The following is a 51,577-nucleotide window of genomic DNA, read 5'->3' on the forward strand; positions in this document are numbered from 1 at the left end:
TGTAAGTATCCCGCATAATCGTGCCATTCATATTTAGAGATCATCCGGCATAATCAATCTGCCAACGAAGGAGATCGCTATGCGTAAAGCCCGTTTTACTGAGCATCAGATCATCGCTGTGATTAAGTCAGTTGAAGCCGGACGAACCGTTAAAGATGTCTGCCGGGAGGCCGGTATCTCTGAAGCCACCTACTACAACTGGAAGTCCAGATACGGCGGCATGGAGGCTTCTGATATTAAAAAAATCAAGGATCTTGAGGACGAGAACCGCCGTCTCAAACAGATGTTTGCTGACCTGAGTCTGGAGAACCGGGCGCTGAAAGACGTTATCGAAAAAAAGCTTTAAAACCAGCCTTTAAGCGTGAGCTGGTCACTCATCTGATAACGACATTCGGACTCAGTATCCGTCAGGCCTGCCGGAGTCTGAACCTGAGCAGAACGGTTTACCATTACCGCCCGGATACCACGCGTGATGAACCCGTTATTGCCGCCCTGCAGGCTGCGGCTGAGCGATACCCGCGATACGGATTTCCGAAGCTTTTCCAGATTCTGCGACGGCAAGGATACTCGTGGAATCACAAAAGGCTCCACCGTATTTACTGTCTGCTGAAGCTGAATTTTCGCCGTAAGGGCAAACAACGCCTGCCGGTGCGCAATCCCTCACCACTGGCTACGCCAGAAGCGCTGAACCAGAGCTGGTCTGTCGATTTTATGCATGATGCGCTGGCCTGTGGCCGTCGTTTTCGCACGTTCAATGTCGTTGATGACTTTAATCGTGAGGCGTTATCGATTGAAATCGATCTGAATCTGCCAGCTCTGCGAGTGGTCCGTGTACTTGACAGGATCGCGGCAAACCGCGGTTATCCGGTCATGCTGCGCATGGATAATGGTCCGGAATTTATCTCTCTGGCGCTGGCTGAATGGGCAGAGATACACGCAGTAAAACTGGAGTTCATCCAGCCGGGTAAGCCGACGCAGAACGCTTTCATTGAGCGTTTTAACAGGACATACCGTACAGAAATACTCGATTTTTATCTGTTCAGAACGCTGAATGAAGTACGGGAAATTACGGAGAAATGGTTATCAGAATATAACTGTGAACGCCCGCATGAATCACTGAACAATATGACACCGGAGGAATACCGACTTCACCATTATTTGGCCGGGTTCTCAAAAAATGCATGGAACTAAAACGGGTCTATTTACAGTTTCCATAACATAATATCTACTCTCTATAGTTTATGCTGCTCGATATAGTTTAGATTGTAATAATATGCTTATCTCCAGCTTCGTTTGAGCCGACTCATCTTTGTATCATTCTAAATGAGTTTATTAATAAACCGTAAATAATTCATAGTGATAACTATCTTTTTGCATAACTGGTTTGGATAGCTAGTGATTATGTAAATTTCTACGACCCTCATATGTCAATGTTGGCGTGTTACTCACTGTAGCTTATCATCCTGAACAGATGTGTTCTGTCTATAGTTTATAATAAGATGCAGAATTCTTTATTATCATCAGTAAGCGTATAAATAATCGATTCAGGTATTAATACGGATCACTACAACGTACTAACAGTTTCCAATGTCTTTTTTCCTTTCAATCAGTTATTAGCAGGATGGTTTTCCTCATTTGCTTGTACCTGTCTGTAGTTAAACCACTTTTATAGTACTAATTTTTGTATGGGAGTTAATCTTTTTTGCTTTCGATTTTTAGTTCGTTTCTGATACCTCATAGTCTGTTGTCTGAAGTGAAGATAATAGCATCTGTATTCTTTCCTAAGCTTTTGCCTTTAGTTTAGTTCGCCACTTTGTGGAACTATGGCATTATTTTTCACTTCATATGCTACTTTCAATTATTAGTAACCATAATCAACCTTTTCTTCGCTCGATACGTGTTGTCGACGAACAAACATCAACTAATTGTTTTAGCTGAGTGTAACTGTGCCGATTTCACCGTGAAATTGATGTGTAAAAACAATATAAATCAATATGTTATTGATGGTTTTTCTATGGCGAAATCGTCAGAGACAACAGATGATGCGGTAGCCTGTCACTTTGTGATTTTTAGCACAACTAGCCAGATTTTTATTACCTGTGCATTGAATCCGGAACTGAAGGCGAAATTCTTACGTCAAATTTGTGAACTACACAGTAGATCAATGAGCCGGTTAACTGAATAGCCAATGAATGACCTGGTAAAAATAAGAGACAATGAGTTGGTTTAAATCGTGCACGCTTAAAAGGTTATTCATATTTAATGTTGTCATAAATGTGATGAGGTACCCGAAGTAAGAGCTGATTCGACGCATGTTAAAGGGCTGACAAAAGTATCCTGAGCCCGCATTACGCTGCATTTGACGATTTCAACCTGAAATTTTTTGAAAAAATGTAGTAAATCAATGGATTGCTCACATTTAAGATTGGCGAAAGATCCTGAACGTTCACGACAAAGAATGGTGCAGTAAGCGCATAATTTTTCTGAGGGTAAAACTGCATTGCTAAAAGATAGATTATCGTAAGGCGATAACCTGATAGAAAAGATGCTTATTTCAGAATGTAATGGCTATTGTATACCACGAGTTCCGCATGTGACTTTTCAGGAAAGAGAGAAGAAGCGTACAGATAATTACTGAACTGTTTGCCTGTAAATGGTATTGCGCTATCGGATGTTTGAACCGGTGGCGCCTTTATGACTATTGGTAAGTTTGAATAAAAGGCTGAAAGGATTTGGCGCCATGGGAGCCACTGATGATGTGTTCTGTGCTTGTTGAGTAGTTGTGCAGACATCTAAAGTTCAGTGTGCTGATCCTGTTGAAAGGAGGATATCGCATATGTCAGAAAAAGATGGCCAGAGATGCTCTTCTGTATGTGTGATGAGTTATTCAGACACCGTTCCATTGAATGGAACAGATGCGTATTCGACTAAATGCGGGATGGAAATTGCTGCGGCAAATGTAGATTGTGGCAGCGTTAATACTATTGCCGATTATGTAATTCATGCCCCCTCTAACATCATCATGCATGTCATTAACCAAAATTTTGGCAAGGGTCAAAAAAGAGAAGCGCAGGTCATTACGGGGTTATTCATGGTATCGTCGCAAATAACAAAGATGCCTGAAAGCGTAGAAAAACAACGTGCTCAAAAAAACTATGCTGGAACATTGCGTTACTTAGTCTCTCAGAAGCATGTCAGTTTAACGTTATTTGTATCCGTAAATGATAAAGCTGATCGCATCAATCATCGACTATTAAACCGATTGCTTGATATTGCAAAAAACGCTGATTATCAACAGAAGTTGCTGCAGACGTTTCAGCTCACAGATATCAACTTCTTTATGCATGGTGTTGATGATAAGGAGGCAAAAAAAACAGGGATTTACGGGACATTAGTTTTTCGTAATGAGACTTCATCACACGATAGTAGTGACATACCAACATCTGTCCAGTTTCCCATTCAGGTAGAAGATGTAAGTAAAAAAACTTACGTGCTGTCATTTATCAAAAAATATTATTATCCAGATCCTCATGAATGCACCATTGAAGGTGATTTTGTCGGTATCGCACAAATAGCAGAAAAATTAGATAAAGCACGTCTGCGAGCTTTAATCGGGGCAGAACGTTACCAGAAAGCTAATAATAAGCTTAATGAATCAATTACGAACTTATCGCACGATATAACGCAATGTATTTCTGGCGTATTTGAGCTGAATGACATAGAGGCGAATTTTAACTGGATTTATCACTATATAGATGTTGTAAAAAAAGAACATGAGAATAGAAATGAAGAATATAAAAAATGGCAAAAGTGGTCATTACAGTACATAGATTATGCAAAAAGATTCTTAGATAACACACTGACCATACAGAACTATATAAGTGCTGTTTTGGAGATTGCTGCCGGGCTAAATGCTTTAGGTGATGACTATGCTGTTGTTGCCAGCAGGTATCTTGGTTCAAAAGGCTTTACCATGGATAGTCATGGTAAAATTAAAGCAAAATTTAGCATTCCTTCCATCTTAATAAATGGGAAATTGGCAGATTACAATTTTGAATCTGGTTCAGAAATAGCGATTCTTGCTGAGGCTGAACGTTGCTATTTAAGCTGTGAGAAAACTGAATTTATATGTCAGAGTCATGATATTGTCCCTGCCGTTGACTCTTCTCTTGAGTTCGAAGTTAAACAAATCATTGAGCAAGTAATTTATTATAAGAATAGCGGTAATGAACTTATAAAGCGTGGCGCTGCCATTTTCATTGAAGGGTTAGGGTAGTTACAACGGCGTGTGACTCACTATCCCTGAGCCTGGGATTACCTGCTCAGAGCATTCCTCAGATATTTTTCACATAAGCATTTCAACGACTTTGTATCGGTTCATCCTCGATACAAAAGCCTCCATCAACTATTTATACCCCTGAGAACAGCCTTCCTGGCGCTTTCCGCTTAAGCTCGTGACTTTTACTCTTTAGAATTTTTCCCTTTGTGCCGATTTGTACAGTAAGTCAATGTTCGTGACGGCAACATTGCAGTCTGGCTTTATGCGTATACCCACAGAAGAAGAGTATGTTATGTCCCGAACCATGATTATCGAAAATCAGAGTCAGTATGTTGAGATGAAAAGCAACACATCGCCGTTATTCAGAGAAGATGCAGCGAGCACAATAGCGATGATGAAGGCGCTATTCCTGGGAAGGATATATGGCCTTAATATCATCTGGCGGCCGGTGTTTCCCGAAGATATCGTTTACTGATGAATTTACCAATGAAATCTCTGGCTCATGATTACAGACCTGACTACCGGTTTCTCAACGCGGGAATAATGTTCTGGACCCTGGCATTAATTTTCTGGTATTCAGGAAAACTGTTTATCTCATCCATATTATTTTTCTTCATAATTTGCTCTTTCTCCACTCATTTTTTAAAGAAAAGGATACTCATGATGTTTAATAAATCTAAAGCAGCAAAAGATAAGTTAGAAATAGTGTCAGAAAAGGAAAGTGCAGACACCAGCAGTTCCTTAAAGAAAATTGAAAACAGAAATTTAACTAATGAGAGTGGAACAGATAGTACGGTTATTGCCAGTGATGTCGTTTTTGATGGAAACATAAATTCTAATAAACAAATATATATCTATGGTTGTGTGAATGGGAATGTCCTTGCTAAGGATGGACTGGTAAAAATAATGCGTAATGGCGTGGTGGAAGGCAATATTACCAGTCGGGAATTAATTGTTGATGGCGTTATAAAAGGGCACTGTCAGTCTGATTCTGTCGATATTTATGAAAACGGACGACTGGATGGTACGTTAGTTTATGTTTCTTTATCTATTAAAAAAGGTGGTGTTTTGACTGGTAAGGCTGAAGTACTAACGCCGAGTCCTGCAAAGCAAAAAATTGTCGATCTAAAGAGTGAGAAGGTCATTGCTGTTCCAGAGCAACCTGCAGTACGTGGAAAGTGATAAACTGAGCTATCTATATTTTTCTGGGGAGATCTCCAGTCCATTCACGCATCGGATGTCCTGAAGTCCTCCCAATTTCGCACACAGGGACTGAACGCCTCAGGCAATTATCAGACGCCTGGCTCCCAGATAATGACGGCGGTAAAAATCTTTTTCCAGGCTGACAATTTTGACATTTTGCCCCGTATGCGGCGCTTCTATGAAATGACCATTTCCCACATAAACACCGACATGATCGACTTGTTCCCCATGCATTGAGAAAAATACCATGTCGCCGGGTTGTAGAAGCATATAAGGCACATGGTGTGCCTGTGGCATGGAATACATTCCGGCGGCGGTCCTGGGAAGGGTAATGTGAAAATTCTTACGCCACGCGTACCAGATAAGACCACTGCAATCAAATCCGGTTTCAGGAGAAGCGCCTCCCCAGCGATAGGGTTTACCCAGCTGTGCCATCAGCGTATTAATGAAGACTGTATTGGGCGACAATTTATGCTGTTTTGTTGAGTGGGATGTTTTTGTTTTGCGGTGATGGTTAACGACAGGAGTGTGTCTGACGTGGTGGACCGGCGATGCCAGTGTTGAGGCATGGTAACCTAACATCAGTAAAAACAATAAAGAACGATGATGTCGATACATAATGTAGACCTCTCGTTAATTTGTAGAAATTCCGATGCTGTAAATTCATCCGATGATTTCTTTAAGATTTCTTTGAACCCGAGAATTGGCACGATGTGTAAAACCGTTAACGCTGGACCGACTTTTGAACGGGTAGAAAAGATCGGATTTTGTACGTCTATCATTGCAAGGGGTGACTGGAATATCCTGATGGTGTCGTGATGAAATTCTGATGAGAAATCATAAAGCAGGACTTGTTACAATGAATCTACTTTGCTATTCGGTGATGGTGAGAACGTGGAATCCGGGCTGTGTTTCCTTAAAGTAATCTACTCATTGGCGTGGCCATTTAGATATATCACCAGTGATTTATTTGTTAATGAATTGTACGCCTGATAGTGATTCTATTTTATTTAAGTTTGGATTTAGATATTTTATAAAACAGTAGTAACTAAATGAAATTAAATAAATATAAATCAAATTACTTGTAAAATACGCAAGACATGCACGTCCTGGTTAACACAGGAATGACGTGCTTGTAAGTAGTGAATTAAACACAGATTGCTGCTCACGTAATTTATACTCAATAAAATCAACAATTAAGCTTGTGAGATTGCGGCTGTGGTGGTGATGCATCAGCTTCGGAGTATTAAAAAATATTGTTAGTTACTGCGATTAATATCTGTGAACTTACCGGTTGGTTAGGTGTCTTGAGTTATTGAAAACAAGCTATTTTGGCATCGATTAAATATAAGTGTCTTTCGTCGAGAAAACTGCATGCCTTTTTTGATGGACGACACCTGTATATAGCTTCGATGGGATATTTATTAAAAACAATCTATTCTTTTAGCCGGGAAAATAAAAATGAAATTTACGCTAAGTCAGTATTCTCTGCTGACCTGTGCTTTTTTTATTGCGCTGTCTGGTAATACTCAGGCGGCTACGACCTATATGGAAGCCAGTAATGATGCTATGGGGGGAACGGGGGTTGCATCGTCGCATTATTGTGCGGCAGGACTCGCTAACCCGGCACTGATGACAAATGCCACTGCTTCCGATGATTTCAGCATGATTCTGCCGTCAGTCGGAGTACAGGTATCGGATCCTGACCATTTGCAGGATGGTGTGGATGGTGTGAAAGATGCATGGGATCGCTATGAGGCAGAACTGTCTGCTACTGGGACACCTCTGGAGGCAGCGACCGATCTGCAACATCAACTGGAGAAATTTAAAAATACACAGGTGAATGTACAGGCCAGTGTGGGCATGGTCGCGGCTGTCCCTAACAGTCAATTGCCTTTTGCCCTGATGATGAAGTCATGGGGGACAGCAACGGTAGAGGGAAAAGTCAGCAATCATGATCTGCAATATCTGGATGATGTGACTAAGGGTAAAATTATTCCAACAGCGGATGACCCTGATACGTTGACATCGAGGGCTTACGGTCGAGCGGCGGCGGTAAGTGATGTCGGAATTGCCTTTGCCAGGGCATTTGAGACTAACGGATTCAGATATTCCCTTGGTGTGACACCAAAATATCAGCGTGTAGATTTGTTTAATTACAATACCACGGTACAACATTACGACAGCCACGATTTCCGCAGCCGTGAATACCGTAACACGACTGGCGGGGCTAATGCCGACATTGGTTTTACCACAGAACTGAATGAACACTGGATGCTGGGGCTGGCTGGACAAAATATTGTTCCCCGCAGCATTGATACGAAAGAGGTTAATGGGCTGAAAGAAACCTTCAGAATTCGCCCGCAGGTGACTGCCGGGGGCTCATGGCATAACGGAATCGTGACGACTGCGCTGGATATAGATCTGACGCCGGCCAGTGGTTTTATCCGTGATAAAAAGCGTCAGTTTGCGGGTCTGGGGGCTGAATTTAATGCCTGGAATTGGGTGCAATTACGTGCGGGGTATCGTCAGAATATTGCCTCTTCAGAGGGCAACGCATTGACTGCCGGTATCGGCATTTCTCCATTCAATGTGGTGCATCTTGATCTGGCTGGTCTGATTGGTGCTGATCGGACGTACGGTGCAGTGGCCCAGTTGAGCGAGACTTTCTGACAGAAACCAGAATCCGGGGCTTACAGTAACATATTGCTGTTTTAGTTTGGGCATATAGCGGCGCTGTGAAAAATATAGTGAAGCGTATGCCCATAGTTTTTGTGGCAAGCTGTCGATGTATGATGTCAGTAGGGGAAGCTATATAGCAATACAATCATGTACCGGTAATGAACAGGGATATATGGAAGAATACAAAAAGCGCACTGACTAAAATTCTAACGATAAAGATAATCGAACGTAATCATATTTAGATGATGTTATTTTAAGATAAAAAATACCCACCATGATACATGGTGGGGAAATCGAACAATGAGTAGGACGGTTGTAGCAGGAGTTACCTCACACAAGAATCATTATTAACAGGATTAAAAATTGTGTATATAGGGCCATTGCCTGACAAAGTTTTATTTTGATAATTATTCTTATCACTTACCTTACATAAGTACTTTGACTTTGGATATCCATCCCCTTTGTTGCATACAAAGTTCCATCCACTCATAACGAGTATGTTCATTTACATCAATCACATAACTTCGTAAGGCTGGTGAACTTTCATACTTTTTTTTGCAGTGCTTGTTGTTGCGACATTTTTCGACGTGTGTTTCATAAACTGTTCTTTCCGCTACTCTATTCTTAACGGGATATTTCTCTTCAGCCAATGTTCCGCATTCATGTTGTGCAGTTGAAAGATCCTGGGCATCATAGCGAGTGCGTTGCCATTCTGTTGTACATCCTGATAATATGAATGAGAATAGTAGTAGTAAGTGTATTTTTTTCATATCATGTTCCTTATGTTCTGTTTGAGTATCGACTTCTTATATCACACACACTACGTTTGTCTAACTGAACAGTATCGTCGAAGCGAAAATTATATTATTGATCTGTGTAATAAAAATAATGGAAAAATATAAAAATAGAAGATTTGTATCAGATATTCAATACAGTTGATTACTTATGTCTGTGATCATTGAAGGTGGTTAGATATGTCATAATCCTCAGGTGCTTAGACGCTAACTGGCATCAGACAGTTGTTATCACCCTTGTTACGAAATGATGACGAAAACCAGGATACGATAGTTCAGAACGTAAACTCAGTTATGGTTGAGTATGGAATGGTCATAGAAAAATAAGAGAAACAACAGGGGCATATACGGCGGAAAATCGTGGATGCGGGAAGCATGAAGTTACCGTAACAAAAATAAGGATATCTTCTTAGTGAAGAACAGCAGTAATAGTCATTCCCGTCTGGTGACAGGAATGCATTATCAATGATAAATGTTAAGCTGGCGGGTTAGCTTTATTGTAAAACGGCATTTCTATGAGGAAATGGGGTATGGTGATCAATAACAAAACGGGTAACTTTACCGGTTATAGAAGATAAATCGCAGCGGAAATAAAATGGAATCCATTTCTCCCCGGAAATAAGGTATTGGCCATTGCCAGTTAGTCTGATAGGACTATGTAATATTAAAGTGTTTTGTTCCCCGTCACTGAGAATGACTTTCTCGACGAGAGATTCCTGTCTTTGTATAACAGTCGTTGCAACGGGGCGGCATAAGAATTCTGCTATTTGATGTGCTTCAGTCCACTCGTTCTTGATCACCGTTCTATCTTGTTCATTACTGATTTGTGTTGTCATGATTTCTTCAAGATAATTTTTTTGCTGTGTAGTAAGAACTGAAGAAAAGGAAATTGTGGGAAGAATTAGTGCACCGGTAAAAAGCAATCTAGCTGTTATCATGTAATTCTCCATTAAAAACAATATAATCCATAATTATTGAACTACCAGATACATTCATTTTTACACGAAAAATAATAAAATCTTGATGATAATTATGAAATCTGGCATTACCTGTCATTTGATTACATCAATGAAGAATAACAAGTTGCTGGGGAATATTGTTTTGGTTATAACGTAATGAAATGCACATTATGATCGGAGACAAACGATATCAAGGAACATGTTTAAAATTCACCATGTAACTCTGGACGTAACCAAAGATACCGGAGGAACTGAGGAATCATGCAAGGTGCGCCTCGTCAGTAACCCGAACTTGTTAACAGTCAAAGGTAAGGTCGTGATACAACCTTGCCATTAAAGAAGATGAAAGATGCAATAGAGTTGCATTTTCTGCTAAGAAATTAGTTAGAAAATAATTTACGTGTTAATTATATTGCCTGTAAATGTTTTGTCAGGAATGATACTGTGGTTGCTATATTGTAGTGCTAATAAAAATATTCCCCTGCCATCCGAATGCACAGAGGAACAATAGCTGAAGTATTGCTTAATATTGAAATTTAATTGTTTGAATATCATTAATAAGGGCCTAAACTATTAGGCTAAATAAATAATTATAGGTATAGGGTGTGTGGATTGAACTCAAATAAAATTTAATATTAGTGAAACAAAGCGAGTAATTAAATTACGTCTTATCGCATTTCCAGCTCCTTGTGCATGAATGGTCATTTTATAACCTCGCTTGTAAATATTTTCGATTATCACTGGTCCACCTACAGCATCAATTTTTCTACGAAGCTGAAGAATAAGCTGTTGAATGTTATTATTACTGATTACCTCCCATCGTTCTCCCCAAACAGATTGAGCAAGTTCATTTCGTGGTAGAATACTATCTGACTGCTGCTTGTGCATCAGCGACGAAAACAATGCCGCTTCTTTTGGGCTTAATCGGGTCGACTTTTTACCAAACATAAGTACACCGGTTTCATCATCAAAATTCAATTCAGTGTTCATATTATATCTCCTTGCCAAATATGTATTACCATATAAACATTAATCTATTATCAATACGTGAAACTGGTTAAAACAAAATAATTAATAACCACCTGATAACAGAATTCTGATACTGTCATAATTATTTTTATGTCCCTGGTGATTTTTTTGTGAATTTTGGCAGGCACTTATGTAAATCAAAAGTTTAATAAGCAAGATAAAAGTTACTTGACGAAATGAAGTATACACAAAGAACCTAAGGTAATTTTTTCACTATTTTAAAATTAGCAATAATTCTGGATGCTATCAGCATCGCTATTTCCAGAAAGGGGGTAAAAAACGACATCGAATCCCTGAATTCTTGCACACTGGCAAAATGCAGATTGTTGCAAGTATGCCCATTCATTAATTTCCATATTCACCGTATCGGATTCAGGTGAAGACTGTACAGTGATAAGACATGGTCTGATATTGATAATGTCAGTCAGATCTTTTTTACCTCATTGATAAAGCAGGGATACGAAACACATTGATGGTGCATACCAACAAATGACCCGCTGTTCTGGATGCTTCAGAGTTCGTCCCTCGCCATAACCGAATCTACGGCAGAACCACCATTTACAGCCGGAATTCATCAACTCGTGGATAAGGTGACCAATCAGCGGTGGTTTGATCTGGCGCTGAGCCTGGGCAATCATAATGGAGCTTCATCGTTCAGAAGTCGTCAATACAATCGCTAGCACATTGGACACACCTCCTGATGTTCAGGTGTTCCAGGCTCGACTTATCGTTGATGGATGATGAAAACTTCATGTTGCGTAGCATGATCCGCAGAAATGATAAAATCAAATAGCTCCAATGAGTACAGGTACAGTATTTTGTTTTTTTTAGTGAATAATTTTATTCCAGGAATTTAGATAAAAGACACAATTATTGTTTTGATATATATCTTCTTTTTTTCTTTTTTTATCTTGTTTCCGATACTATTTCTGATTTACAGAGCTGTATATACTCAATTACAAGATTTTTTGCTTGTGAACGATATATTTTCCTGAAAATGAGTTTAGTTTTGTAACTGGATTCTGGAATGGCAGGAGAATTTAGATATCGTTGTGAATAATGAGTAAGGTAATTATTGTGAAATATTGGTATTCAGTTAATATTCTGATGGCTATAGCTACTATGGGTGTGTGGAATAATGCTGTTGCAATCGGCAAGCCAGCGCATATTGACGTTTATGCAGAAATTTCGGAAACAACATGTGATATAAATGTATCAGATGAGAACATAATATTAGGCACTTTCTCTGCAAAAGATTTTGCAACCGCGAAAACGGATGTTGGCGCAAAATCTTTTTCCTTGAGTGCCTCTAATTGTGCCGAGTCTGGTAGTCCTACGGGGGCAACCAATAGTGCAGGCGGTGTTTATGCAGAAGTTTTATTTAGTCCAGGAATGGCTATTCCCGGTGAAACAACATTATGGAGTAACACAGGGAAGAATGATGTAGGTGTCGTTCTTAGAGGCAATGTGTATGACTTTGCTACAAAAACACCAACTGCTGCAGAAATTAAAAACAATGATTATATTCAGTTAGCAGATGTCCCTGCAGGAACAAAAGTAAGTACAATTGATGGAAAACAAGCAATTATAACCGCATCATTGCAGGCGATAACTGCTTATACTGCTGCTGCGCAGCACATTAAAGTACCTGTAGATTTCATGATGGTCTACCAATAAGCACGAGGTAAGAGGCTAAAGTGTTTAATTTTTTGCAAAGGTATTTATTATTGTTTTTGTTCCTGTTGCCATCTGCATGGGCAGATGGTATTGGGATTAATGCGCTAAGAATAATTTATCCAGCAGAAAAGAAGTCAGTTTCAGTAAGCTTGAGAAATAATACTGACAGTACCTGGTTGATGCAGAGTTATATTACTAGAGTGAGTGCTGGCAAACCAGACGGGCAGTATTTTAAGGTACTTCCTGGAATTGAAAAAATTTCCCCCAGAAATGCCGCAGCGATCAGGGTTATTGCGACAGAGGAAACTGATAAACTTCCTGGCGATAAAGAATCAGTATTCTACTTTATTTCTCGAGGCATTGTCGCATCAAACCCATTAGAAGTAGAAATCTCTACGAAAACTCAGGCTGGAATTATATTTTCCTTATCCTCACAAATAAAAATGTTTTACCGCCCAGCTGGATTAACGGAAGAGGGGGCTGATCAAGCAGCCAAAGAAATCGTATTTAATCGAACTGCTGCGGGCGTCAAAATCATGAATAATAGTCCGTATTACGTTTCGCTTCATGACCTTTTTTTTGATCACAATAGTATAGCGACTCTTGGTCTGAAAAATATGGGGATGATCTCCCCCTTTGAGTCTATAGAGTTGACTTCCACAAAAATAGCGAATAGCAGACAGGTGTCATGGGTGACTCTTAACGATCTTGGTATGGCAGAAATGCATGAGCGAAAAATTCATTAATATGCGCGCCTTTTACTTTTTGTTAATTATCTTATGGTTACCTGTGATAAGTCATGCTGATGGGTTAAGTGTTGATCATACCAGAGTTATTATGAGCTCTGCATTGCACAGCACAGAGATAGTAATTAGCAATACCAGTAAATATACATGGCTTGTGCAGAGTAGAATTGTTAATTCTCCTGGCAGTGCAGAGAAACTAACGCCATCGGCAAATTTTTACATTTTACCGCCAATTTTCAAATTACCATCAGGTCAGTCGCAAACAGTACGGATAATTCGTCGACAGCCTGTAGAACAACATAATCAAGAAACATTACAGTATATTGTTTTCAAGAGTATACCGGCAATTGATAAAACGTTTTTTGAACTGAACAAGGTCAAACAGCAGCTATCGGTATCACTGAGTTTGATTATTAAGCTTCTTTCACGTCCCGCTGACATTAATGTATCGTGGGAGAAGTCTGTTTCATTATTATCATTTACGAAAAATGTTCATGCATTGACGATCAGCAATGCCAGTCCTTACTTTCTGACGCTTAGCAGAGTTTTTGTCAATGGAACAGAAATAGCATTAGAAGGAAAACAGAGAATGATTACCCCTTTTAGTAAAACTATTCTCGATAAGGTAATAACATCGCCAGGGGATGAAATAAAATGGACTATCGTCAACGATCAGGGCGGCGAAACCAGGATGATGACTTGCAATTTATTATAACGAAGGATATCTATGCCCTTTTTGCGCCAGATAGTTATGTTTCTGTTAATAGTAATAACAAACAAAGGGCTGTGTGATGAGGGTTCGCAGGGTATTTTCATTAATAAAACAAAACTGGTCTTCTCTTCACATTTAAATAAAATTGTTCTCAGGATGGTTAACAATACTGCCGAACATTATTTATTACAGGCAGTAATTCAAAATTACGATCCTAAAACGGGGATGGCAGTTAATGATAATCAAGTCACACCCTTTATGGTTTCGCCTCCACTTCACGAACTACGTGCCGGTGATAATATTTTTTTGTCTTTACTTGTCGTGCCATCACGCGCAACGCTCTTACCATCAGATAGAGAGAGTTTATACTATTTGACGCTAAGGTTAATACCATCTGAAATTAAAGTGTACAACTCAGTTAAATTACATTTAGTCACTGCCTATAACATCAGGGTCTACTGGCGCCCGATGCTTGAACCAATTAATGGAAAAGAAATTTACTTCTCTTGCAATAATGGTGAGTTGAATATTTTCAATCGCTCAGGTTATTACAGAGAAGTGACACAGCTATTTATTGATAAGTTTAAGATCAAAAAGTCAATACTTATTAGACCCGTACCACCTTATGGCAAATTGGGAATAAATACTTCTGTTCAACATTGCTCATCAGGTATGCATCAGGTTTCATGGCGTTTTCGTGATGATTCTGGTGTGCCATCTGATTTATATCAAATGGATTTTTAGCGAGTCATGGTATGAATGTTTTGATAAGAAAATTTTGTGGCATTCTGTTGTTTGTTGTCTCTGTTTTTTCGCAGGCAACTCTGGCATCTACTCCTTTGCAGGAATACGCATATTTAAATTTTCATGCAGTTGTTGAAGCCACAACATGCGATATCTCTTTGGATAAAACGGAGGTTGAAGCGTCGATAAACAAATCGATACTGACTGCTGTAGGTCCTAATAATGTTTATCCACTTGAGATTCTTGAACTAACGTTGAATAACTGCACAGGCCTTATTGATGCGGGAAAGAATGTGATGGTTGGTTTTAGTGGGCAGGAGGCCGATACCGATTATACTTTCCGTGCAGCAGATTCGAAAAATGTTAAGCTATCCGCTGTTTTTAATTTTACCGATCAATTAACGGTACCCAACATTGCACATTGCAGTCAGGCTAATGTAATTAATTATAATAATCTTACTGCAAATTTACTTCCCTGGCCTGTAAAGCCTGCGCCTTCAGGTGAACTCCACTCATTGAATAATAGTAAGGCAAAACTATTCACAGGTATTTGTATTCCTCTTGATGGTGATTCAGGAAATGGTCAATTTCACGCTGCATTAGATATCACATTATTCTTCATCTAATCATGAATCATAAGAAAATTATTGATCAGCTCTTATTCAGAGTCGAAATAAACCTTCTCAGATTATCATTAATATTAATGATTGTTGGGCCTTTTCTTTTCCAGAAATCGAGCCATGCTGAAGATTATTTCGATCCTGACCTGCTGATGACCGACCAGCAGGGAAGCACAGAAAAAATAGATCTTAGTCAGTTTGAAAAGGAATCATCACTTGCTGAAGGAACATATCTTGTTGATGTTATTGTTAATACTGTATGGATATCCTCAGAAATGGTTAAGTTTAAAGTATCTCCTCACGGAGGAAAACTGACCGCACAGTTAAACCGCGAACAACTTAGCCGTTGGGGAGTTAATACTAATAGTAACGATGCCCTTGCAGGTTTAAAAAACGGTGAATATGTTGATGATTTGTCACGTGTTATTCCCGGCGCAACGATTCGTTTTGAACAGCAGAAACTAAAACTTAATGTTGAGATTCCACAAATAGTAATGAAACCATCCGTATCTTCTCAGCTTCCTGCAGTCGACAAATGGGATGACGGCATACCCGCTCTGATGTTTAATTATATGTTCAGTGGTATGCAAAGTGATGCTGATTTATCCAACAGACATGCAAGAATGCGTTCACTTTTTCTTTCATCGCAAGGCGGTGCAAACTGGGGGCCATGGCGGTTACGCAGTTCCATTACATGGTCGCAACAGGCAAATTCACCGATATTCTCTAACCGATATATTGCGAGAGATCTAAAAAAAATAAAGAGTGAACTTACTCTGGGTGAAACATGGACACAAAATGACATACTGGACAGTATTAATTTTACAGGTCTTAAGTTGAAATCCAGTGATGGCATGAAACCTGACAATCTACGTGGTTTTGCTCCTGTTATTTCTGGTATTGCCAGCTCGCGTGCGCAGGTTAGTATCTATCAGAATCATAATCTCATCTATCAGACATCCGTTGCCGCTGGAGATTTCCGCTTAACAGATATTCCACAGACAATGAATAGCGGTGAGTTGACGGTAATTGTCAGAGAAGCGAATGGTAATACTCAGCAGTGGGTCCAGCCCTATACCGGACTCCCCATCATGCAGCGAAATGGCCATGCTGAATATGAGTTTGAGATAGGGAAGGCAATATTTAACTCTTATCATAAGGATGTTCAACCTACATTTGGCCAGGGAACTCTTATTTATGGTTTACCTGCAAACACCACTGGCTATGGCGGTTTTTTGCTTTCTCGAAAATATATAGCCATGACGGCAGGTGCTGGCGTTTCACTGGGAGAGTTGGGTGCTGTATCGATTGATAATACCTGGTCGCATGCAAGCCAGCCTCAGAGTTCTACGATATCGGGTAATGCATGGCGACTTAAGTACTCAAAAAATCTTCTTACTACGGGTACAACGATTGATATCTATGATTTTCGTTATGCGTCTCGTGGTTATATATCCTTTATGGATAGTCAGACTTTACCTGTTATGAGCTCTTTAATGGGTCGCCCGGTTTTAGGTGCATTATACAGAAACAGTAGACGTCACCGAAATTCACAACAGATTATTTTGCGACAAAATTTTGGTCACTGGGGAAATATGAATCTTAGCGCAATTCATGAGGATTACTGGAATTCAAGCGAAACTGATAACCGTTTTAGTTTTGGATATGGATTGTCTGTTAGTGCAGTTTCTATGTCGATTAACGTTTCCGTTAATAAAAATCAGCTCACCATGCCAGGGCAGAAAAAGAATTGTGAGGTTTCTTTTAATCTTTCAGTACCGCTTGATACCTTCTCATCCAATTCAAATTCCCGTTATGGTGATCTCAGTTACCAGGCAATTCGCGACTCTCGTGGGGATTTCAGTCAAATGGCCAGCCTTTCCGGAATGTTAAATGACAACTGGAATTATGAGTTTGGACAGTCATCGTCACAAGGCCAGTATGCGATGACAATGTTAAACATGGGATATGACGGAAGTACGGGTAATGCGCAATTTGCCTATGACTGGAGTCATCATCAGAAGACGGCGAGCGCCAGTGCTACTGGCGGCGTTGTCATCCATCCCTGGGGAGTGACGCTTGCACCTGTCTTAGGGGAAAGTATTGCTCTGATCCGCGCCCCCGGCGCTTCCGGGGTTCATATCGTTAATACTCACGAAAATACTGATTGGCGAGGTTATGCCGTGGTTCCCTCACTCACAAATTATCGTTATAACGCGATTAATCTCGATCCTGATGGTCTTGATAGCCATGTTATGTTAACGGAAACCGGAAGACGAGTTGTACCGACAAAAGGGGCTGTTGTTGTTGCAGAATATCCCGTACGCACCGGAAGGCAGGCCATTATAACGTTGCATTATCAGCGAGGTGTTGTTCCGTTTGGTGCGATGGTAAGTTTAGCGACGGATCATAATAAAGGGAATGCGGGGATTGTCGGCGAAAATGGTGAAGTTTACTTATCCGGATTAACTGATGAAGGAGACTTAAAGGTTATATGGGGTAATGAAATAAATAAACAGTGCAGTACCTCTTTCAAGCTCCCGCATGATTCTGGGCGTTATTTAGATGAATTAACCCTGACTTGTCATCAACACCCTCTTTCCTCGAGATAAACTTATGTTCAGATTTATGCTTCTGCTGTTCCTTATAGTCTGTTCTTGTTCCCATGCATCATCATTCTTAGCAAAATCTGTCTCTGATGGAAGTCAGGCACAATGCGAAATTACTGGTATAAGTCATACCCAAGGTGCTACTTCTCCTGCTGAACTTGGTGTTCTCTGTAGTTACCACACACAAAATAATCGAATATTTGCCCTGACTCTGGGGTGGTCTGCTCCTGGTGCTGTTTCTGTGAACTGTAATGGATCCCAGAATGTGCAATCTTCACCATTGGGAACAGTGATTAACACTACGTCCCCCCCTGCAGAACAGGATGTGAGCGCTCTATACTCTTCGGGATATCTGTTTAATGTGGGGGCTGGGCAAGCTGTATGTCAGATATCTTTTAATAATTCCAGCCTAATGTTAAAACCCGGGTTATACATTGCTGGATTATTCAGTAATTTTAAAAACCAGCCAGATGTATGGGAATTGCCTGGTTATGTCGCAATCAATTATAAGACCGTACCAGCAGAGACTGGTTCTGTTTTCTGTTATCTTATTACTCCTCCAGACACCACTGATATGGGGATTATAAAACCAAATAGTGAGTCGAAACAGGTGAGCATTAATATTGGGGTTAGTTGTTCTGGGGCAGCCACCAGTACGAAGGAAGCTGTACTGGGCTATTCTGTGCGATTTAGTCAATTCAATTGTTCTACTGATTGTTCGTTACTGGGTGAATATGATTCTTATCCTGGTGGTGTTGCTGATCCCGGCGATGACCCGCAAACCGGTTTTACTATGAGTGATGTTATGTGGTTTAAAAAGGGACAGACTGAGAATACAAAAAACTACACTACGCGATGGAAAATCAAGGATAACAGCGGAAATCCCAGAGATATTACTGCTAAAGCATATGTGGGGATATATTATTATTAGGCTTTAGTTAATTTTATATCACCACCATTTTCAAGATTAAATGCATAGCATTATGCATAGCACGGCTGATACTATATTTTATATCATTATACATCCATTATTTCAATCCAAGACACATCCCCCTTTTCAGCTCTATGTCTAACCAGTTTATATGGATGTGATTTTTATTATATTTTTGATAATTAATTTAAATGATAGTCTGTAATAATTATTGCTGTTAATTATGACTGTTTTATGATTTTTTATTTGTTTTGATTTTTATTAGCCTTATTGAATCTAATCAGAGAGTAAATGTTCAAGGTTTTGATATGACTTCAACAGTATATGAAAAAAAAACTACGTATGATGGGTTAACAGTCACATTAAGCATGCGTAAAGGTAATTACGATGGAGATGTTTACATCCGGAATAGTAGCTGGGAATACCTGGGGGACTTTGAAAAATATCATATTTATTATCTTTTGAAGGTAAGTGACAGATATGGTAATCCTGTCTCTGGGAAACGAATTACAGTGAATGTCAACACCATTGCATTTCCTACTACCAGTGATTATAAAGATTATGAACCCGTAATGTGTTACTCAGGGGATTTAAAGAGAGATAATCCAATAGTTAGTGCCTGGACTGATGTAAACCTTGATAGCAATGGTGAATATCTCGCTGGGTTACTCCCCTCTCTGATAGAAAAGGGGGCAGGCCAATTCAAAAAGGATGCCGGTGGGCCGCTTATTTACGCAGTCGTTGAATTAATTTTTCTTGTTAATGATGTTGATGTTCGAGCTGTTATTAATATTAATAACAAATTTGACCAGTTACATATGGGGATGTTGGAATCATATCCAGTGGTTACTAATTCTACAGGTGACTACAGAGATATTACTGATACAGTAATCTATTATCCATCAGTTTTTGATTTTGCGCAGCCTCCGTCACGAAAACAAGTGTATTTTGGTTTTCGTGAGGATGCGGTTTACCTGCCTATGGAATCTGATCTCGTCGGGGTTTCAATAGATAAAAATAATCTAGCTCAAATACCATTTACTGAGAAAGAGATTAATAATAGAGCCGTGTGGGCTTACGGTGTTAATAGATCAGGTTGGCTATCCTCCCCGTTGCGTTGTCGCGAAGCTAATTCGCAGTTCAAACCCGTAATCATCGTCAGTCCTGAAAACAACAGCAATATTTTTCCGGGGCAGACGGTTTATGCCACTTTCCAGTATGCACTGAAAACCGGTGAAGTTTTTTCCGGAACGGAATGTCCATTTAAATTAAACCGGGGGGCATTTTATCCTCCTGATATTTCCTGGTGGCAGGACGGGAATACCTTATATGGCGGCTGCTTACTGACTGTGGATGACAGCCTGAAGAAAGGTGATCGGTTGTCGTGGACGGTTTCCTGCTGCCTTGATAATACAGGAGTTCCGGTTGCCTCTGAAACCGTGACTTGGAATGTGGCCTGGGATGCCGATATCGATGTTGACGTCACTTTTGCCGCCGATATACCCGCGTTAATTGATTACAGTAATGACAGTACGCGACCGTTATCCTCACGTCCCACCATGACCTGGCGGCTGACCGTACCGGGACTGAGAAACACCCAGGCCTGTTTTTATCCCCTCGTGACCCGCATTACCGAAGACGCCATCATCAGCGACGAGTCGTTCAGTGAATTTGTCCCCTGTGTGGTGGACAGAATCAGTGGTGATTATTTTTACGTCATGCTGGACGACCTGGGGAGCGCTGTCATTAATGTGCAGCCCCGGGAAAACCGCACGCTGCTTACCGCGTTCAGCGCCGGGATTTACGGTGTAGGGACGATGATTAACACCGCGAACTTTTTTATCAACAGTGCCTGGGAAACCGCGAGTGTTCCTGCTGTCAGCGTGACGGAAGGACAGAACCCTCAGGCGCGCCCCGGTGACGACAGTTATGCTCTGGCAACATTTCCGCTGCTTTCTAACTGGGAGGCGGTGAAGGCGCACGATCTGCTGGGTGGCGCAGTCTATCTGTTTGCCGGAAAAGAGATACAGAAAAAGAACCACTACACCCCGTTGATGTTACTGGAAAAAACGCAGATCCCGCTTAAAGCCGATGGTGGCGCGCCCGATATCGCCCTGTATTTTACCGAATCTAATTTTGAGGCCGGAAAGACCTATTACATCCACGCCTGTCTTGTTGAAAACGCTTATCTGCACAAGGGGGTGAATTATCTCCGTCTGCAGGACATCAGGTTCGATATTCCGCAGGATCAGCCTGCCGTGCCGGAAGGGGTGAAGCGGACGTACCGGGCGCCGGAATTTGTCTGTAAAGACGGCGCGGTGATTGATGAAGATGACGTCCTGCTCGGGCGCAATGAAATCGGTTATCAGGGGCTGGAATACCGCATTCCGTTATCTGGCGGGCAAAAACACCTGGTGGCGGGCGACCAGATAATGGCCACAGCATATCTGCACACGTGGAATAAACAGACGCAGGAAATGGAAAACAGTAATCCGCCGTTGAAATTAAATCAGCTCTACACAGTGACAGAGGCTGATATCAACCGGGGCTATCTGACGGATATTATTTCCGCAGATGATCTGGCGGGCTGTGATATGCCGCCGCAGGGCGTGGATCAGAGCACGCTGAGAGTGGAATACTTCTGCCAGAATAAACAGGAATACTCTTATCTGCGTGAAGTATTTATTGATATAACAATGTAATTAATAAAGTTAAAGGTGATGTCATGTTAAATATGCGTAAAATTAAAGCTGTAGAGAAGTTTAAATCTGAACAACATCTCAGAGATGTTCATCCGGTGAGTTCTCATGTTAACGCCCTCACTCCAGGGGCATTAACATGCAGCTTCCCTTCCCAGAAAGGGATAGTGCGAGGGCAGACTGTTTATCTGGAATTTTATTATAAATACCAGAATGCGGAAATTGCCATGGATCCTAACGCAATAAAAATGGATGTGACGAGCAAAAATATTTCTCCAGAACTACAAGGTGAGGGGGAATTTACGGATACTGATGGCAATAAAGTGTATATGTACAAGTATTCGTTCAAGGTAACTAACAAGGTTGCTCCGGGCGATAAAGCGATCGACTTGACATTGACTGTACAAGCCCTGGGAGCAGCTACGCCAGTAACATGTAACTGCCAATATTATGTGTTGGAGTCAAATACTGATTTCGATGATGAGGTTACCATCTCTTTCGATAACTCTCAGGTTATTGATTTGAATGCCCCGGAAACTCTTAATGATAGTTATTCAAATCTGTCTGGCGTCACCTATCTTACTGGTACGGTAACATTTAAACGTAATTTGACGAAATATCCTGGTGATGAAAATCACCAGGATATCCAACTGTATTTGCGACCTGCGAATATGCTCCAGGCGGTATGCGAGGACGTGTTTTTTATGATGTCTGATACTAATCAGGGGGGCGCTAAATTATATCCTGATATGCAATATAATTATGTTAATCATTTAACTACAAGTAATATTGATGGCTTTGTCATTAATCTTGAAAATGATCCTGTATCGAAAACTGGTGTAGCAAAGTTCCGTATTTACCCCTGTGCTAAAGATGCTGGTTTCCTGGTGATAACCGTCAGTTCTGGTTCATCAGATACTGATACTTCTGACTCTAATGGGCTGTTTATTGAAGGTATTGCACCAGAGTATATGGGGTATTCTATGTACTTTGAAAATACTGAGGGCGATGTTCTCGAAGAAGGTCAACAGACAGTGAATATGCATTTCAAATCTCTGGAGGATGCGGAATCTGAGCCAAATTATGGCGGCTTTATAAATGATACTGTTCTTGTATTTAACGATCCAACTTATGTTGACCTTATGGGAACACAAGTTATGGGTACTCAAGCCTTTTTGGGACGTTACGAGGTTCCTTCACAACCGCAGAAAACGATTTATCCCTTTGAATTTGATACTACAGAGTTAATGGTGCAGGATAACGTAAATAAAGCCAAAAACAGGATTTCATACATTGTTGCTGAACGTAGCGGCAACGTAGGGATTTCTGAACATAAAAGACTTATTGTCACGCAGGCAACTCCAGTGACGCCGCCGAAAAAAGGGACGTTAAAATCACCAACCTTTATTGATGTTAGTGGCACGGAAATGGTATCAGGAAGGATAATTAATAAGCATCGTATTGGCAACGGCCTGCCTGGCGAGCATATGTACTATCGGATCCCGGTTACTGGAAACCTTACTGCGGGAGATGTTATTAATTCTAAAATTGAGTTATCGTATTACGATGATGATAATTATGTTTATTCAAATTTACCTGGTCGGTTACTTCATTCCTACGAAATTACGCCAGCAGATGTTACGCTAGGTTACCTACGGGTTGAGGTTATGTATGAAGATCTTTGTAATTGCAACAGTGATCCTTTAGGCCAAGTCAGTAGCAATTTAATTATCTGGTATGAGACTGAGGGGAGTATTAAAACTGTGTCTTCTACGCTAATTCTTTATATCGATACAGTAATGTAAGTCCAAAATGGATACCAGTAATAATGCTGGTACCCATATTTATATTTTATTGCAATAGTGTTTTGGTATTAATATGTCAAAGTATAAATTATTAATCATTGGTGGCATATTATCCTCATTGGCAGGGTGTGCTTATGTTGTGCATCCACACTGGGATAAATGTGGTAATTCAGCGTGTACAGTACAAGCGATAAATGTAGCAAAATAACAGTTATGATGAATCATAAGGCAGTCTATTCATTATTATTTTACACTCCATAGGGAAATAGCCTAAGTTTGTCAGAAAACCACCAATACCGAGTGGTATGGTGGTTTTCTGGCTTTACAAGGGAATTAAGGATTAGATACAACTACCTGAACTTTTCGTTTCTGAGTCTCTTTAGTTACTTTCCAGGTACTGTTTGTTGCCCCTGCTATATCAATATATTTACCGCTATTAACTGGGGCCTCTTCCTGCCACTGGTAGTTCAATACGCCGCACGCTTTTGTACAGGTTGGTGTTGCTGTCAGAGTGTCATTAACGACTGGCGCGCCAGAAGCTCCGGTACCACCGCTTATCGCAACGCTATTAACGTCGTCACTTCCAGAAATTTGCAGACCACCTGCGGTTCCGTTTCCCATAGCCTGAACAGGTTTTCCCTGGAATGGTTCAGTAATATTTTTGTCAGTTTGTGGAGTAACAAAGAGCGTTATCGTCTGGCCTAAATCATTTTCCTGAATGGTATAAGTTTCAGTTGTTGCCACTTCCGTAGAGCCAATCTTCCAGCTATAGAGCCGAGGCGTCGTTGTATCGGGTTTATCTCCATCAACATCGGCAAATGCAAAGTCATGAGCGGGATCGATTTTTACGACATCGCCGTGGTCAAGAATACCATTTGCATTTTTATCCTCAAAAGTAATATCACCTGCAGTCAGGGTTGGCTCATGACCTGTAATGGGTACTGTTGCGGAAGAGGTGATTATTGCTGCGACGGCATTAACACTCATACTGAGTAAAAAGCCCATTGTAATGCTGGCGGCAGTCTTTTTTTTCAAGCTTAGTTTCATATTCTCTTGTCTTATCATTTAATAACAAACACCCAATAAAGATATGGGGTAACGACTTTCTGATTCAGGAGTAAGTCATTTGCTAATTTGTACCCGTACTTTTCGTTTTTGATCTGCGGCGGAAGGAATATATGTCATCGTCGTGGCACCAGATATATCGACATAATGATTACTACCTACCTGATCCTCTCTCTGCCATTGGTAAGTCAACGAGTTGCAGTCCGTACTACAAGGCATTGTTATTGACAGCGTATTTCCCACTACAGGCGCACCAGTAACCGTTGCGACAGGAGCCGCTATAAGGTTAAAGATAAGGCGTTTGCCTGTATCCTTGCCATTAATGTTGACCCCAACAGGTAACTTCGGGTTTTCCAAAAGACCACTAAATGTTGTGGTGTAATGTCCAGGGCTGCTTTCCTGAACGGTATCGAAGGAATATTTCGATGTATCTACAGTACTGTCAGCAATAAAGAATGTTATGCGTTCTTTTTCGTTGCTAATTGGCTGGCCCTTGCTGTCTTGCAAGGTAAGGGTCAGAGTCGACTTGTCAGTGCCTCCGACAGAAAACGTTGTCTTATCAGCAGTAAGCGTACTTTGCTCAAGTGCGGCTGATGTATCCGTAAAAATGATGTCAGCGGAGGCCAGCGTTGTATCTTCCAGACTCGCAGTAATAGTAAATTTTCCTGCGCTTTCACCGGCAGTTACCGTTGTTGTGTAAATGCCATTACCAGACTCTGTGAGTTTTCCCAGTTGCGGCAAAACCGGAGCCTGAGGCTTTAATGTGGCGGTTCCTTTCGCCAAAGTCATACTGTCTACCAGCGAGTTGATTGGTGTAAATGCACCATTGAGGACTATCTGATCTACTTTACCGCTTATCGGTTTTTTCTCATCATCAAGTAGAGTAATTGTCAACGTGGTTTGTGTTTTTGTATCTGCCAGCAGATGCGAAACGGCGATGCTAAGGTTGGAATATTTCTTACTTATTATCGGTGGTGTCAGAACCACCTGCATTTCGGTGGGTTGCGATGCATTACCACGGGTATCATGTGCAATCGCAGAGATTCCCCAGGCATTGATTTCGTCATCTTTCCATTCCGGCAACACCATCTGCCAGTGGATTCCCTGACCGACCAACTTACCGCCAGCGGCTAAAAATGAGGCGTCATCCCATTCAACATCTTGCAAACCATGTTTCGCCTTCACCTCAAGTAATAATGGAATGACCTGTTTTGATTTTCCTGTTACTCGTTCAGGGATATGTAATTTGATAACGTTCTGTTTCCGATACTCAAGAACGATGTCGTTATTACGATTAACAAGATCATAGCGACTGCCATTCAGAGTACGGATGCCTTCTACCGCATCGGTATTTAATTGCTGGCGAAGCGGGGTGCCAATGCGCCAGTTCACATCCGCTTTTAGCTGAGTGTCATGTTTCCCACTCTCGCCAGTGCGATGCTCCGCGCTTAATGTCAGCAACGGAAATGGTGTGAAATTCACGCCGACAGTCAGAGCTCGGGGGTTTTTCTGCCGGTTTTCTTTGCCAAACAGCGCGACTTCCCGACCGAAATACTGCTCATACGTTAGCCTGGTACCCAGTTGCGGGAGAGCGGGAAGATATCCTTCCAGACGTAAATCCCAACCATTGGCAGGCCGCTCTTCATAATCTTCAACATCCGGGGATGCTTTCCATCCGGTTAGCCCGATGTAGCCATTGGCAGAAAATTTAACAAAATTACGCCAGTATTCGGCGCCAATCCCCGCCCGGGCATGATCACCAGATAAATCGTAATCGATAAAGGTATTGAGGCCATACATCGTTTGCTGGTTGAAGTGGCGATAACCAATGCCCTGATTCACAATACCGCGTCCGTCCACACGGTGGACGCCGCTTTGAGAAAACAGCAGATTGTTAGGTACGTCGTACCACGGATGAAGCAATATAAAAGAAGAGTCTTTTAGCAATAAGTTATCGTCGGCGTTGATTTCTATTTGTGCTGTTCCGTAATGTTGCAGCCATTCAGCGGCGCTTTGATTTGCCTTACCCAGTACAAAGCCTTTGGCCATCGCTTTTGCCATGTCGCTATTGGTATGGCCAGAAAGCAAATCTCCAGTCTGAGAAGCGAAAGCGGCTAACTGAGTTAGTTCAGCATTTTCTTGTTGTTTTTCATCACTATTTTCAGCGTCTGAATCCACTCGAGAACTGTCTCGTTGTGTCTCGTAAGGCGTGCTTTTTTGATCTGCGAGCGAAGCGATATCGTCTCCGGCTATCGCCGGAAACATGACCTGGCAAATCGAGGTGAGCACGACCGTTAGACTTTTAATAACAAAACTGGGGTTTATAATTTTGTTGGTGTTGTACATATTCTCGAGGTCAGTCGTTTTAAGTTAATAAATGATTTTGGTTTGGGGATTAGGGATAATAGAATAGATATATTTATTATTTTATAGGCGAAACTCATTAAGTTAAATCCTGAATAAATGCTATGAATAGAAGGTTATTCTTGCATTGATGTAACTTTTTGTTAAAGGGACGTTAGTTCTGTAATTAGTACAGTGGTGTATTTTGGGTGTTGTATAACTTAAGGATTCATCCGGGAGTTATAAATCAGTATGCGCGTGCAGATTCAGTTGAAGGAGGAGATAATATGATGTGTTATTTTTTTTAGAGAGAAGAAAAATAATGCTCGCAAGGGTTTTTTATAACGATGACCAAAAAGCGAATATTCTCTGATAACAGAATGTTTGGTTAAAATCCTATTAAATCACCTGCTATATCACCATTTATCCTGTGCGACAGGGAAAGCTAACCTATGGATTAACGCCAACACGTTTTGGATATGTCAGCACTTTCTGGCTTATCTAAATCTTCTTTGGGCCGATATTTTATTAAACAACCTATGTAATCTGTGAGGTGATGCTATGAACGATCATGAAGCACTAGAGAATATGATGAAAGAGATTCAGCAAATCGTCTCGTTTCATGCCGGAGCCGAAACGAGAGTCCAGACCAGAGTGACTATCAGGAGCAACGACGATAAGCACATTTTAATAAATATAGATGAAATTTCAGACATAGACATTCACTTTAAAAGACCTGCTATGAAATAGAGCTACATCACATTTTGTTCGTCAAAATGTCTGGTTTGCATATCATACGCTTTCTCGCGATGGAACAGACATAATTGCGATAATGCTTCATGTGGTACATTTTTAGCTTTTATGTCTGAAGTTAATATATTTGTAGGTTGTGTTTTATGTTTTCTTCTGGCAATCAATCCAGGAATGCTGATATATCCTTTTTATAATGAGTTGTTTTATCAACATAATTTTCATTGGCTTGATAAATATCCTGGTTGTTAGATTTGTTATTATCTCCTTTTTATTCTTCAACTTCTATTGTTTCTGTCGTAAAACGAATGGTTTCTTACGCCAGGGCAATTAAACGAATTTGCTGTTATTGATAATCCCTAAACAGGGAGTAGCATTTCTTTATGTGCTCATATCGCAGAATTAGCTTTATTCTCACCTGTTGTACAATACGATAACTTATTTTGTGCCTGACCTGGCTTTGTAAAGTATCAAGAGAAGTTAAGTAATCACCTGGGATTATCCGAAACTACTCTGCTACAAGAGATGTGGACAGTAATGTTCATACACCTTTTCTACGTTGATGTAGCGCAATGAAAAGATTATCGATGATTATTAATACACGGCAAATATTGGCACTGTCGGTGCTTGCCGCGGTTGCCCTGACAACCTCAATATCCGTTTATGCGGCAACAGTACAAGCGCAAACACTGGCGATTATTACTGGACATAAACCCGTGTCTACACCTGTGCTTACCTTGGGGGATACATTAACGTTGGATCCCAAATTCAGCGATCCCGATGGGGATACTGAAGATAATTCACCGTCAGGAACGACGTATCAGTGGCAGGTGGAAACGACCCCCGGGCAGTGGGAGGATATTCCAGGACAGACTACGACTCAATACACACCTTTTTCAACAAATAAAGGCCACGTACTACGCGCGCAAGTCATAGCGCGGACAGACAGTAATAATACCATTCCCTTTGAGGGCGATGAGGTTGCCTCCGCGTCTGTTGATACCTACAGCGTAATCAGCAGTACAAAGTCATCATTGCCAGATTGTGTTGGGCTGGCCGATACAGATATTAAATGCAGCGTGACGTTGATCAATAGCCTCGGCGAACCTGTCAGTGGTGCGATTATTGATATTCAGCCGGGATATTCTGCAAAAACAGTGCCGGGGACCACAGACAGTAGCGGTCAAACGACCGTTATTGTACACCCGGATAAAGTCGTTGATGCTGCGGAGGATAAAGACGCAGAATCTGTGATAACCGTGAATAATGTTGAGGTCTTACCCAGGATAAAAGTCAAGGTTACACCGATAGTCGACCTGTACGATAAAGTGAATAATACAGCAAGAGACTGGAGCGGGCTTATTGCACATGGTGCTTATTTGCCGATTAACAGTACCGTGGGTTTCGCAAGCGCAAATGGGAAAAAACTGGATAGTCATCGCTGGAAAGTTGAAGGAGTAACTCCCGTAGGCGAACAAAAAATCATATTAGATGCAACAAATACGGAAATTCAGGTTACTAATAAACCCGGTGTCGGTATGGAAGGTTTAATGAAATTTACTGATACCATGACGGGTATTGTACAAACGTCTCAATCATTTCATTTTGTGAGTTATATTAAATTTTCTAATGTAAATGTATCACCCTATGGCGGTATTGAAAATGTCTGTAAATCTTCAGCAGCAGCAATAGCAGCAGGTTCTCACGACGGCCTGGCAAGAAATGCTTTTTTAAATTGGGATTATAATGGGTTACATGAAGGGGCCCTTTGGGCAGGGATTTTCTATGAGGTTAATACGCTCGATGGTGCTTATGGTTACCCAACTGGTTCCGGTAAGTATTCATTTGTTAATAAAATTAACGGAAAATATGCAGAATCCACATTTATACGAACAGCTAGTGTGCCTTCGCCAACTGATGTTTTATGTCGTTAATATTAATCGTTCTATTTTGAGTGGCCGCTTATGCGGTCATTTCTTTCAATAAGTTTGTCAGTATAAAATCAACATTCCGGTTAATACTAAACCGTAACCGTGTTACAGTCTCTTCTTTTTCCTCTCATGTATTTCATCATTTGCTGTAGCGAGGCCAGACTGCAGACTGCCGTATCTCTTTGAATCCATAATTCACATCTTAAATTGCAATATCCTGCTACATGAAAAACAAATAATCGTTTTAAAACAATCAATTACATCTTAATCTGGCGATTTAAAATAATATCACATCAAAATTGGATAATTCTGTCATAAAGTTTAGTGATGCAAGTGAGGTGTGACAACGTTCACTAACCGGAACACAAAGAATTATCGATCACTATTTCAGCCCGGTTGTGAAAGCGTAGAACAGTGCTAACAGTGGGGATGATGTCCCTACCATAATGATTCACATAAGGGAGCTATGGTGAATATGATTAATACACAAGAACGTCATACCACTTTTCAGTTTGGTGATTTCTCTTTTACAGATGATGGTTTTTTGTGTTGCGGAGCGGAGGAAGTCTATCTGCCGCCTAAAGAAGCTGGCGTGCTTAAGGTTTTATTAGCGAATGCAAAACGTGTAGTCAGTAAACATAAAATTATTAATGATGTCTGGTCTTCTGCGGTGAGTGACGAGTCCCTGACCAGAAGCATTTATCGTATTCGTAATGCTCTTGGTCAGAACAAAGAAAATATCTTTATTGAAACCGTTTACGGCAAAGGATACAGATTCGTCATAGACGTTAACGCTACAGTATCTGATACCACTAAAAATAGCGAATATTATGCATCCTGCCGCGCTGTACAGTTAATGGAAGAAAAACGCACGTTAGCCGGTTATGAATTTGCGGCGTCAGACGCTGTCTATTACGCAGCGTCGAAAACAAAACGCAACTGCAACCAATGTGATTTTCTGAAAGAGTTAATCTCTGCGCTTAATAATGATTTTCCGCTGAGAGGATAATGTGGCTATGCATACCCATCGATGTGTTTGACGGTGGATTATTGCCACGAAAATTTACATCCCCGCCCTCATGATTGTGAGCCGTAGCCAATTGTTAATTGGTTTTTCACCACCGTCATGGCTGGTATTAACTGCCCTTTATAGCGCACGTTGTAAATAAAGTGAAAAACGCCTCCCGCCGATAAATGGCGGGCAGGTGCTAAATGACCGGCGAGAGCAGGCAGAGGTTGACACCAGGTCGTACTGCATAAATTTATCTCCAGTCCCTGCGGCGCTGGAGTGAGTAGGTTTATTTTCCACGTAATATATTTCACGGGCGCGTTATGCGGTACGGTAATGGGGGCGTGAAGAACACGCCCAACCAGTAATTCTTCCCCAGTCGTCAGCGTGCCGCCGCTGCTCTGTTGGCTCCAGCTTCCTGCGGAAGCCAGGCACAATGATGAATGGAGCGTCAGCAACAGAAGTGCTGTCTTAATGGCTTTCATTATTTTTGTCCGCCGATACAGGTCGACATATGTAAAATTCGGTCGTGTGCAATCTCCTGCGTGGACAGCACCACCAACTGCGAGTAAATCCGGCGCAGAAAACGGGAAAGCATGGTTCTGAGCGGCGGCGCGACAAGCAGTACCGGCGGAATATTACGCGCGTTTTGCTCAAGGATTGCCTGTTCTGTCTGGCGGATCAGGTTGTCGGCAATACCCGGTTCAATAATGCTGTTATTCTGGATTGCCTGCAGGAGAATCTTCTCAAGGTTGCTGTCGAGGCCAATCACGTCGATATCTTTATTATTACGGAACCAATGTTGGGTAATTGCCCGACCGAGGCGGCTACGGATTTGAGCGGTTAAATCATCAGGATCGGTGATTGTCGGCGCAAATTCAGCCATCGTATCGATAATAGTGCGCATATCACGGATAGAAACTTGTTCCACCAGGAGATTTTGCAGCACTTTATGGAACAGCGTTAAAGAGATTACGCCTGGGATCAAGCCATCTACCAGTCGTGGCATATCTTTTTCAAGGCGATCGAGCAGCAGTTGGGCTTCATTGCGGCCAAACAGTTCGCCAGTGTGCTGGGTAATCAGATGGTTCAGATGCGTTGCCACCACGGAGGCCGGGTCAACCACGGTATAACCCTGCACCTGAGCTTGCTCACGCTGCACTTCATCAATCCACCATGCCGGGAAACCAAATGCCGGATCTTTACACGGCGTACCGTCCAGCTCTCCTTCGGCGCAGCCAGGGTTAATCGCCATCCAGCGTTCAGGATGAATCGTGCCATGACCAATTTCCACGCCTTTCAGCAGGATCCGGTAACTGCCTGGTTCGAGACTCAGGTTGTCACAGATGTGCACCGACGGCGGGAGAAAACCCATTTCATGCGCAAAGTTTTTACGCAGGCCACGGATACGCGTCAGTAGCTGACCGTTTTGATCGCTATCAACCAGCGGAATTAAACGGTAGCCCACTTCCAGCCCCAGTACGTCTTCAATCTGTACGTCTGCCCAGGAGGCTTCGGCTGTAGCGTGAGCGGCTTCAGCGTGGATTTCGTCACGCGTTTTATCTTCTTTGCTGGCCGACTGGTTATTCTCCTGACGACCGCGTAACCACCAGGCTAACCCCAGCAGTGCAGTGGTAAAGAGCAGAAATACCAGATTAGGCATACCCGGGATCAACCCAAGCAGACCGATTACGCCAGCCGCCAGCAGCATCACCTGAGGATTGTGGAACAACTGCCCCACCATTTGCTCCCCGACATCCTGTTCGGTCGCTACGCGCGTCACAATAACACCGGCAGCGGTGGAGATTATCAGGGCAGGGATCTGGGAAACCAGACCGTCGCCGATGGTTAACAGGGTATACGTTTCACCGGCTTGTCCGATCGCCATGCCGTGTTGCAGAACACCGATAGCGAGGCCGCCGATGATGTTAATGGCCATAATCATCAGGCCCGCGATGGCATCGCCGCGCACGAACTTACTGGCACCGTCCATTGAGCCGTAAAAGTCGGATTCCTGGGTCACTTCGTTACGACGGCGCTTGGCTTCGGCTTCACCGATCAGACCGGCGTTAAGGTCGGCGTCAATGGCCATCTGCTTACCAGGCATCCCGTCGAGAACGAAGCGAGCGCCCACTTCGGCAATACGTCCGGCACCTTTGGTAATAACCATAAAGTTAATGATGATCAGAATCGCAAACACCACGATGCCGATAGCAAAGTTACCGCCTACCAGAAAATGACCAAACGCTTCCACGACGCGACCCGCCGCCGCAGCGCCGGTGTGGCCTTCCATCAGGATAATACGCGTCGAGGCAATGTTCAGCGCCAGTCGAAGCAGGGTGGCAAACAGGAGGACCGTCGGGAATGCCGAGAACTCCAGCGTGTTTTTGGTGAACATGGATACGAGCAGGATCATCAATGAAAGGACGATATTGAACGTAAACAGGGTGTCCAGAAGAAACGCCGGGAGCGGCAGGACCATCATGGCGAGGATCATCATGATCAGCACCGGGCCGGCCAGTATTCGCCACTGGGTATCTTTCAACTGTGGTAAACGTAATTTAGTGGCGATATCAGACATCGGTATTCATCTCGTAGTTAAAATCCAGTTTTTCCGGTACAGGAAGGTTCCGGGGGGGGACGGGTTTGGTTTCGCCGGTGTGGCGCCAGCGACGCAGGCTGTAGACCCACGCGAGCACTTCTGCCACCGCGCTATAAAGTTCTGTCGGGATCGGTCTGCCAATCTCGCTGTGTCGGTAAAGCGCACGCGCCAGCGGTGGCGCTTCCAGCATCGGGATCTTATGTTCTTTCCCCAGCTCTCTGATGCGCAGCGCGACTTCCCCTGCGCCTTTGGCCAGCACGATGGGTGCGCTCATACTGTTTTCTTTGTATGACAGGGCGACGGAGTAGTGCGTTGGGTTATTGACAATCACATCAGCTTCAGGCACATCGGACATCATGCGGTTTCTGGCGATAGCGCGCTGCATCTGCTTGATTCTGTTCTTGATGTGCGGATCGCCTTCCTGCTGCTTAAATTCATCGCGTATTTCTTGGCGGGTCATACGCAGCTTTTTCAGGTTGCTGAAGATCTGGTTAAAAATGTCATAGCCAACCATCGGGATAATGCACAGTAGTACCATCATCAGGCAGTGCAGAATCAGGTCCATCGCGCGGCCAATCGCTTCAGGCAGTGGAGCACTCACTAACTGGATGAAATGCTCTTTATTATTAATAAGATACAAAGTGCAGCCTGTTCCTACTAAAGTAACTTTCAGACATCCTTTTAATAATTCAGCGACCATTTGTCCTGAAACCATCCGTTTCATTCCTGAAAGTGGATTTAAGCGTTTTAAATCTACTTTCAGGCCACCGCCCAGGTGAAGCCCACCAATCAGTAATGGCGCGGCAATCCCCACGACAAACAGCCCAAGCAGAAAGGGCATCAATGCCTGAATCATCATTACCAGCATGTCGTAAAGCTGGTGAATCATACTTAACGGGTCCTCAATTTGATTTCTGTTGAGGGTTAACCCGGAATGCAATAACTGTAATAACGTGCGGGCAAGGTTTTCTCCGCTACCCGTCATCAGCGACCAGCCTGCTAGCAGGATCAGCAGAGAGGTGAGTTCTCTGGAACGAGGAATCTGCCCTTTTTTCCGAGCTTCTTCTTTTCGGTGAGCTGTGGGTTCTTCTGTTTTTTCCTGATCGCTTTCTTCTGACATACGCCTGCCTGGATTTATTTCCTCTGATAGCCATTAAAGCCCTGGTTATCAGAGGAAATGACATTACATAGATTAAAAGCCGAGACTCTGGAGAAGGTCATCAACCTGGCCCTGGGATGTCATCACACCTGCCTGGGTGTTATCGATTTGCGGACCATTGATTAATGAATTAGCGACTTCTTTCGTCGGTACAGTCTCTTCAGGAATGTTCTCTACGAGAACCCGGATCAACTCTTTTTCAACAACTTCAATAATGGTCATCATGCGCTGGATAACCTGACCGGTCAGATCCTGAAAGTCCTGCGCCATCATGATTTCCATGAGTTGATTATTAGTTTTGCCCGCCAGACTGGTCGCCTGTTTCAGGTAATGTCGGGTATCCTTTACCAACTCACGCGCTTCAGGCAGTTCAACAGGCGCATCAAACCAGGCATCCCAGCGTTGCGTTAACTGCTCAGCTTCGCTGGTGATATAGTCCTGCATTGGTCTTGTTTCTTCTACACAGCTCAGAACACGCTCCGCAGCCTGCGATGTTTTCTTTGCCACATAATTCAGGCGTTCGCGGGCATCAGGGATCGCTTCAGCCGCATCCATGATGGTTCGCTCAAGGCCAAGACTGACCAGACTATCCCTTAGCATCCGTGTGATATTACCAATACGGGTAAAGACGTCTGGATCGTGATTCTTTGGTGGCAGTTGCGCAGACGCGGTCATGATTATCCCCCGAGCTTCTCAAAGATTTTGTTCAGCTTTTCTTCAAGAGTGGCTGCGGTAAAAGGTTTAACCACATAACCGCTGGCGCCGGCCTGCGCTGCCGCGATAATGTTTTCTTTCTTCGCTTCTGCGGTAACCATCAGCACAGGCAGCGCTTTAAGCGCGCTATCCTGGCGAATTTCATTCAATAGCTGCAAACCGTCCATGTTCGGCATGTTCCAGTCACTAATGACAAAATCGAATGGTTCTTTTTTCAGACGTGTCAGTGCGTCATGACCATCTTCCGCTTCGTCAACATTGTTGAAGCCGAGATCTTTAAGGAGATTGCGGACAATGCGACGCATGGTGGCAAAGTCATCAACAACGAGGAAACGTAAATTCTTATCTGTCATGGTATATCCTGAAATGTTTCTAAGTACGAAACAGGCTGTTAAATACGGCGAGACTGCCCGGTTATGTTATTGAGAATTTGTTGGCTCATTTCATCCAGGTCGGCGACTTCTGTTACTGCCTCTAATGCCAGTGCTTCACGGGGCATACCGAATACCACACATGAGCGTTCGCTCTGGGCGAGGGTTCGGGCGCCTGCGTTACGCATCGCCAGCAGGCCTTTCGCACCATCGTTACCCATCCCGGTCAGGATCACCCCGACGGCATTTCGTCCTGCGACGCGGGCAACGGATTCAAACAGCGTATCTACTGACGGACGATGGCGGTTAACAGGCGGTGTGTCGCTAAGTTTGATATGGTAGTTAGCCCCGCTACGTACCAACTCCATATGTCTGCCACCTGGTGCAATATAAGCATGACCCGGCAGCACGCGGTCATCATGCTCTGCTTCCTTTACTGACAGCAGACAGGACTTATCCAGACGTTGGGCAAAAGAACGGGTAAAACCTGGCGGCATATGTTGTGCAATGACGATCCCCGGACATGTCGGAGGCATTGGCAACAGGACATGGCTTAATGCTTCCGTACCACCGGTCGATGCGCCAATGGCAATAATTTTTTCACTGCCAATAAGCGGTGCGCGAATTACTGGGGGAACCGTTCTTTTCTGGAAACTCCGCACGCTCGCCGCGATACGAATTTTGTCAGCGATCATATCGCTGTATTTTTCCATACCTTCCTGAAGGCCTTGCTGAGGTTTAGTAATAAAATCTACCGCTCCCAGTTCCAGCGCGGCGAGGGTGATATCTGATCCTTTGCTGGTCAGTGATGAAAGCATTAATACCGGCATTGGACGCAGACGCATTAAGCGCTCAAGAAAATCCAGACCATCCATGCGTGGCATTTCAACATCCAGCGTCAGCACATCCGGGTTATGTTGTTTAATCAAATCACGGGCCATGATGGGGTCATGCGCCGTGGCGACCATTTCCATATCCGGTTGTTGATTAACAATTCGCGTCATGATGTTGCGGATTAACGCCGAATCGTCCACGCACAACACTTTTATCTTTTTCATTTGTTACTCCTTTGCCAGGCAGTAAACAGATTGCCCGCGCAGGCGGAAATGACTATTTGTGGTATTAAAATGTTCTGAATGGCCAGCAAACAGTATTCCACCTGGTTTCAGTATTTCTGCAAAACGGCGCATAAGAATATTCTGTGTATTCCTGTCAAAATAAATCATTACGTTGCGACAAAAAATAGCATCAAAAGGTGCAGGAATATCCCACTGCGGATCCACGAGATTAAGCTGTTGGTAATGAATCGAAGACAACAGCTCTCTTTTTACTTTTACTTTATCCCCGTGATTTCCGGTTCCCCGTAAAAACCAGTCTTTTTTCTGTTTTTCATTCAGACTAGCTAAATCGGATAATTGATAAATTCCTTTTTTGGCATGACGCAGAACATCGGTATCAATATCGGTTGCCAGTATACGAGGCCCCGTAATACTACGACCCAACGTTTCTTCCAGCGTCATTGCAATTGACAGCGGCTCTTCGCCGGTGGATGCCGCAGCGCACCAGACGTTATACATACCGCGTCGACTCCGCGCATGTTCTGCAAGAATAGGGAAATGGTACGCTTCACGAAAAAAAGAGGTCAGGTTAGTGGTCAGCGAGTTGACAAATGCCTGCCATTCCGGCGCCTCTGAACTGCTTTCAAGCAGCGCCATATACTCGCTGAAACTGTTCATCCCTAGCTGAGTGATTCGGCGGGATAAACGATTATAAACCATATCTTTCTTTTGGCCATTCAGGACAATACCTGCCCTACGGTAAATTAACTCGCTGACGCGTGTTAAATCCTTATCCGTGAGAGTGTTCAGACCTTGCGCGGGGAATTCAGTGTGATTAGCCATATTGCGGAATTTTATTTCTCAGTGTTTCCGCCTTTAGCGGGGAATTGAAAGTTATTTTCAACATGCGCTCAGGATTTCAATGCATATCACCCGATCATAAACACCGCCAGGCGGTGATCAGGTGATACGGGAAAACAGAAAATAACAATCAGGATTAACGGAGTGACTAAACCGAAAAATCGACAATCAGACACCCATATTCATGATGTCCTGATACGCGCTAACCATTTTATTGCGTACCTGAACACCAAGGTTAAGTGCTACAGATGACTTCTGCATCGAAACCATAACATCATTTAAGCCAACCCCCGGCACGCCTGCCAGATAGTCTTCAGAGCCTTGTTTGGCCTGATTCTGGAGCTGGCTGATATTATTGAGGCTGTTAAATAACACATCAGAAAATTGTGTTTTATTTTCTGTGTCATTTGTTCCTGTCGGAGCAAACTGATTCTGCATTGCAGAAACCTGGCCTGCCTGACGCTGAATCTGATTTACTACCCCATTGATTGTATTTAGGGACATATCGTTATTTCACCTTACTGACGCTTAACAACAGATAGTTGATACTAATGTCTTATCAGTTCTGTTTAATTTAGGCGTACTTTATCATGGCGGAAGTTCAGCAGCATTGTGGGAAAAGTCAGCACAAACCTGTTCTTATTGCAGATTAGGTTTAGGGCAGTTTCAGGCGATAATTCTTATCTGGCAAATTTTCTGAAATGAAAAATTGTCGCGAATAATACTCATCACCAGTTTGTTCATCTGCATCTGCAATATGACACCTGCGTTGAAGTCGTACCATTTAACTTTACAGGAATATGGCATGAATGCCACAACCCAGGGTAATAAAAAAAATAGTCCCTTTGATTTTAAGGCACTACTGGAACGAATTCGGGCAAATCCCAGAATTATTTTTATGATCGCAGCGGCGGCGGCAATTTCAATTGTTGTCGCCTTGCTATTCTGGATGCAAGGGCCAGTTTATCGCGTTCTCTACAGTAATATTAGCGAACAGGACGGCGGAGCGATTGTTACTCAGCTTAGCCAGATGCAGGTTCCTTATCGCTTTGCCGATCATAACGGCGCCATCATGATCCCGGAAGACCAGGTTTATGAGGTCCGACTTAAACTCGCGCAGCAGGGGTTGCCGAAAGGTGGCTCTGTAGGATTTGAACTGCTCGACCAGGAAAAATTTGGTATTAGCCAGTTTAACGAGCAGGTTAATTTCCAGCGTGCGCTTGAAGGAGAACTGGCTCGCACTATTGAGACGTTAGGTCCAGTACAGAGCGCCCGTATCCACCTGGCAATACCGAAACCGTCACTGTTTGTCCGCGAACAAAAAGCGCCTACCGCCTCAGTGACCCTGACTTTACAAAATGGCAGAACACTAGATGATGGCCAGGTTAACGCCATCAGTTACATGATAGCCAGCGCGGTTTCTGGCCTTGATGCCGCTCATGTCACCATTGTGGATCAGTCTGGCCATTTGCTTTCCGGCAGTGACACTCACAATACCCAGACAACACAGCTTAAATATATCCGCGAAGTTGAAGATGACTATCAAAACCGTATTCAGGCCATTCTGACGCCCGTTGTCGGTAGCGCCAACGTTCGCACACAAGTTACGGCACAAGTTGATTTCACCCAGAATGAGCAAACTGTTGAGGAATATGCTCCCAACACGTCGCCAGACAAGATGTCCATCCGCAGTCGCCACGTTGTTCATGATGAGCAAGGCGGGAAAAGCAGCGTTGGCGGCGTACCTGGCGCGTTAAGTAATCTACCGCCTACGGCAGCCAGCGCTCCGGTTACCACCTCAACGCCAGCGCGCAGCGCTAAAGATAGCGCAGCCCGCCCGGTTTCTCAGACGACAACTCAAAAGCTACAGCCCTACAGTCAGAACCATGACGACATTACCAATTACGAGCTGGATAGAACGCTAAAACATATCACCCGTAACACAGGTAATGTGGAACGTTTGTCGGTCGCGGTTGTTATTAATTATCTGCCAGGAAAGGCCGGAGAACCGGCGGCTCTGACGCCAGCGCAGATGAAGCAAATTAACGATCTGGTTAAAGAGGCAATGGGCTATACCGCTTCCCGTGGGGATTCGGTAAATGTGGTTAACACGCCATTTAGCCAGGCAGATAAAGACATCGCTCTTCCACTGTGGCAACAGCAGGATGTTATTCAGTTAGTTCTTTCCGTACTGCGTTATCTTTTAGTCGCTCTGGTTGCCTGGGTGCTGTGGCGTAAAGCCGTATGGCCATTCTGGGTGAAACATCAGGAAATGCTGCTCCAGCGACTCGAAATGGAAAAAGAAGCACGTCAGGCTGAAGCAACGGCGCAGCGACAGAAAAAAGAACACTGCGAACGTGCCAAAGCGCAACAGCGCATGGATACAGAACTGACTACTCAGCAACTGCGTGAAATGGCCGATGAGGCACCGCAGATTATTGCACTGGTGATCCGCCAGTGGATGAATAAGGAGCAGAAACCATCATGAATGCCGCCATGCGAAGCGCCATTGTTATGCTAACGCTCGGCGATGACCGGGCAGCCGATGTCTTCCGCCATCTCAGTCCTCAGGAGGTGGCACAGATAAGCAGTGCCATTGTCAGCATTAATACTTATACCCATGAGCAGATTGCTCAGGTGTTGAGCGAATTTAAACGCGACTCCGAAGAGTACGCATCTATTAGCATCAATACGGATGAATATTTACGCAATGTGCTGGTTAAAGCATTGGGAGAATCCCAGGCTGAAGCATTATTAGATAATCTGCTGGATGCCCGTGGTGAAAACAACGGTATTGAAACGTTGGGGCTGATGGAACCGTATATGGTTTATGACCTGATTCGGGAAGAGCATCCGCAGATTATTGCGACGATTCTGGTGCATCTGAAACGTGCTCAGGCAGCAAATGTGCTGGCGAAATTTGAAGAACGCGAACGTAACGACATTATGTTGCGTATTGCCACCTTTAACGGCGTCCAGCCGGTGGCACTGCAAGAACTGACGGATGTACTGAACAATCTGCTCCACGGTCAGTCACTGAAGCGCAACAATATGGGCGGTGTTCGTCCGGCGGCTGAAATTCTCAACCTGATGAAAACTCAGCAGGAAGAAGCGGCGCTTACTGCATTCCGCGAATTTGATCCTGAACTGGCGCAAAAAATCATTGATGAGATGTTCCTGTTCGAAAATCTGGTGGATATGGACGACCGCAGCATCCAGCGCCTGTTGCAGGATGTCGATGGCGAGTCTCTGTTGGTTGCGTTGAAAGGATCCGATCAAGTACTGCGTGAGAAATTCTTCAGCAACATGTCCAAACGTCAGGCCGAAATTATGCGTGATGATCTCAATTCACGTGGTCCGGTACGTATGACCCAGGTCGAAGCAGAACAGAAATCCATTCTGTTGGTGGTACGTCGTCTGGTGGAAGCCGGAGAGATGGTGATTGGGGGAGGTGAGGATGTCTACGTCTGAGACAACCTGGAAACCCTGGCGGCCTGATGATCTGCTCGGGCAGGGCAGTTCTTCATGGCCAAATCTGGAGTCTGAAAACCACGCAGATGTAGATCCCATGTCTGACCCGGACCGGCAGGCCGAGCTTGCCCGTGTTCGCCAACAGGAAGGGCAAAAAGGCTTTACGCAGGGGCTGGTAAAAGGCGAGGAAGAGGGGCGTCGTCGCGGCTATGAAGAAGGATTACAGCAGGGAAAAACGGAAGGCATTAACCAGGGATTAGTGGAGGTTCATGCTCAACAGGCTTTGTTAACTTCGCAGTTTTCCCGCGTTATGGAAAGTTTTCAGATCTCGGTTGAAAACATGGACAGCGTCATCCCTGCCCGCCTGGTGCAACTGGCGCTGATGGCGGTGCGAACTCTGCTAGGCGAGCAGGGCGTTACGGATAAAATGCATACCGGACTGATGAATCACATTCGCACGCTACTCAATGAAGACCGCTTACTGAAAGGTAAATTTCGCCTGACCATTAGCGCGGAAGAACCAGAAGAGGTTCGCCAACAGCTTGAGACGTTGCTCTCATCCTATGACTGGGAATTGTGTGCTGATCCCCATCTTCTCCCCGGTGGTTGTCGGATCAGTACGGAAGAAGGGGAACTGGACGCATCGCTGGAAACCCGCTGGCAGTCGTTGTGTCAACTGGTTCGCAACAGGGAAGGTGTATGACTTCGCATCTCAAAAACTGGCTGGGTGCTCTGGAACAGCAAGAAACGCGGATGACGACGTTACCCGCTTTTCGTCAGTACGGCAGGCTGATCCGCGCGACTGGACTGGTGATGGAAGCCACCGGACTAAAATTACCCATCGGAACGCTGTGCATTGTTGAACGTGACGGCCCGGAGGGTATTCGTTGTGTAGAAAGTGAGGTTGTTGGTTTCAGTGGACAAACGCTGTATCTGATGCCGCTGGAACATGTGGACGGCATCTTGCCTGGCGCCAGGGTCTGGGCGCCGGATAGCGGTGATAAGTTAACGCAAGGCAAGCAGCTTCCTGTTGGGCCTGGATTATTGGGGCGTGTGCTGGATGCCAGCGCTCGACCACTGGATGGCCTTCCTCCTCCCAGTAATAGTGATCGGGCAACATTATTTACCGCTCCGTTTAACCCGTTACAACGCGACCCCATTCGCAATGTGCTTGATGTCGGCGTTCGGGCGATCAATGGATTACTGACCGTGGGGCGAGGTCAGCGCATGGGGCTGTTTGCAGGTTCCGGGGTTGGCAAAAGTGTCCTGTTAGGCATGATGGCGCGCTATACCACCGCAGATGTGGTGGTTGTGGGACTCATCGGCGAGCGAGGCCGTGAAGTTAAAGATTTTATTGAAAATATCCTCGGACAGGATGGCTTACAGCGGTCGGTGGTTATTGCTGCGCCTGCCGATGTATCGCCGGTACTGCGTATGCAGGGGGCGGTATATGCAACCCGTATTGCGGAAGATTTCCGTGACCGTGGATTAAATGTGTTGCTGATCATGGATTCGCTGACGCGTTATGCGATGGCACAACGTGAGATAGCATTAGCCATTGGCGAACCGCCAGCAACCAAAGGCTATCCGCCTTCTGTTTTCGCCCGTTTACCGGCCCTGGTGGAGAGAGCCGGGAATGGTATCCGTGGCGGTGGATCAATCACTGCATTCTATACCGTATTGACGGAAGGCGACGATCAGCAGGACCCGATTGCGGACTCCGCTCGCGCCATTCTCGACGGACATATTGTTCTGTCACGCCGACTGGCGGAGTCAGGCCACTATCCGGCCATTGATATTGAAGCTTCTATCAGCCGTGTGATGACGGAAATTACGCAACCAGCGCAATTTCAAAAGGTACAGCGTTTTAAACAACTTCTGTCCTCGTGGCAGCGGAACCGGGATTTGGTCAGCGTAGGGGCGTATGCCAGAGGCAGCGATCCTTTACTGGATCAGGCGATCACCTTATATCCAGAAATGGAGCGCTATCTGCAACAGGGCATCCATGAACGCCAGGAATATGATGTTTCATGTCGCCAGCTCGATGCGTTATTCCCGGAGAATAGAGGCCCTGAAGCAGGTGAATAATCATGGCAACATCAGCACCAATGGATGTTTTGCGGGATCTGGCCGAAAAGAAACTCAATGACACTACGGTGCGACTGGGGCGTGCGCGCCAGTCGCATGAGAATGAAATCTCCCGTTTACAACAATTACAGACATATGAATCTGAATATCGCCGACAACTGCAAAACACCATTGCCGATAAGGGTATGTCAGTGTCTACGCTCCAGTCATGGCAAAGTTTTATTGGTGCGCTGGAAAAGGTCGTTTTGCAGCAGGTACATCAGGTGAATAACAGCCAACAGATTGTCGATGCCTCGCTCAACGACTGGCAAAAAGATCGTCAGCGGTTAAACGCATTTGAAACATTAAAAAGCCGGGCCGAAGCTCAGCGTCTATTGAAAGAAAACCGACAGGAACAAAAAATGATGGATGAATTTGCCCGCCGCGCCAGCCAGAGGGGAAAATAAAATGCAGGTAATTTCTTTACCTATGAATACTGGCCATTTGGGGCATGGACCCTCTGCACCCCAGAATGATACAGATGCGCCATCATTTGCAGACGAACTCGGCAGTAAATTGCCTCCTGATTCCAGTACGAAGCTTCATCTTCCGCCGGGAGGAACGGTAAATCTGTTACCGACTGAAGAAGAAAAAGGAAAGGAATCCTCTGATGTGGAACAGCCAGGTATAGTGGATGGTTTGTTTTACATGCTCCCGGCGCAAAGTGCTCCATTACCGGGGGCGGGGATAAATCAGGAAATGACACAATCACCGTTTTTTGAGGGCGCGGGACTGGTTTCTGCCGTGAAAAACCCGGTGGTGTCGCCAGAAAATGTGGCATCCCAAACAGAAAAAGCGGATTCAGGCGTGAGTGTGGCTGACACTGAACTTTTACCGACTCCGAATGGGGATGAGTTACAAACTGGCACTTTCGATAGTCGCTCTCAAAAGCTGAACAAAGTCGTTGCATATTCTGCGTTGGCGGGGAAAGTAGGCAAGCCGATTGCGCATCTACCTTCATCGCTCCCGCAAAATCAGGGCTCCTTGCATCTCGAGTCGGCAACAAATACCGATAAGGCACTGCCTCAGTCATCAGAACAGTTGGCAACGTCTCTTGATTCAGCAATAGCAGATAAATCGGCGGCACAGATGCCTGTACAGCATCAGGATAGCCATATGGCTGATGCTCTACATATCCCAACCATTGGGGATATGAGTATTCAAATCCGTGAGCCCGTGGGTGTATCCCCATCTGCGCAACCCTCGGTATTGACCGCGTCTGTGGGGACTACGGAATGGCAGCAGAATTTGAGTCAGCAGTTGGCCTGCTTTACTCGTGAAGGGATTCATCATGCGGAACTGAGATTGCACCCTGAAGATCTTGGTAGTCTGCACATTAGCCTGCGGATAAATAACGATCAGGTGCAGCTTCATTTTGCCGCAGCCGACCACCAGGTTCGCAATGCGCTTGAAACGGCGATGCCGCATTTGCGAAACTCCCTTGCAGAATCAGGGATCTCTCTTGGGCAAACCAATGTTGCTGCGGACTCCAGACCTTCGTGGGAGAACGGTTCGCAAAATCAGGCAGCAGAACAGGATATGCAATCCGATGATGGTGCGGAAAGCGTACCGGATGAACCAGGCGTAATTCTGCATACGCTCAGTCGTTCCGGCGGAATAAATACTTTTGTCTGATACTTTAATTTTGTTATTTATCTGAAAGCCCGGTTTCCGGGCTTTGTTGTTTTATTCTGGTGGTATTTCTGCCGGGTTTAAACATGCTTCTTTGCTGGCTGTTGATAGCGATCCTGGTCTTTAATTTCATTAAATTTCAAATAGTTATAAATCTCACTCAGATGGTGTGTTTTTTATCATTTATGCAACATTGATTTTTATTAAGGATGCAGGCAAACGTTTACAATGTTGTCTGAAGTCAAATCTATCTATCAATTTAATGCCAGCAGCGACATTTTTTTGCCGGATTATTAATACCTGGTTATGTAATAGAATACAGTTCCTGTCCCGGGTGTAACGGGGTACAAATTACTGAGTATATTTTTGTGATGTCAAAAAAAAACCTGGATACCACTCAGAGTGGCAAAAAAAGCAAGAGTCGCATAGTGCTGACCGTCCTGGCATTTGTTTTTGCCAGCGCATGTTTTGGTTATACCTGGACAGAACTGGAGAGTTTAAAGAACAATGTTAAAAAAGGCACAATAGAGCAGGAAATTGAAGAAATAGAGGAAACGTTTGAAGTACCTATTTATACACCTTTGGATACGTTTACTGTCAGCCTGAAGCCTGGTGTCGATGGAACAGAACATGTTCTGTATGTTGGATTGACGCTGCGTCTGAAAGATCCTCGCTCCCAGGAATTGTTAAAACGTTACCTGCCAGAAATTCGTAGCCGCCTTGTTATGCTATTTTCACAGCAGACGATGGATGAGTTGAGCACACGCGAAGGTAAACAGCAACTGGTTCATGAAATTGAACAAGAACTGGCAAATCCACTATCCGGGAAACAGACGGTTAAAGTTACCGATGTTTTATTTAACATCTTTATTTTACGGTAATCGCTATGTCTGACAATATTTTGTCACAGGATGAGGTGGATAGTCTTCTGAATGGCGATGGTAACGGCGCATCTGAAAACACTCTATCTGCCATGGCTCCTGAGGATGATATACGTCCTTACGATCCAGTGACACAACGACGCGTTGTTCATGAACGACTCAGCACGCTGGAATTCATTAATGAACGTTTTGCACGTCAGTTTCGTGTCGGAGCGTTCAACGTGTTGCACCGCAGTCTGGACGTCACTACCGGTAATATTCGGGTGCAGCCTTATCATGAATTTGCGCGTAACTTACCTGTGATGACCAATCTTAATTTGATTCATCTGTCACCTTTGCGCGGGACGGCGCTGTTCGTCTTTTCTCCCAATATGGTGTTTATGTTGGTGGAAAATTTATTTGGCGGTGACGGACGTTTTAAAACAAAAGCGGATGGGCGGGAGTTTACCCCCACTGAACAACGTATTATTCAGCGTATTTTGTCAATTGCTCTGGAGTCTTATGACTTTGCCTGGAGTACGGTTTATGGCCTTAAAACAGAATATATTCGCTCAGAAATGCAGGTGAAATTCACCAATATTACGTCGTCACCGAATGATATTGTGATTACTACACCGTTTTATATCGAACTGGGTTCCGAGTGTGTCCAGATGGATATCTGCATCCCGTTCAACGTTATTGAGCCAATACGTTCTTTGCTTACCAGTCCACCACAGGAAAACGCCTGGCAGGAAGATCAAAACTGGCGTAATACGCTGGCTTCACAGGTCAGAAATACGGAACTGGAACTGGTGGTGAATTTATCCGACGTACAGATGCGACTGTCACAAATTATGAGCCTCAAGCAACACGATATTTTACCGTTAGATAAACCTGAAATCGCTGAAGCTTATGTTGATGGCGTGCGGGTACTGTCCGGGAAATATGGCAGCGCAAGCAATCAGTACGCCTTGCAGGTAGAAGAACTTTTTAATACAGCATTAGCACCTTTTTCTAAGGAGAGCTCGCATGAGCAAGAATGAACAGGCGGGCACTACCTCTACTCCCGCAGATACGGCCTGGGCAGACGCACTGGAAGAACAGCGCGAATCCGCAGGAACGACGGGCGTGATGGACGGGGCGAAAGCTATTGCCTCTGACCTGAATCTGGTTATGGATATTCCGGTCAGAATGACGGTAGAACTTGGCAGAACCCGTATGACCATCAAGGAACTTCTGGCACTGAGCCAGGGGTCTGTGGTTGCGCTGGAAGGTCTGGCGGGTGAACCTCTGGATATTTTGATTAATGGTTATCTTATTGCACAGGGAGAAGTGGTTGTGGTGTCGGATAAATTCGGTATTCGTATTACCGATATTATTACGCCATCTGAACGTATTTATCGCCTGAGCAGATAATGATCAATAGTACCCATACAGTTTTACCCACCGCTTCAACAACCAGCATGTCGTCGGTATGGATGCATACCGGCGGTATCCTCTGCCTGATAATATTCGGGTTACTTCTTTTACTCTGGTATTTACGTCGTTCTGGCGGTATCTCAGGGAAAAAAAATGGCCGCAATGCGCTGTTAAATATTAAATTCAGCCAGTCTCTGGGGCCGCGTGAACGCCTGGTTCTTGTGGAAGTGGGAAATCAATGGTTACTGCTTGGCGTGACGGCAGAAAATATCTCCTGTCTGAGCGCCATCGACAAAAAAACAGTCGAAGAAAATTTTGCGGCTGTTGATCAACCGCAGTCCCGTAGCTCGCTGGTTGACTGTTTTCAGACAGTGCTGGCAAACAGTCTGCGAGGGCGTTATGGCAATCAGCAATAAAATAAAACCGTCATGGCGGGTAATGTCGATTATCTGTGGCCTGTTGGTCATGGTGTTTGGCATCGGGTTTCCTGTACATAGCGCATTCGCTGCTAATAGCGACATTCTGTTAACTCGCCCTGCAGGTGGGGAAGGCTGGTCTTTACCGGTACAGACGCTGGTCCTGCTGACGTCGCTAACCTTTCTGCCCGCTATTTTGCTGATGATGACCGGTTTTACGCGCATCATCATTGTACTGGGATTGCTGCGTAACGCGTTGGGAACGTCATCAACACCACCAAACCAGGTGCTGTTAGGTCTGGCGCTGTTCCTCACTTTTTATGTTATGTCGCCCGTGTTTAATAAAATCTATGACGACGCGTGGATGCCTTTAAGTCAGGATAAAATCACCGCTCAGGTCGCCATCGATAAAGGCATTCAGCCGCTGCGGGAATTTATGCTGCAACAAACGCGTCAGGATGATCTGGCTTTGTATACCCGCATCGCTCATCAGCAAAACTTCGCCGGACCGGAAGATGTGCCGCTAAGTCTGCTGGTTCCGGCGTTTGTCACCAGTGAATTGAAAACAGGTTTCCAGATTGGCTTTACCATCTTTATTCCGTTTTTGATTATCGACCTTGTGGTCGCCAGTGTGTTGATGGCGCTGGGGATGATGATGGTGCCGCCTGCGACAATCTCATTACCTTTTAAATTGATGTTGTTTGTTCTGGTCGACGGCTGGCAGTTGCTGATTGGTTCACTGGCTCAAAGTTTTTTTAGCTGACGAGGAGAAGAGATGACAGAAGAACAAGTTATGGCGATGGGATTCCAGGCCATTAAAGTCGGTCTGATGATTGCTGCCCCGTTATTACTGGCGTCGTTGGTTGCCGGGTTGGTTATCAGTATTCTCCAGGCGTCCACGCAAATAAACGAGATGACATTATCGTTTATTCCCAAAATATTGCTGCTCGTGGTGGTCATTATTGCCCTTGGCCCCTGGATGTTAAGCGTCATGCTTGATTATATGCACGGGCTATTTAACAGCCTGCCTTATCTGATTCGTTAGTTATGCTCACACTCTCTCTGGCTGATCTTTACCTGCATATCGGTCAGTATTTCTTCCCGTTTTTGCGTATCCTGGCTCTTTTTACGTCAGCGCCGATCTTTAATGACAAATCGATCAATAAAAAGGTCAAAATTGCGCTGTCGGCACTCATAGCCTTTCAGATAGCCCCCATATTACCTGAGAGCAATATTCGTATTGTTTCGTATGAGGGATTTCTGACAGGGGCGGGGCAGCTCATTATTGGCCTTATCACCGGCTTAATCATTCAGTTGATTTTTGTGGCTGTCCGCCACGCGGGCGAACTTATTGGCCTGCAGATGGGACTTTCATTTGCCACCTTCTATGACCGTGCCGGTGGGCAGAATATGCCCGTTATTGCCCGCTTTCTTAATTTACTGGCTACGCTGATCTTTTTAATCGCCAACGGACATCTTTACCTTCTGGAGATTATCGCCCGAAGCTTTGATATTTTGCCCGTTGCGGCCTCGTTACCCAATGCGTCTGCTTATCTGGCTTTTGTAAAACTGGCGGGGCTTATTTTTAGTAGCGGCTTGATACTGGCGTTACCTATTGTGGCGTTACTGCTCTGCATTAACCTGACACTTGGCATTATTAACCGTCTGACGCCGCAACTTTCAGTTTTTGTGATCGGTTTTCCTATTTCACTCAGCGTTGGCTTACTGGCGTTATCGCTGATGATGTACTCTTTTGGTCCGCTTTTTGAAAGCCTGATGGCTACCATCTTTGATAATCTTCTACAAATTATGACTGCGATGAGATAGCCCAGCCTCACAGCCGTTGTGAACCCGGAAGCCTCAGTATTTTTGTCTTAAAATTTTGTCGTTTTCTGTGCGGATCTCCCCGCTGATATACAGTTCGCAAAATTGCCTGTATGAACTCAGACCTAATTTTTTTAGCGCGCCGCGTCTGATCTGATACAGCGTCGGTTCCGGTATTTTCATGCAGCGGGACATTTCGCTTATTGATTCCCCGGCAAGGGGAAGCACCAGACAAATCCATTCTTTCAGGGAAAAACCATAACGTTCGTCCCGGTAGCGATTAATCGTATGCATCGGACGGAATGTTTTACCCCGTAGCCAGGTCTGGAAGTTACGCTGAAAAAGACCGGAGCGCAGGTTATGAGAGTTAAAAAAAGTCACCTTACCGGCAAACTTGCGCGAGATGTAATACGTCAGATAGGAGTTATAGCGGCTGACCAGCACGCCAACGCGTTTACGGCTATTAATCTGGATAAGAAAGTCGACGGCGTCTTTGAAGATACGCAGCGATTCGGTCCCTGACATATCAAGCACTAGCATAATGGTCAGCGTATCATCCATACCGATAGTGACTTGATCAATTCGATGAATAAACGACAAGTTAATGTTGTTGTCGGAGAAAAGATGCTTCATCCCAAATGTGAAATACTCACACAGGGCCATGACAAATACAGGTGGTGTAGAATGAGTACAGATTTCCATTAGTGCGCGGTCCTCGCGTATATTCCTGATTACCTGACTGGTGTTGTTCATCAGTAGTAAAGGTACTGTTGGGATCTAACATCCTTAGTGGCCAGTATAATACACTATATTAAGGAAATCCTGATTGAGAAACTTCGATATGAAATATATTCAGAGTTTAATACTAAGACGTAATAATTATTCGTAATAGAGATAAGCTGGCGGCAATGTCGATGTGTTCGATCCTGCATTTTTTTCAAAATGGCCAGGTGTAATCATTTTTATTATTACTTACGATAAATATTCTTATCAAGAAAATGACTATTCCGAGTATTAATGCGTTTTATTTCCAGTCGTTAAGATGATGGCGGGTACTTAATGATAAAAAACCAGCCCAGGAGGAAGATCCGGGCTGGTCGGGGGGCACGCTGGCAGAATCATTCTGCCAGGGGGGGCCTATTAACGCAGAAGCTGCAGAACGTTCTGCGGAACCTGGTTAGCCTGTGCCAGCACAGAAGTACCCGCAGATTGCAGGATGTTCGCACGGCTCATTTCAGACACTTCAGATGCGAAGTCAGCGTCCAGAATGCGAGAACGAGACTCGGACAGGTTGTTAACGGTGTTGTTCAGGTTGCTGATAACAGAATCGAAACGGTTCTGTACGGCACCGAGGCCAGAACGCAGTTTGTCAACCTGAGACAGCGCAGCATCGATAGCTTTCAGCGGATCGGTGGTATTGGCTGCGCTTACGCCGGTATCGGTTACTGTAGCCTTGTATGTTGGCAGTACAGCTTTGTCAATGGTGACATCAGCCTTAGTTAAACCACCTTTACCGTCATCAAGATAGTAGTTACCTTTACCATCGTCTTTCAGGGTAGAGCCGGCCGGTACGCCTACCGGCGCAACCAGCTGAGTTGCTTCCTGACCTTGTATTGTTTTTACATTATCTGCTTGTGCAGCAACGGTGTCCTTGGTCGCACTGTTGAAGGTAAAACCACCTTTACCGTCATCAGTGGCTTCAAAGTAGTCAGTCCCATTTGTTACGTATATTTTCCCGTTATCACCTTTAACAATATCAGTTGCTGTAACTGTACCACCGTTACCATCCGTAGCTTTTGCCACATCATACTTATAGCCTTCGTCAACGGTTATTTTGCCGTTGGCATCTTCGGAGTTATGAAGAGTCGCAACGTCTGGACCGGCAACGTTGAAATTAGTCATATTGAGAGTGTTGGCATCCATCTGGGTCAGATCGATGTCGATAGTTTCTTTATCGTTAGAACCTACCTGAATAGACAGAGACTGATCCTGGCTGAGAACTTTAACGCCGTTAAATTCAGTCTGATCGGAGATACGGTTGATTTCAGACAGACGGGCATCGATTTCGTCCTGGATGGACTGACGGTCAGACTCGGAGTTAGTGCCGTTCTGTGCCTGAACAGTCAGGCGACGGATATTCTGCAGGTTATCGTTAACTTCGTTCAGCGCACCTTCAGTGGTCTGAGCGATGGAGATACCGTCGTTAGCGTTGCGGGAAGCCTGAGTCAGACCAGAGATGCTGGCGGTGAAACGGTTGCTGATAGCCTGACCAGCAGCATCGTCTTTTGCGCTGTTAATACGCAGACCAGAAGACAGGCGTTGGATCGCAGTGCCGAGAGTGGACTGAGATTTGTTCAGGTTGTTCTGTGCAACCAGGCTCAGCGCGTTGGTATTAATGACCTGTGACATGATATATCCTCAATGAAAACCTGGCGGTGCGATCCGCCCGGAATAGAATTTAAACTGAATATGCGTT

At 44.1% G+C, this 51,577-nt stretch carries 44 protein-coding genes; 28 read left to right on the top strand and 16 right to left on the bottom strand.

The genetic code is table 11. The annotated features are described in order from the left end of the window. Positions 1–79: 79 nt before the first annotated feature. The 3 genes from FEK47_RS16555 (at position 80) to FEK47_RS16565 (ending at position 5,461) form a co-directional block, all read left to right on the top strand. A protein-coding gene (locus tag FEK47_RS16555; protein WP_135489068.1) for an IS3 family transposase occupies positions 80–1,191 on the top strand; the annotation gives its coding sequence in 2 pieces (ribosomal slippage) (positions 80–341 and positions 341–1,191; 1,113 coding nt in all). A gap of 1,645 nt (positions 1,192–2,836) precedes the next feature. Beyond that, positions 2,837–4,276, top strand: a complete 1,440-nt coding sequence (locus FEK47_RS16560; protein WP_138183276.1) for a hypothetical protein — start codon at positions 2,837–2,839, stop codon at positions 4,274–4,276. Positions 4,277–4,939: 663 nt separating this feature from the next. Next, entirely contained in the window at positions 4,940–5,461 is a 522-nt protein-coding gene (locus FEK47_RS16565; protein ID WP_171020859.1) for a polymer-forming cytoskeletal protein, read from the top strand. 99 nt (positions 5,462–5,560) lie between these two features. Here the strand turns inward: FEK47_RS16565 and FEK47_RS16570 are convergent, their stop codons facing one another. Further along, the gene (locus FEK47_RS16570) at positions 5,561–5,917 is read right to left on the bottom strand and encodes a C40 family peptidase (protein WP_167856165.1); all 357 of its coding nucleotides are present in this window, start codon (positions 5,915–5,917) and stop codon (positions 5,561–5,563) included. A gap of 1,026 nt (positions 5,918–6,943) precedes the next feature. Between FEK47_RS16570 and FEK47_RS16575 the strand changes: the two genes are divergently transcribed. Next, entirely contained in the window at positions 6,944–8,155 is a 1,212-nt protein-coding gene (locus FEK47_RS16575) for a conjugal transfer protein TraF (RefSeq protein WP_135488373.1), read from the top strand. Positions 8,156–8,589: 434 nt separating this feature from the next. Here the strand turns inward: FEK47_RS16575 and FEK47_RS16580 are convergent, their stop codons facing one another. From FEK47_RS16580 to FEK47_RS16590, 3 genes are all read right to left on the bottom strand, one after another. Then, a complete protein-coding gene (locus FEK47_RS16580; RefSeq protein WP_138183278.1) occupies positions 8,590–8,934 on the bottom strand; it encodes a hypothetical protein in 345 nt (114 codons plus the stop codon). 518 nt (positions 8,935–9,452) lie between these two features. Beyond that, positions 9,453–9,896 (bottom strand): hypothetical protein, encoded by a 444-nt coding sequence (locus tag FEK47_RS16585; protein WP_135488371.1) that lies wholly within the window; start codon positions 9,894–9,896, stop codon positions 9,453–9,455. 639 nt (positions 9,897–10,535) lie between these two features. Continuing rightward, positions 10,536–10,907 carry a winged helix-turn-helix domain-containing protein gene (locus FEK47_RS16590; protein WP_135488370.1) on the bottom strand — a complete coding sequence of 124 codons (372 nt, stop codon included), beginning with the start codon at positions 10,905–10,907 and terminating at the stop codon, positions 10,536–10,538. A 1,098-nt stretch (positions 10,908–12,005) separates the two neighbouring features. Here FEK47_RS16590 and FEK47_RS16595 point away from each other — a divergent pair. From FEK47_RS16595 to FEK47_RS16635, 9 genes are all read left to right on the top strand, one after another. Then, on the top strand, positions 12,006–12,623 hold the full coding sequence (locus tag FEK47_RS16595; RefSeq protein WP_135488369.1) for a type 1 fimbrial protein: 618 nt from the start codon (positions 12,006–12,008) through the stop codon (positions 12,621–12,623). A 20-nt stretch (positions 12,624–12,643) separates the two neighbouring features. Further along, entirely contained in the window at positions 12,644–13,369 is a 726-nt protein-coding gene (locus FEK47_RS16600; RefSeq protein ID WP_135488368.1) for a molecular chaperone, read from the top strand. Further along, the gene (locus FEK47_RS16605) at positions 13,350–14,084 is read left to right on the top strand and encodes a molecular chaperone (protein ID WP_135488367.1); all 735 of its coding nucleotides are present in this window, start codon (positions 13,350–13,352) and stop codon (positions 14,082–14,084) included. The genes FEK47_RS16600 and FEK47_RS16605 overlap by 20 nt, the downstream gene beginning before the upstream one ends. Before the next feature lie 12 nt (positions 14,085–14,096). Continuing rightward, a complete protein-coding gene (locus tag FEK47_RS16610) occupies positions 14,097–14,825 on the top strand; it encodes a fimbria/pilus periplasmic chaperone (protein ID WP_138183279.1) in 729 nt (242 codons plus the stop codon). A gap of 11 nt (positions 14,826–14,836) precedes the next feature. Continuing rightward, on the top strand, positions 14,837–15,451 hold the full coding sequence (locus tag FEK47_RS16615) for a hypothetical protein (RefSeq protein ID WP_138183280.1): 615 nt from the start codon (positions 14,837–14,839) through the stop codon (positions 15,449–15,451). 2 nt (positions 15,452–15,453) lie between these two features. Beyond that, positions 15,454–18,057 carry a fimbria/pilus outer membrane usher protein gene (locus tag FEK47_RS16620; RefSeq protein ID WP_135488364.1) on the top strand — a complete coding sequence of 868 codons (2,604 nt, stop codon included), beginning with the start codon at positions 15,454–15,456 and terminating at the stop codon, positions 18,055–18,057. A 4-nt stretch (positions 18,058–18,061) separates the two neighbouring features. Then, positions 18,062–18,985: a hypothetical protein gene (locus FEK47_RS16625; RefSeq protein WP_135488363.1), complete on the top strand. Its 924-nt coding sequence runs from the start codon at positions 18,062–18,064 to the stop codon at positions 18,983–18,985. Between the two features lie 308 nt (positions 18,986–19,293). Beyond that, entirely contained in the window at positions 19,294–21,687 is a 2,394-nt protein-coding gene (locus tag FEK47_RS16630; RefSeq protein ID WP_138183281.1) for a hypothetical protein, read from the top strand. A gap of 23 nt (positions 21,688–21,710) precedes the next feature. Beyond that, positions 21,711–23,489: a hypothetical protein gene (locus FEK47_RS16635; protein ID WP_135488361.1), complete on the top strand. Its 1,779-nt coding sequence runs from the start codon at positions 21,711–21,713 to the stop codon at positions 23,487–23,489. Between the two features lie 333 nt (positions 23,490–23,822). On the opposite strand, the gene FEK47_RS16640 is transcribed toward FEK47_RS16635, so the two are convergent. Both FEK47_RS16640 and FEK47_RS16645 read right to left on the bottom strand, forming a co-directional pair. Continuing rightward, on the bottom strand, positions 23,823–24,536 hold the full coding sequence (locus FEK47_RS16640) for a ZirU family protein (RefSeq protein ID WP_138183282.1): 714 nt from the start codon (positions 24,534–24,536) through the stop codon (positions 23,823–23,825). A 75-nt stretch (positions 24,537–24,611) separates the two neighbouring features. Beyond that, entirely contained in the window at positions 24,612–26,900 is a 2,289-nt protein-coding gene (locus FEK47_RS16645) for an inverse autotransporter beta domain-containing protein (protein WP_135488359.1), read from the bottom strand. Between the two features lie 1,334 nt (positions 26,901–28,234). Here FEK47_RS16645 and FEK47_RS16650 point away from each other — a divergent pair. Together FEK47_RS16650 and FEK47_RS16655 are read left to right on the top strand one after the other, a co-directional pair. Then, the gene (locus tag FEK47_RS16650; RefSeq protein WP_135488358.1) at positions 28,235–29,581 is read left to right on the top strand and encodes a hypothetical protein; all 1,347 of its coding nucleotides are present in this window, start codon (positions 28,235–28,237) and stop codon (positions 29,579–29,581) included. Between the two features lie 472 nt (positions 29,582–30,053). Continuing rightward, complete coding sequence (locus FEK47_RS16655) at positions 30,054–30,587, top strand: winged helix-turn-helix domain-containing protein (RefSeq protein WP_135488357.1); 534 nt, start codon at positions 30,054–30,056, stop codon at positions 30,585–30,587. Positions 30,588–30,655: 68 nt separating this feature from the next. On the opposite strand, the gene FEK47_RS16660 is transcribed toward FEK47_RS16655, so the two are convergent. The 8 genes from FEK47_RS16660 to fliE form a co-directional block, all read right to left on the bottom strand. Continuing rightward, positions 30,656–31,072 (bottom strand): flagellar protein FlhE, encoded by a 417-nt coding sequence (locus tag FEK47_RS16660; RefSeq protein WP_135488356.1) that lies wholly within the window; start codon positions 31,070–31,072, stop codon positions 30,656–30,658. Continuing rightward, entirely contained in the window at positions 31,072–33,168 is a 2,097-nt protein-coding gene (gene flhA / locus FEK47_RS16665; protein ID WP_138183283.1) for a flagellar biosynthesis protein FlhA, read from the bottom strand. The genes FEK47_RS16660 and flhA overlap by 1 nt, the downstream gene beginning before the upstream one ends. Beyond that, on the bottom strand, positions 33,161–34,309 hold the full coding sequence (gene flhB, locus FEK47_RS16670) for a flagellar biosynthesis protein FlhB (RefSeq protein WP_135488354.1): 1,149 nt from the start codon (positions 34,307–34,309) through the stop codon (positions 33,161–33,163). Before flhB ends, flhA begins: the two co-directional genes overlap by 8 nt. Positions 34,310–34,381: 72 nt before the next feature. After that, positions 34,382–35,023, bottom strand: coding sequence for a protein phosphatase CheZ (cheZ, locus tag FEK47_RS16675; protein WP_130224516.1), 642 nt, complete (start codon positions 35,021–35,023; stop codon positions 34,382–34,384). A gap of 2 nt (positions 35,024–35,025) precedes the next feature. Beyond that, positions 35,026–35,415 carry a chemotaxis response regulator CheY gene (gene cheY / locus FEK47_RS16680; protein ID WP_130209609.1) on the bottom strand — a complete coding sequence of 130 codons (390 nt, stop codon included), beginning with the start codon at positions 35,413–35,415 and terminating at the stop codon, positions 35,026–35,028. A 38-nt stretch (positions 35,416–35,453) separates the two neighbouring features. Then, positions 35,454–36,491: a chemotaxis response regulator protein-glutamate methylesterase gene (locus tag FEK47_RS16685; RefSeq protein WP_135488353.1), complete on the bottom strand. Its 1,038-nt coding sequence runs from the start codon at positions 36,489–36,491 to the stop codon at positions 35,454–35,456. A gap of 3 nt (positions 36,492–36,494) precedes the next feature. Continuing rightward, positions 36,495–37,334, bottom strand: a complete 840-nt coding sequence (locus FEK47_RS16690; protein ID WP_135488352.1) for a CheR family methyltransferase — start codon at positions 37,332–37,334, stop codon at positions 36,495–36,497. Between the two features lie 186 nt (positions 37,335–37,520). Further along, positions 37,521–37,856 carry a flagellar hook-basal body complex protein FliE gene (gene fliE, locus FEK47_RS16695; protein ID WP_135488351.1) on the bottom strand — a complete coding sequence of 112 codons (336 nt, stop codon included), beginning with the start codon at positions 37,854–37,856 and terminating at the stop codon, positions 37,521–37,523. A gap of 301 nt (positions 37,857–38,157) precedes the next feature. Between fliE and fliF the strand changes: the two genes are divergently transcribed. The 13 genes from fliF (at position 38,158) to fliR (ending at position 49,104) form a co-directional block, all read left to right on the top strand. Continuing rightward, on the top strand, positions 38,158–39,840 hold the full coding sequence (gene fliF / locus FEK47_RS16700) for a flagellar basal-body MS-ring/collar protein FliF (RefSeq protein WP_138183284.1): 1,683 nt from the start codon (positions 38,158–38,160) through the stop codon (positions 39,838–39,840). Continuing rightward, the gene (gene fliG / locus FEK47_RS16705) at positions 39,837–40,823 is read left to right on the top strand and encodes a flagellar motor switch protein FliG (protein WP_135488349.1); all 987 of its coding nucleotides are present in this window, start codon (positions 39,837–39,839) and stop codon (positions 40,821–40,823) included. Before fliF ends, fliG begins: the two co-directional genes overlap by 4 nt. Further along, on the top strand, positions 40,810–41,526 hold the full coding sequence (locus FEK47_RS16710) for a flagellar assembly protein FliH (RefSeq protein ID WP_135488348.1): 717 nt from the start codon (positions 40,810–40,812) through the stop codon (positions 41,524–41,526). The genes fliG and FEK47_RS16710 overlap by 14 nt, the downstream gene beginning before the upstream one ends. Beyond that, complete coding sequence (gene fliI / locus FEK47_RS16715) at positions 41,523–42,911, top strand: flagellar protein export ATPase FliI (protein ID WP_138183285.1); 1,389 nt, start codon at positions 41,523–41,525, stop codon at positions 42,909–42,911. The genes FEK47_RS16710 and fliI overlap by 4 nt, the downstream gene beginning before the upstream one ends. A gap of 2 nt (positions 42,912–42,913) precedes the next feature. Then, positions 42,914–43,357: a flagellar export protein FliJ gene (gene fliJ / locus FEK47_RS16720; protein WP_138183286.1), complete on the top strand. Its 444-nt coding sequence runs from the start codon at positions 42,914–42,916 to the stop codon at positions 43,355–43,357. Between the two features lie 205 nt (positions 43,358–43,562). Then, positions 43,563–44,585: a flagellar hook-length control protein FliK gene (locus FEK47_RS16725; RefSeq protein WP_171020860.1), complete on the top strand. Its 1,023-nt coding sequence runs from the start codon at positions 43,563–43,565 to the stop codon at positions 44,583–44,585. 368 nt (positions 44,586–44,953) lie between these two features. Continuing rightward, positions 44,954–45,463, top strand: coding sequence for a flagellar basal body-associated protein FliL (gene fliL / locus FEK47_RS16730; RefSeq protein ID WP_135488344.1), 510 nt, complete (start codon positions 44,954–44,956; stop codon positions 45,461–45,463). A gap of 5 nt (positions 45,464–45,468) precedes the next feature. Next, complete coding sequence (gene fliM / locus FEK47_RS16735; protein ID WP_138183289.1) at positions 45,469–46,485, top strand: flagellar motor switch protein FliM; 1,017 nt, start codon at positions 45,469–45,471, stop codon at positions 46,483–46,485. Further along, the gene (gene fliN, locus FEK47_RS16740) at positions 46,472–46,858 is read left to right on the top strand and encodes a flagellar motor switch protein FliN (protein ID WP_130209631.1); all 387 of its coding nucleotides are present in this window, start codon (positions 46,472–46,474) and stop codon (positions 46,856–46,858) included. The genes fliM and fliN overlap by 14 nt, the downstream gene beginning before the upstream one ends. Then, on the top strand, positions 46,858–47,277 hold the full coding sequence (gene fliO, locus FEK47_RS16745; RefSeq protein WP_135488342.1) for a flagellar biosynthetic protein FliO: 420 nt from the start codon (positions 46,858–46,860) through the stop codon (positions 47,275–47,277). Before fliN ends, fliO begins: the two co-directional genes overlap by 1 nt. A gap of 49 nt (positions 47,278–47,326) precedes the next feature. Then, positions 47,327–48,040 carry a flagellar type III secretion system pore protein FliP gene (gene fliP, locus FEK47_RS16750; protein ID WP_130224623.1) on the top strand — a complete coding sequence of 238 codons (714 nt, stop codon included), beginning with the start codon at positions 47,327–47,329 and terminating at the stop codon, positions 48,038–48,040. A 12-nt stretch (positions 48,041–48,052) separates the two neighbouring features. Beyond that, positions 48,053–48,322, top strand: a complete 270-nt coding sequence (gene fliQ / locus FEK47_RS16755) for a flagellar biosynthesis protein FliQ (protein ID WP_130224542.1) — start codon at positions 48,053–48,055, stop codon at positions 48,320–48,322. A 2-nt stretch (positions 48,323–48,324) separates the two neighbouring features. Next, positions 48,325–49,104, top strand: a complete 780-nt coding sequence (gene fliR / locus FEK47_RS16760) for a flagellar biosynthetic protein FliR (protein WP_135488341.1) — start codon at positions 48,325–48,327, stop codon at positions 49,102–49,104. Positions 49,105–49,137: 33 nt separating this feature from the next. On the opposite strand, the gene FEK47_RS16765 is transcribed toward fliR, so the two are convergent. After that, complete coding sequence (locus FEK47_RS16765) at positions 49,138–49,803, bottom strand: hypothetical protein (RefSeq protein ID WP_135488340.1); 666 nt, start codon at positions 49,801–49,803, stop codon at positions 49,138–49,140. Positions 49,804–50,241: 438 nt separating this feature from the next. Next, a complete protein-coding gene (locus tag FEK47_RS16770) occupies positions 50,242–51,510 on the bottom strand; it encodes a FliC/FljB family flagellin (protein WP_138183290.1) in 1,269 nt (422 codons plus the stop codon). Positions 51,511–51,577: the final 67 nt, after the last annotated feature.

Source organism: Escherichia sp. E3659, from assembly GCF_005781135.1.
In the GTDB taxonomy this organism is placed as follows: Bacteria; Pseudomonadota; Gammaproteobacteria; order Enterobacterales; family Enterobacteriaceae; genus Escherichia.

Coding starts and splice junctions, on each gene's coding strand:
- FEK47_RS16560 (WP_138183276.1), top strand. CDS start 2,837: ATGTCAGAAAAAGATGGCCAGAGATGCTCTTCTGTATGTGTGATGAGT.
- FEK47_RS16565 (WP_171020859.1), top strand. CDS start 4,940: ATGATGTTTAATAAATCTAAAGCAGCAAAAGATAAGTTAGAAATAGTG.
- FEK47_RS16570 (WP_167856165.1), bottom strand. CDS start 5,917: ATGGCACAGCTGGGTAAACCCTATCGCTGGGGAGGCGCTTCTCCTGAA.
- FEK47_RS16575 (WP_135488373.1), top strand. CDS start 6,944: ATGAAATTTACGCTAAGTCAGTATTCTCTGCTGACCTGTGCTTTTTTT.
- FEK47_RS16580 (WP_138183278.1), bottom strand. CDS start 8,934: ATGAAAAAAATACACTTACTACTACTATTCTCATTCATATTATCAGGA.
- FEK47_RS16585 (WP_135488371.1), bottom strand. CDS start 9,896: ATGATAACAGCTAGATTGCTTTTTACCGGTGCACTAATTCTTCCCACA.
- FEK47_RS16590 (WP_135488370.1), bottom strand. CDS start 10,907: ATGAACACTGAATTGAATTTTGATGATGAAACCGGTGTACTTATGTTT.
- FEK47_RS16595 (WP_135488369.1), top strand. CDS start 12,006: ATGAGTAAGGTAATTATTGTGAAATATTGGTATTCAGTTAATATTCTG.
- FEK47_RS16605 (WP_135488367.1), top strand. CDS start 13,350: ATGAGCGAAAAATTCATTAATATGCGCGCCTTTTACTTTTTGTTAATT.
- FEK47_RS16610 (WP_138183279.1), top strand. CDS start 14,097: ATGCCCTTTTTGCGCCAGATAGTTATGTTTCTGTTAATAGTAATAACA.
- FEK47_RS16615 (WP_138183280.1), top strand. CDS start 14,837: ATGAATGTTTTGATAAGAAAATTTTGTGGCATTCTGTTGTTTGTTGTC.
- FEK47_RS16620 (WP_135488364.1), top strand. CDS start 15,454: ATGAATCATAAGAAAATTATTGATCAGCTCTTATTCAGAGTCGAAATA.
- FEK47_RS16625 (WP_135488363.1), top strand. CDS start 18,062: ATGTTCAGATTTATGCTTCTGCTGTTCCTTATAGTCTGTTCTTGTTCC.
- FEK47_RS16630 (WP_138183281.1), top strand. CDS start 19,294: ATGACTTCAACAGTATATGAAAAAAAAACTACGTATGATGGGTTAACA.
- FEK47_RS16635 (WP_135488361.1), top strand. CDS start 21,711: ATGTTAAATATGCGTAAAATTAAAGCTGTAGAGAAGTTTAAATCTGAA.
- FEK47_RS16640 (WP_138183282.1), bottom strand. CDS start 24,536: ATGAAACTAAGCTTGAAAAAAAAGACTGCCGCCAGCATTACAATGGGC.
- FEK47_RS16645 (WP_135488359.1), bottom strand. CDS start 26,900: ATGTACAACACCAACAAAATTATAAACCCCAGTTTTGTTATTAAAAGT.
- FEK47_RS16650 (WP_135488358.1), top strand. CDS start 28,235: ATGATTATTAATACACGGCAAATATTGGCACTGTCGGTGCTTGCCGCG.
- FEK47_RS16655 (WP_135488357.1), top strand. CDS start 30,054: ATGATTAATACACAAGAACGTCATACCACTTTTCAGTTTGGTGATTTC.
- FEK47_RS16660 (WP_135488356.1), bottom strand. CDS start 31,072: ATGAAAGCCATTAAGACAGCACTTCTGTTGCTGACGCTCCATTCATCA.
- flhA (WP_138183283.1), bottom strand. CDS start 33,168: ATGTCTGATATCGCCACTAAATTACGTTTACCACAGTTGAAAGATACC.
- flhB (WP_135488354.1), bottom strand. CDS start 34,309: ATGTCAGAAGAAAGCGATCAGGAAAAAACAGAAGAACCCACAGCTCAC.
- cheZ (WP_130224516.1), bottom strand. CDS start 35,023: ATGACCGCGTCTGCGCAACTGCCACCAAAGAATCACGATCCAGACGTC.
- cheY (WP_130209609.1), bottom strand. CDS start 35,415: ATGACAGATAAGAATTTACGTTTCCTCGTTGTTGATGACTTTGCCACC.
- FEK47_RS16685 (WP_135488353.1), bottom strand. CDS start 36,491: ATGAAAAAGATAAAAGTGTTGTGCGTGGACGATTCGGCGTTAATCCGC.
- FEK47_RS16690 (WP_135488352.1), bottom strand. CDS start 37,334: ATGGCTAATCACACTGAATTCCCCGCGCAAGGTCTGAACACTCTCACG.
- fliE (WP_135488351.1), bottom strand. CDS start 37,856: ATGTCCCTAAATACAATCAATGGGGTAGTAAATCAGATTCAGCGTCAG.
- fliF (WP_138183284.1), top strand. CDS start 38,158: ATGAATGCCACAACCCAGGGTAATAAAAAAAATAGTCCCTTTGATTTT.
- fliG (WP_135488349.1), top strand. CDS start 39,837: ATGAATGCCGCCATGCGAAGCGCCATTGTTATGCTAACGCTCGGCGAT.
- FEK47_RS16710 (WP_135488348.1), top strand. CDS start 40,810: ATGTCTACGTCTGAGACAACCTGGAAACCCTGGCGGCCTGATGATCTG.
- fliI (WP_138183285.1), top strand. CDS start 41,523: ATGACTTCGCATCTCAAAAACTGGCTGGGTGCTCTGGAACAGCAAGAA.
- fliJ (WP_138183286.1), top strand. CDS start 42,914: ATGGCAACATCAGCACCAATGGATGTTTTGCGGGATCTGGCCGAAAAG.
- fliL (WP_135488344.1), top strand. CDS start 44,954: ATGTCAAAAAAAAACCTGGATACCACTCAGAGTGGCAAAAAAAGCAAG.
- fliM (WP_138183289.1), top strand. CDS start 45,469: ATGTCTGACAATATTTTGTCACAGGATGAGGTGGATAGTCTTCTGAAT.
- fliN (WP_130209631.1), top strand. CDS start 46,472: ATGAGCAAGAATGAACAGGCGGGCACTACCTCTACTCCCGCAGATACG.
- fliO (WP_135488342.1), top strand. CDS start 46,858: ATGATCAATAGTACCCATACAGTTTTACCCACCGCTTCAACAACCAGC.
- fliP (WP_130224623.1), top strand. CDS start 47,327: ATGGTGTTTGGCATCGGGTTTCCTGTACATAGCGCATTCGCTGCTAAT.
- fliQ (WP_130224542.1), top strand. CDS start 48,053: ATGACAGAAGAACAAGTTATGGCGATGGGATTCCAGGCCATTAAAGTC.
- fliR (WP_135488341.1), top strand. CDS start 48,325: ATGCTCACACTCTCTCTGGCTGATCTTTACCTGCATATCGGTCAGTAT.
- FEK47_RS16765 (WP_135488340.1), bottom strand. CDS start 49,803: ATGGAAATCTGTACTCATTCTACACCACCTGTATTTGTCATGGCCCTG.
- FEK47_RS16770 (WP_138183290.1), bottom strand. CDS start 51,510: ATGTCACAGGTCATTAATACCAACGCGCTGAGCCTGGTTGCACAGAAC.